Below are 52,114 nucleotides of genomic sequence, written 5' to 3' on the forward strand. Positions count from 1 at the left end.
GTTTTGAGAGTATATTTTAAAAAATAAAAAAAGCCGAACTAAATAAATAGCTCGGCTTTTTCGTATTATAAATCAGTATTATAATTATTATTAATGCATTGCATCAGCAGGATTAATCTTGTTCTTTCCTTTTTTAATTAAAAGGATAATTGGTATACAACATAAAAACATAATTCCCAGATACATAAAAATATCCATGTATGCCATTACGGTACTTTGTTTCATTACTGAAAATTCTAAAGCCTGATATGTTTTTTTAAGGGCGACATCGGCACTATAACCTTTAGACATAAAAGATCTTTGCATTCCGTCAATACGTTGTTGAACATCGTATTTTGCAGGATCTAAATTCGTTAATAAGTTCACTCTGTGTTCCTGACTAAAGCGGGTAATAAAAGTGGTAATAATTGCAATACCAAATGATCCTCCTAATTGACGCATCATTCCGGTAAAAGCAGCTCCTTCACCAATATGTTTACCTTTTAATGTAGAAAGTGAAAGCGTTGTTATAGGTACAAAAAGTAATCCTAAACCAATTCCTCTTAAAATTAATGGCCAATACATGTGTTCTACACCAGTGTCAGGTGTCATGCGCGTTTGCATCATAAAAGTAAAGAAGAAGAAAACTAAAAATCCAACTCCAACCATATAACCTTGCGGAACACCTTTCTGAATCATATTACCAACAAATGGCATCATGATCGCAGTGGTAATCGAACCTGGAATCAATAATAATCCGGCATCAGTTGCTGTCCATCCTAAAATAGATTGCGTGTAAATTGGGATAATTAAAGTTGATCCGTATAAACCGAAACCAAGAATAAAACACATTACAGTTCCAATTCTTAAATTTCCATCTTTTAAAACACTTAAATTTACGATTGGATGTTTGTATGTAAGTTCCCTCCAAATAAACAAAACCAATCCAAGAACAGTAACAACACTTAGAGTTACAATAAGCGAATCATTAAACCAATCATCTTGTTGACCGTGTTCTAATACAAATTGTAAAGAGCCAATAAATGTTGCGAGTAAAATAATTCCCCACCAGTCAACCTGATTTGCTTTTAATTTTTCTCCATATTTCGGACTTCTTACGAAAGTAATAGCCAAAATAGTTGCTATAATTCCTAACGGAATATTAATATAAAATATATAAGGCCATGAATAGTGGTCTACTAAATATCCTCCCAAAGGCGGACCTAAAGTTGGACCAACAATTACACCCATTCCGTAAATAGCCTGCGCCATACCACGTTTTGCAACGGGGTAACTTTCGGTAATAATCGTTTGGGCTGTTACTAATAATGCGCCTCCGCCCATACCTTGAACAAACCTAAAAGCGACTAGTTCCCATATATTACTGGCATTTCCGCATAAAAAAGAACAGACGGTAAATATTATGATAGAAGCCACAAAATAATTACGTCTTCCAAATTGTTGCGAAAGCCAACTCGTCATCGGAATTACAATTACATTCGCAATAGCGTATGCTGTAATTACCCAAGCCACATCAGTCAAAGTAGCACCAAGGCTACCTCTCATGTCTGTTAGTGCAACGTTTACAATAGTGGTATCTACAATTTCCAGCAAGGCACAAAGTACTGCTGTAATCGTAATGATGACACGTCTGTAACCGTATTCTACTAAATCATCCTCTCCTTGTACTGCTGTCATTATTTTATTTTAAATGTACGTCTACGTCAACATTCATTCCTGGTCTAAGCAATTTTACTTTTTCAGGATCGTTTGATTCGTCTAAACTAATTTTTACCGGTAATCTCTGAATTGTTTTTACGAAGTTTCCTGTTGCGTTATCAGGAGGTAATAATGAAAAACGAGATCCTGTAGCTGGAGAAAATGATGTTAAAGTACCTTTGAATTCATAATTTGGATATGCATCAACTTTTAAACTTACTTTTTGTCCCACAACCATTTTGTTTAATTGTGTTTCTTTGAAATTTGCTACAACCCAAGCTTCAGTATTATTAATGATATAAAACAAAGATTGTCCTGGTTGTACCAATTGTCCCGGCTGAATATCAACTTTAGAAACCTGCCCGTCAATAGCTGCAGTAACAACTGTGTAGCTAAGATTTAAGTGAGCAACATCTAACATTGTTTTTGCTTTTTTGATGTTTGCTGAAGCAACTTCTGTTTGTTTATCAGAAACTTTAGATTTCGATTGAATTACCGATTTTTGATAAGAACTTGCTTTTTGTTGTTGTTCTAAAACACGTACTTGATTTTCAGCTTCGTCTTTTGCAGTCTGAGCCTGTTCAAATTGTTGTTTTGTAATAGTATGTGTTTTGTACAAATTATTGTAACGATTGAAATCGTTTGTAACTTGTCTTAATCTGATTTTAGCACTTTCGATAGAACCTGTTGCAGATCTCATTTGAGCATCAGAAACAGAAATACTTGCATTTGCACTTCCAATATCAGCTTTTGCAGCTTCGTATTGACCTTCAGCACCTAATAAAGCAGCATTTGCTTCGTCAATTTTTAATTGGTAATCTCTTTTATCGATAGTAAATAAAGTATCTCCTTTTTTTACAAAATCATTATCCTTTACATAAACCTTACTGATATAACCGGATACTCTAGGAATAATTGGGTTCATTTTTTTCTCAATCTGAGCATCATCCGTTTCTTCGTGAGCTAAAGAGTGCATGTATTTTGTTATTCCGTAAGTTCCGCCCACTAAAACCAAAACGGTTAGTATAATGATGAATTTAGTATTTGTTTTTTTCTTTTCCATGAGAGCTATCGATTATATTTTAGAAAGATTGAATGATTGTGATAATTGTCCTGATACGGATAATAATTCGTAATATTTTTGAATAATTGTTGCTTTAGAAACAGCAGTATTGATTTTGGCGCTTAATTGCTCAACATCGGCTTCAACCAAATCATTGGTATCAGCTAAACCATTGTCGAATTTATCTTTTACAAGTCTGTAATTTTCAGATGCCTGTTGAAGCGCTTCGTCATAAACCACACTTTGGTTAATAGCCAGATCATAATCTTCAATAGATTTTTGAACTTCAACTTTAATACGATCCGTCATTACAGCTTCTGTATTTTTAACTTCCAAAGCTCTGCTTTCAGCTTCTCTTACGTGAGCGCTATTTTTGTAAATTCCAGATAAATCATACGTTAAACCCAATCCAAAGTTCATTGCATATTTTACAGTTATAATATCTTTAAGATCTAAAGCAGTATAACCACCAAGTAATGCTAATGTAGGATAGTAACCTGCTTTTGCAACTTTAATATTTGCCTCAGAAGCTTTTTGTTGAAAACGAATAGCCTCTAAATCTTTTCTGTTTTGCAACGCTAATGCATCTGATGTTGGTGCATTATTGGTTTTTAAACTAAAGAAATCATCTTCATTAACCTGAAGTTTTGTAGTTGGATCAAGTTTTAATAAAGTCGTCAAGTAAAAATTGATGTTATTAAGATTGTTAGTCGCTTCATCAATAGATAATTGTGTTTTTGAAACCAACAATTGTGACTTCAATAAATCATTTCTTGGAATGATTCCGTTTTTCTCTAATTCTGTAAAATCAGTAACACGTTGTTTAGCGCTTTTTTGATTTTCATTTAAAACATCCAGCGTTTTTTGAGCTTTGTATAGAGCTGTATAATACGTAATAACTCTTAAAGCAACATCTTCTTTTGTTTTAGATGCATATGCACTTTCTGCTTCATATAAATTATCAGATGCATCAATGCTATTTTGAATTTTAAATCCGGCAAAAAGAGGTAAACTTAAATTTGCCATTCCAATCATTGCTCTGTCAGGAGATGCTAAAGATGCACTTTCTCCCTGATTTGGCATATCAATCGACGCTTTTGTAAGGCGCTGATATTGACCGGAAATTTTAAGATCCGGATATTGATTGTTTTTAACGGTTGATAATTCGTATTTTTTTGTGTTTACCTTAGTATTGGCAAGCGTAACTTCGTTACTTTTTTCCCAAGCCATTTTTACGGCTTCATCTAAGGTTAAACTTGTTTTTTCTTGTGCTTCTGCTGAAGTTATTCCGATAAAGAAAACTCCAAAGAGCATTAATTGACTAATTTTCATAAACAAGTAGCGCTTTTATAGTTTGTTGAATGTGCTTTGTAAGACTGGTTTTAATGTAATCGTTGTACATTGCTTCTGTTTTTAAATTCAATAATTCTTCGAAGAAAGGTTTATTCATGTGAAAATGAAAAAAGGTCCCTATGATTGTAGGCGTAATAAGCGGAATGATGACATCTTTTCTGAATACTCCTTTTTCCTGACCCTGAGCGATTATACTTTCAACGGATTTTAAGTTTCCTTTTTTTAATTCAGTAAAGGCAATAAAACTTTTTTCTCTCTTTTCTGCATTAATCTCAAAATGTAAAACCCTGAAAATCCCTTTGTTACAGCTGATTCTGTTAATGTAAATTTCGATTAATTTATTGACTTTGTCAATAGGTTCGAGATTTTCCTGTAATAAATTTTCGAGTTTTAATTTTAAATCAGAAGTTTTGTAGATAATTAAAGCCTCTAATAACCTTTCTTTAGAACCAAAATAATACGAAACCATTGCAATATTTATTTTTGCATGTTTTGAGATATCCCGTATCGAGGTGCCTTCAAATCCTTTTTCAGAAAATAGCTTTTCAGCAACTTCAAGGATCTGAATTTTTTTATCGTTTAATTCGATGTGTGACATGGTATTGTTTCTAATTGAGTACAAAATTAAACAAGTGTTTAAATTAAACGCTTGTTTAATTTTTGTTTAACATAATATTAACAGAAAACCATGTAGTTGTTTATAGAAAAATTTAAAACAAATTAGTAGTCATACGTGAGTTCAATTGTGTTATTTGCAGGAATAAAAACTTCATGAATTTCATTTTCTAAAGTAATGCCATTTTTTCTTCTGGAAATTATAATACTATTTTTTTCTCCTTCTGCAGCCATAATAATGGCGGTTTGAGTTTTTACTGAAGCTTGAAATATATCCCCAGATCCATAGGAATAAAAAGATTCTAAAGAATTTAAATTTTCATTTTTGATTCCATGGGAAAAAGAAGTATTAACCTCAAAAAAATCACCTTCTTTTAATGGGATAAAATTATTTAGATGAACTTTAATATTGGTCTTTTTAGCGATATAAAATGATGCATTTATTATAGTATCCCTATTTTTTATTTCATGGATGTCATATCCTAAACCGGCATTGTTTCCTAATCGGAAATACTCATTGGCATCTAAATTTTTATCATCAACAGAAATTATGAAATAACCTGAAGCAGCATTGCCTAATTCACTATCGTTTAGATGGAAATCAACACTATAATCGCCTTTGCTGTTTGTTTTAGTCTTTGCTATTTTTCTGGTATATGAACCTACTTGGCTTCCTATATGATAACTAAATGAAACTTCGATACCAGCTAAAGGCTTATTGTCAACTGTTACAAAATTGCCGGAAAGAGTAGTGCAATTCATAGTGCACGTATCACGTGTATCATCTTCTGTTTTCGAGCAGCTAAAAGTAATAGTTAATAAAAATAGAAGTAATAATTTTTTCATAATCAGTTTTTTATGTTCACCGATTAAAATTAGAAACTTATTTTAATTAACAAGGTCATTTTTTAAAATATATGTAAATTCTTAATATTAGATTTACTTAATTTAAAAACTATAAAAAAAGCTGAAATGATTTCATTTCAGCTTTTATACGATTTTGTCATTCTCAGGAACGAAGAATCGCACTCCTAAAACTACAAAGATTGTCGATTCTCTTTGTGGAATTACTTGTGCGATTCTTCGTTCCTCAGAATGACAAGTTAGAATTTTTATTTATTTAATTATCTAATTTCTCCAACAAATTCTTGAATTTTTCCAGAGCCGCTTTCACTCAAATGTTTAATAAAAGCACTTCCAATAATAGCGCCTTTTGCAAATTTGGTAGCCTGGTTAAAAGTTTCTTTGTTTGAAATTCCGAAACCGATAATTTGTGGATTTTTTAAATTCATGTTTGAAATTCTTTCGAAATAATCTTCCTGAACATTTCCAAAACCAGACTGAGAACCCGTAACACTTGCAGAACTTACCATATAAATAAATCCGTTTGAAACGCTGTCGATAAAACGAATACGTTCGTCTGAAGTTTGTGGCGTAATCAGGAAAACATTTATTAAGCCGTATTTTTCGAAAATAGCTTTGTATTCTTCCGCATAAACGTCAACCGGAAGATCTGGAATGATTAAACCATCGATGCCAATTTCGGCACATTTTTTACAAAAAGCTTCAACACCGTATTGTAACATCGGATTGAAATATCCCATAATAATCAACGGAATTTTTACGCTTTCGCGGATGTTTTTCAGCTGATCAAAAAGAATTTGAGTAGTCATTCCGTTATGAAGCGCCGTTGTAGAACTCGCCTGAATTGTTGGTCCATCAGCCAAAGGATCACTAAAAGGAAGTCCGATTTCGATTAAATCAACACCATTTTTTTCTAAATCCTGAATAATTTGCACCGTATCATTTAAGTTCGGATACCCAGCAGAAAAATAGATAGAAAGTATCTTTTTATCTTCTTGTAATTTTTGAGTTATTCTGTTCATTTTAATATCTTTTATTTCTCCTGCAAGTCCCGAAACTTCGGGGATAAAACCTTGTAGGTATGTTAAGTTTTTCTGCGACAGATTAAAAAAAAATTGCCTAGATTTTTTGTTTCACGCAGATTTAATTAAAATAAATCTGTGCGAATCCGCTTAAATCAATTTAAATCTGCGTGAAATAAATTTGTAGTAATTAAAATCTTTTTAATCTTTTGCATTATTTAATTATTAATAATCTGACTTGTCCAATTATCATTTTGATTCTCCATCAATAATAATCCGGAATCAGAATCGTTCATTTGAGCAATTAATTCGCCTTTATTATTCCAAAAAGCACTTTTTCCGCCCGAAGGATATCCCCAGGATTCTCCGCTGAAATTAGCCATCAAAACATTCATTTTATGTTTTTCAGCGTAGTTTTGTAAATCTCTGTACGCATTCGGAATTCCGTTTGGAGAAAAGAAAATACTTGCAATATAAATATCAGTTTCTCTTTTAGAAGCATTTTCCGGATGCAGCGGATTATCAATATCAGCACAAATAGCAAACGAAATCTTCTGATTTTCAATCGTAATCATCGGATTATAATTGAAAGAAGACTGGAAAAATTCGTCTTCGCCTTCATGTAAAAATTGCTTCGTATAAACTGCAACCGAATTATCCGGAGAAATTACAAATTCGCCAATAAACAATTCCGATTCAATTTGAATTGGCGCGCCCGCAATAATTATAATGTTATTTTCGACCGCTAATTTTTTTAAATAATCCAAACGTGAATCATCTTTTTTGAAAGCTAATTTTTGAGCATGTTCTCTTTCATAACCTGTAATCGATAATTCAGGAAATGCGATTAATTGTGCTCTATTTTGTATAGCCAATTCTATAAGACGATAATGATCTGATAAATTAGCCTCAATATTTCCTCGTGTTGGTTTTGTTTGTGCAGCAGCTAGAATCATTTTCCGGTTTTCTATTTACAATTATTAATTTTCGATATAAACCCACGCTGTTGTTCCTGATTTCAATTTTACCTGAACTCTTCTGTACGAATTAGATTCAAATTGATCTGCTTTAGTTAAATCTGCATTAGAAATAGTAAAAGCAACGCCATGTATAATATCCGAAGCATTTTCGCTTGCAACTACCACAACATAATCTGCCATTCCAAATTCTTCTTCTATTTGCAGGCTTTTTAATTTGTAACCCAGAAGTTGATCCGGAGTTCCGGTTAATAATTTATTAAAAACCCGCATCTGAATTTCTTTCGATCTTAATGTCCCGTAAGAGAATAACTGTTCCATAATTACTATTTCTATTATAGCTTAAAATAATCAATATAATTGTCTAAATCTTTATCACCACGCCCAGAAAGACTGATTACCACAACATCTGTAGGTTTAAATTTCTTCTGATCTAAAACTGCAAAAGCGTGAGCACTTTCGATAGCCGGAATAATTCCTTCTAATTTCGTAAGCTGTAAACCTGCATTCATCGCGTCGTCATCAGTAACAGAAAAAAATTCTCCGCGTCCTGTTTGTGCTAAATGTGCGTGCATTGGACCAACTCCAGGATAATCTAATCCGGCAGAAATAGAATAAGGCTCGGTAATTTGCCCGTCAGGAGTTTGCATTAAAAGTGTTTTACAGCCGTGAATAACGCCCACTTTTCCTAATTTGCTTGTTGCTGCACTATGGCCGCTGTCAACACCTTTTCCGGCAGCTTCAACAGCGATAATTCCAACCTCAGGTTCGTGTAAAAAATGATAATAAGTTCCCGCAGCATTACTTCCGCCACCAATACAGGCAACGACATAATCAGGATTTTCACGTCCTTCTTTTTCTTTTAACTGCCATTTTATTTCTTCTGAAATTACACTTTGAAAACGTGTTACCATATCCGGATAAGGATGTGGTCCAATCGCTGATCCGATAATATAATGTGTGTCAACCGGATTATTAATCCAGTCACGAATTGCTTCGTTTGTAGCATCTTTTAAAGTTCTTGAACCTGAAAGTGCCGGACGAACTTCTGCGCCTAACATTTTCATACGAGCCACGTTTGGAGCCTGGCGTGCAATGTCGATTTCACCCATGTAAACGATGCATTCCATTCCCATTAAGGCACAAACTGTCGCCGTTGCTACACCGTGTTGACCGGCTCCGGTTTCGGCAATGATTCTTGTTTTGCCTAATTTTTTGGCTACTAATATTTGCCCAATTGTGTTGTTAACTTTATGTGCGCCTGTATGATTTAAGTCTTCTCTTTTTAAATAGACTTTAGTATTGTATTTTTCAGATAAACGCTTCGCAAAATAAAGCGGACTTGGGCGTCCAACGTAATCTTTTAGCAATTGATCGAACTCGGCTTTAAAATCTGGTTCGCTTGTTATTTTTAAATAATTCTGGCGTAATTCTTCTACATTTGGATATAACATTTCGGGAATGTAAGCTCCTCCAAATTCTCCGTAATATCCTTTTTCGTTGACGTTAAAATTCATTTTATTCCAATTTTAAAAGTTGGCAACATCAAATTTTCGTTTGAAATTGCTTAATAGATTTTTGTTTTTAAGTCCCGGTTCGATTTCAAATTTACTATTTATATCGACGGCATAAATAGGTAAATTGCTTTTTGAAATCTCTTCTATGGCTTTTAATTCCTGCATTCCGATTCCGCCACTCAAAAAGAATGGTTTGTCAGACTTGTACTTTTTTAATATTTCCCAGTCGAAAGTAGTTCCGTTTCCGCCGGGTAATTTTCCTTTTGTATCAAACATAAAGAAATCGCAGACTGTTTCAAATGGTTTTAAGATTTCAAAATCAAAATCATTTGCAACCGAAAAGACTTTTATAATTTCTATTGAATGATCAATTTTGTTTTTTAATTCCTGACAAAATTCAACAGATTCATTTCCGTGTAATTGTACGGTTTGTAAATCGTGTTTGTTTATTTTTTCAATAATTTTTTCAACCGATTCGTTTACAAAAACACCTACTTTTTTTATCGTTTTTATTAGTTCCGGAATCGTTCCGTTAAAATATCGAGCGGATTTTTCCCAGAAAATAAATCCCATATAATCGGGTAGGAGTTTACCAACTTCGATTATATTATCGGGATATTTCATACCGCATATTTTGAGTTTCATTTTTTTGATGCTTTAAGCAGTAGGCAATAAGCTTTAAGCTCTTTGCTTTGTGCTGATTTTTTTATTCGGTTTTTGCTAAAAGCTTACGGCCTATAGCTTATTGCCTACAGCTGACTAATAAAGTCAACAGCTGCTTGTCCGGCGTTGTCGGTTTTCATGAAGTTTTCACCAATTAAAAATCCGTTATAACCGTAAGGTCTAAGTTCAGAAATGGCTTCGATTGATGAAATACCGCTTTCTGAAACTTTTACAAAATCATTCGGAATTTGCGATGCCAATTGTTTGCTGAAATCTAAACTTACTTCGAATGTTTTTAAGTTTCTGTTATTCACACCAATCATGTCTAAACTTGGCATAATCGATTTTTCAAGTTCTTCCTGATTGTGAACTTCTAAGAGAACTTCTAAGCCAAGTTTTTTCGCAAATTCAGATAATGATTTGATTTCTTCGCGAGTTAAAACCGCAGCAATCAAAAGAATTAAATCAGCTCCAAAAGCTTTGGCTTCTAAAATTTGGTATTCATCAACAATAAATTCTTTTCGCAAAAGCGGAATATTTACGCTTGCTCTTGCTAAAAGTAAATCGTCAAGAGATCCTCCAAAATATTTTCCATCGGTTAAAACCGAAATTCCGCAAGCGCCTGCATTTTCATAACCTTTTACAACTTCTTCAACTGTAAAGTTATGATTGATAACTGATTTTGAAGGCGAACGACGTTTGTGTTCTGCAATAATTCCTGTTGAGCTTGTTCGTAGTTTTTGACTTAAAGAAATCGTTTCTCTTCCAAAAAACACAGAACTTTCCAATTGCGAAACCGGAATTATTGATTTTTTGAGAATGACTTCCCGTTTTTTATCAACTATTATTTTATCTAAAATGTTCATTGTTTTTATAATTTAAAGATTGAAAAATTTAAAGATTGAAAAAAATAAAATCTATAAATTAAACATCTATTTTAGTATTTAAATATTTTATGAAGTTTGATAAGTTTTGCGATATTTCGACACTTAAATCATAGCCTTTTTGAATTTCTACTTGATTGCAAAAGTTAAGTTCTCTGCATAATATCAGCATGCTTCTTACTTCTGCGCAACTTCCTTTGGAAATTTTTAAATATCTAACTAATTGTTTGTTATTATTATATTCTGATCCTTCTGCGATATTATTTGTTATTGAAACAACAGCTCTTTTTATTTGATCTTTAAAACCAAATTCTCTTTCAAAAGTTTTATTATTCATTAAATCAAAAATTAATTTAGCTAATTGAATCCCCTTTTTATATACTTCAAACTCTTCAAAAGATTTTGTCATAATTTTTCAATTTTTAAATCATTAAATCTTTTAATTTATTTAATGCTTTTAATCCTTTTCCAGATAGTAAACTTTCTTTCGCTAATTCAAATCCTTCAAGTGGAGAACATTTTGTAACGGTTGCAATTGCCATTGCAGCATTTGCACAAACAACATTATTTTGCGCTTCATTTCCTTTTCCTGAAAGAATATTGATAAACATATCAGCCGATTCTTCGATTGTTTTTCCTCCTTCAATTTCGCTTTGCGATAAAAGACGAACGCCAAAATCTTCTGGTTTTAGCATTCCTTCCATATGCGATGTTATCGTTTTTGTTGGGCCAGTTAAAGAGATTTCGTCATATCCGTCAAGCGAATGTAAAATCGTGAAATTGATATCGGTATTTTGATATAAATAAGCATACATTCGGGCTAATTCAAGATTAAAAACTCCAACCAATTGATTTTGTGGAAATGACGGATTTACCATTGGTCCCAGCATATTAAAGAAAGTTTTTACAGCCAATTCTTTTCTAATTGGTCCAACATTTTTCATTGCCGGGTGAAATAGGGGAGCGTGTAAAACACAAATTCCGGCTTTATCAATACATTTTTCTAAAAACGAAGAATCATTACTAAATTTAATTCCCATTTTTTCCATTACGTTGCTCGATCCAGAAATAGAAGAAACACCGTAATTTCCGTGTTTGGCAACTTTTATTCCAGCTCCAGCCGATATAAATGACGCTAAAGTAGAGATGTTGAAAGTATCTTTTCCGTCACCACCGGTTCCGCATAAATCGATCGTGTTGTAAGCTGATAAATCAACACGAACACATAATTCTAATAAAGCTTCACGAAAACCCGAAAGCTCATCGATTGTAATGCTTCGCATCATAAATACAGTCAAAAATGCCGAAATCTGACTTGGATTGTATTGACCACTTGAAATGTTAATCAAGACATTTTTTGCTTCTTCTTTAGAAAGCACTTCGTGATTGATTAATTTGTTTAATATAGTTTTCATTTTTTTTAAGATTCTAAGTTGCTAAGGTTCTGAGATGCTAAGTTTTTATTTCAGGTTTCAAGTTTCACGTTCCAACAACTTGAAACGTGAAACGTGAAACAAAAATTAACTCTTTATCCAATTCTCCAAAATCCTTTTCCCGTTTGGAGTTAAAACACTTTCCGGGTGAAACTGAACGCCTCTTACATCAAAAGTTTTGTGTCTTAAAGACATAATTTGTCCGTTTTCATCAATAGAAGTTGCTTCAAGAACTTCAGGTAAATTAGCATCTACAACCCAAGAATGGTAACGTCCAACTTCGAATTCGTTTCCTAAACCTTCAAATAAAATCTCATCAGAAACTACCGTTTTTACGTTTGTTGCAACGCCGTGGTATACTTTGTCAAGGTTAGAAAGCGTTCCGCCAAAAACTTCTCCAATAGCTTGTTGTCCTAAACAAACACCAAGAATACTTTTTGTTGGAGCATATTTCTGAATAACTGCTTTTAGTAATCCTGCTTCATCAGGAATTCCAGGCCCTGGAGAAAGTAATATTTTATCAAAAGTGGCGATTTCATCAATATCAAATTCATCGTTTCTATAAACCGTTACTTCACAGTTTAAATCTTCTAAATAGTGCACTAAATTGTAAGTGAAACTATCGTAATTGTCTATAACTAATATTTTTTTCATTGTGTGTGTGTTTTGTTTCAAGTTTTCTTTGTTTCAAGTTTCAAGTTGTTGGAACGTGAAACTTTAAACTTTAAACCTGAAACTAAATTTTTATTTTTCTCGAACGTATCTTTCAGTAATAATTCGGTTAATTCCTAATTTCTCTACTTTTTCAATTCCTTTTTGAGTCAATGTATCATTTTTGATTTTTACTGTAAACTCAAATTTTCCATTTTCCCATTGACGGTTATTAAAATATTCCAGATTCTCGGTATAAATACTATCTTTCAACGTATATTTTCCGCCTCCGCCAAAAAATACTGCATTTGTTGAATCTTTACCATTATTTAAATCATGATTGAAAAATGCAAAATGAGTATCATTTATAATCTTAATCATTTTTGTTTTTGGATTGAAAGTCGAGAAAGTCGAATCTTTTTCTGTTGTTTCTGCTGATATCAGACGCCAGGTTCCAGTTATCAGAATTCCATTTGCATCTTTCTTAGATTCACATGATACTAAAAGAACGAAAGCAATAAAAAAAGGAATAATGTTTTTCATATTTATTGAAAGATTAAATGATTTAATAATTGAAAGATTTTTGCTGATTTTTAAATCTTTCAATCTTTTAATTTTTAAATTTTTTCCGCCATTTCAAGGGCTGTATTCAACGCTCTTAATTTATTATAAACTTCCTGCATTTCACTTTCTTCGTCTGAACTTGCAACGATTCCGGCACCGGCCTGGCAATGAAGTTGGTGATTTTTGCTCAGGAAAGTTCGAATCATAATCGCATGATTAAAATTTCCATCAAAATCCATAAAACCAATTGCTCCGCCATAAAAATTACGATTTGTTTTTTCGTAATCTTCGATCAATTGCATCGCTCTGTGTTTTGGTGCACCGCTTAAAGTTCCCGCAGGAAAAGTATCGGCAACAACCTGCATCGTTGTTGCTTTTTCGTGTAAATGACCTGTAACTTTAGAAACTAAGTGAATTACGTGCGAGAAAAACTGAACTTCTCTGTATTTTTCTACGTTTACATCGTGACCATTTCGGCTTAAATCATTTCTGGCCAAATCGACAAGCATTACGTGTTCGCTGTTTTCTTTTTTATCTTCTGAAAGTTCTTTGGCTAAAAGCGCATCACGTTCGTCATTTCCCGTTCTTTTAAAAGTTCCTGCGATTGGGTGAATTTCGGCTTTTCTGTTTTTTACGATAATTTGTGCTTCGGGCGAAGACCCAAATATTTTGAAATCTCCATAATCAAAAAAGAATAGGTAAGGAGATGGATTAATACTTCGTAAAGCTCTGTAAACATTAAATTCGTCACCTTTGAAACCTTGTGTGAAACGACGCGATAAAACCAATTGAAAAACGTCTCCGCGGAAACAATGTTTTTTGGCTAAAGCCACATTGTGTTTGAATTCGTCATCGGTTAAGTTAGAAAAACCTTCACCTTCTTTAGTGAATTTATACGAAGCAATATTTCTGGATTGTAATAATTGTTCGATTTCAGAAATGTTGTTTCTTCCGTCAAGACTATGACAGAAAATATATGCTTCGTTTTTAAAGTGATTGATAGCGATTATGTTTTGATAAACCGTATAAAATACATCCGGAATTGAAGTTGCATTGTCTTTTTTGGCAATTGAAACTTTCTCGAAATAACGAACAGCATCGTAAGATATGTATCCGAATAAACCATTATTAATGAATTTGAAATCGTTTTTCTCAGACTTAAACTGACTCGAAAATTCCTGAATTACTTCCGGAATATTGGTTGAAGCATCAATTGAAATTTTTTCTGTTGTTCCGTCAGGGAAAGTCTTAGAAATAGTTTCGTTTTCGATTTTAATCGTCGCAATCGGATTGCAGCAGATGTAGGAGAAACTGTTGTCATTTCCGTGATAATCACTACTTTCAAGTAATAAACTATTTGGAAATTTATCTCTAATTTTAAAATAAATACTTACCGGCGTGATAGTATCTGCCAGAATTTGTTTGTAGTGTGTGTTGAGTATAAAAGGTTTCAAAGTATTCGTTTTTTAGTTTTTAATATATTTTTTGTATTTCAATTTTAGACCAAAAAAAAAGGCTTGTCGTGATGACAAGCCTTTTATATTTATAGTTTTGAAAATACCATAGGAAGCTTAGTTCACGACGTTTGACGTAAATTGTTCCACCACCAAGTATTGTTCATTATTGTTTTCATATCTTATTTTGATGTGACAAAGATATAAATGTAATTTGGATTAGAATACATAATATCTCAAAAAAAATTTTTATAATTTCTGAAATTTGTTAAATTTTAAAAGTTAAAACCTTTTAAAACCTTAATTTCCAATTGCAATCGTATTGTTTAAGTTCGTTCTAAAATCAGGACTCGCTTTGATATTTGGCGATGCAAACAATTCGATATTTTTAATTTTAGTATAACTAATGTCTGATCCCGGTTTATTATAATAGGCTTGAATTGTTGAATCATTGCTTGAAGATTCACTTGTAATTCCACCATTACAATTATTAACGATCAAATTTCTTAAGGTTATTTTAGATAGATTTTCCTGTTCACTTCCTATGTTTTGTTCTAATAACGTAAAAGGAGAAAAACCTGAAATTATACTATTGGTCAGGTTAAAAAAAGTATTTTCTCTAATGTGAACAGCCTCTTTTACAAGACCTTGATTGTTTTCTTCTAAGTTAACCAAAGTAATGTTGTTGGCATTTATTTTGGTCAGCTTTTTAGACATATCAGTATTTTCAATTTTATCATAAGAATCTACCTCGAAACATCTTGAACCTGAAATGTCTGATGAAAAAGGATGACGAATCGCAATACTATTGCTTATATTGATTTGCGCTCCTTGTGTAAAATCGAAATCATCATCTGTAGTTCTGTATGAAATTAAGTTAGTCATATTTAGATCTCCACCATAACATTCGAATGAATCGTCGTTTGAAAAACTTATCTGAATATTATTTAAAACTGTTTTTCTTCCAACACCTGCTAATGAAAGTCCGTTTAATTCTTTTAATGAGCTTAATTTTCTACCGGCATATTCAATTCTCGCATATTTTAAAATACCTGAATTATCTTCGGCGTCCTGACCTCCATAATGATTTAATGCAGCATCTAAATCAAAAGGAAGAGTGTGCACACCTCCAAGATTATTGATAGGAGCTTTTCCCATAATAATTATTCCACCCCAGTCTCCCGGTTTTCTGTCTGCTTTTTCTTTATTTGAAGTAAAAATAATCGGATCAGTTTCTAAACCTTCAGCAATAATTTTTGAACCATTTGTAATAACAAGAGTTCCACAAGTTTTGTCATCACCACGAATTACAGTTCCCGGCTCAATTGAAAGAACAGCATTATTGGTTACATATACCACACCAACTAATTGATAAGTATTACGTTTTAATAATTTAGTGTCTTTATCAATCGTTCCTGCAATTATATTTGAGGCTTCGTTATATTCTGTAGTTGAAGGTTTAAAATTGGTCCAGTTTGCTAACCAGTTCGTGCTGCCAATTATTCCCTTTGGTTGTTGCGCCTGAAGAAGAAAAGTACTTAAAAGGCCTAGAATTGCAATGCTAATTTTTGTTTTCATAACTATGATTTTCATTTCTAGTTTTTGATATTTTTTAATAAGCTCAAAATTAGAAGGCACATGTTAATCAAACCATGATATGATATTACGAAAGTGTTACCTTAAGGTTAATAACATCAAATTTTTGTAAATACTTTAAAAAAGAAACCCCAATAGATAAAACTATTGGGGTTTCTTCAATATAATGAATTAGTAAATGTGAAATATTAGAATTTCAAAGATACAGCTAAATCAAATTCGTCATTGATAGTTTTGTCACCTAAACCTTCAAAGAAATTTCCTGAACCGTATTTAATATCATATTTAGTTCTGTCAACTTTGAAAGCAGTTGTAGCAGTATTTCCAGCTACAGTAATGTCAAAAGTTACTGGTTTAGTAATTCCTTTGATAGTTAAATCAGCAGTTACTGTATAAACATCAGTTGCTTTAGCTCCGATAGTTTTGAAAACTAATTTTGCAGTTGGGAATTTATCAGTTCCAAAGAAATCATCAGCTTTTAAGTGACCATTTAATTTACCTTGGTATTCTCCAGTTAAATCTGTAGAAGTTAATGAAGTCATGTCAACAGTAAAGCTACCACCAACTAATTTTTTTCCTTTGAAAACTACAGCACCTTCTTTAAAGTTTACAGTTCCAGAGTGTTCTCCAGTTACTTTTTTACCTACCCATTTGATAGTAGATGCTTTTGCGTCGATTTTTTTAGTTTGTGCGTTTACTGAAACGCTAGCCACTGCTACGAATAATGCTATTGCAATTGTTTTTAAATTTTTCATGTTGTTTAAATTGATTTTAGATTAATAATAATTATATAGTGATAAATAATTCTTCGTGAGATTTTCTAACTTTTTTATGATGTTGAGATTCATCTTCATCATGTCTGTAACCTACAGCAGCAATTACTGTAGCACTTAGGCCAAGTTTGTCAAAACCTAAGATTTTATTAAATTCTGCCGCATTAAAACCTTCCATTGGAGTAGCATCGATTTTTAATTCAGAAGCAGCAGCCAATAAAGTTCCCAAAGCAATATAAGTTTGTTTTGCAGTCCAGGTATTTTTTGCGTCATCAGATAAGTTTGCAACTGTACCTTTCATCATATCGCTAAATCCAGCCAAAGCATCAGCAGGAACTCCTCTTGTTTCGCTGATATTTTTGATATAATTATCAACAGAATGTGCTCCAAGATTTACATCGTTTGCAAATACGAAAATTTGAGAAGCGTCTGTAAGTTGGGTTTGTCCGTAAGCTGCTGCTTTTAATTGCTCTCTTATTTCCGGATTTTCTACAATAACAACTCTGTATGGTTGTAATCCGTATGAAGAAGCACTTAATCTAACAGCTTCTTTTAATGTATTTAAATCTGCTGAAGAAACTTTTTTTGATGCATCATATTTTTTAGTTGCATATCTCCAGTTTAAATTGTTTAATAATGTACTCATAAATGTTACTTTTATTGGGTTCTGTATTTCTCTAATAATTGATTTAATAATTCTAATTCTTCCTGGCTTATATTCCGTGCAAACACATGTTCATGTTCGTCTACCTTCGGATCTAAATCTTTTAAAACATCCAAACCTTTTTGGGTTATCGCAACTTCAATTTTTCGTCTGTTTCCCGGGCAAACATTTCTTGTAACATAATCTTTCAGTAATAGTTTGTCTACTAATCGGGTTGTGTTGCTTGTTTTAGCCAGCATGCGTTCCTGTATCATACACATATTAGCAGGATTTCCTTTTTGTCCCCTTAATATGCGCAGCACATTATATTGTTCTCCGGATAAATCATACGGTCTTATCAACTCGTTGAAATGATCCTGAATCACATTTTGTGTGTACATGATATTCAGAATAACTTTTTTCGCATTATCCATCTTAACTGTACTTTTTATAACCTCTTCGATTGTCATAGTTGTAAGTGTATAATTTGTATATACAAATGTATAACTTTTGATAGTTGTATATACAAATGTCATGTTAAATTTTTGTTAATACAAATAATGTGAGTTTAACCTGTAAGAAACCTATTTAAAAACGCAAATAAAAGTAGTTTATTTTATAATGTAAAATATTGATAATTTGATATTTAACGATATTTTAAAACGAAAGTTGATTTTATTGAAATTCAGGCAGAAGAAATCCCTTTGATATCTTTTTGAAGTTTAAAATTTCTTTATTTACCCAAGCTTCATTATGCCCAAGCTCCTTTGCAAGTACTCTGGCTACCTTTTCTGAAGATTGAATAGCAGCTCTGGCGTCTAAAAATAACAAACGAACACGTCTTGCTAAAACATCATCTACAGTTCTTGCCATTTCATATCGAATCGCCCAAACCACTTCGGCCATAGTAAACTCGTGATCAGGATGTACTTTTTCTTTTAATTGAGAATCGTTTTGCTGCAATTCGATTATTTTAGGAATATCTACGCCATAGATATACAAATGGTTTTCTCTGTCCAAAGTTGTAGTAGCTTTATTGCCATGAATCGCAAGATTTTCTGTAACAGAAGGTTTTTCAGGTAGTTTTCCTGTGGCAATTGCTTTATCTATAATGTCTTCGGCGATTTTTCTATACGTTGTCCATTTTCCACCTGTAATTGTTATTAAGCCCGTTTCTGAAACAATAATTTTATGACTTCTGGAAACTTCTTTGGTACTTTTTCCTTCTTCTTTTGGCGCTGCTAAAGGACGCAAACCTGCAAAAACAGACAAAACATCAGCTCGGGTTGGTTTTTTTGCTAAAAAATGCTGTGCTGTTTTTAAAACAAATTCAATTTCACTTTCTAAAGCAATAGGTTCTAAACTGTGTTTTTTAATTAAGGTATCAGTTGTACCAACAACAATTCGGTTATGCCAGGGCACAGCAAATAAAACGCGTCCATCGCTTGTTTTTGGAATCATTAAAGCATGTTCACCGGGTAAAAAAGATTTATCAAACACAAGATGAATTCCCTGGCTCGGAACAATATATTTTTTATAAACCTTATCGTTGAGTTTCATTATGGCATTTGTAAAAACTCCAGTCGCATTAATAATCGCAGAACCTTTTAAATCATATTTATTTCCTGTTTCGTGATCTTGTACCTGAACCCCAATAACTTGGTTTTTATCGTCTTTTAATAAATCTATAGCTTTTATATAATTTAAAACGCAAGCACCTTTTTCAACGGCAGTTTGAGCGATATTAATAGCCAGACGAGAATCATCAAATTGTCCATCATGATAAATAACTCCGCTTACCAAACCATTTTCTTCTACATTAGGAAGCATTTCAATTGCCTTTTTCTTAGAAATATATTTTGAACTCCCTAAACTTAAATTGCCGGCCAGTAAATCATAAATTTTTAATCCGATGGTATAAAAAGAACCGCCCCACCAATTGTAATTTGGAATTACAAAGGATTGATTTTTGACTAAATGCCCCGCATTTTTTGCCATAATTCCCCTTTCTTTCAGAGCTTCTCTAACTAAGTGAATATCTCCTTGTTCTAAATAACGTACGCCGCCATGAACCAATTTTGTACTCCTGCTCGAAGTTCCTTTTGCAAAATCAACAGCTTCGACTAAAATTGTTTTGTAGCCTCTACTTGCAGCATCAAGAGCAGTTCCAAGACCGCTTGCTCCGCCACCAATTATAATTACATCCCAGTTTTCAGTATTTTTTAACTTCAATAATTGTTCTGAATGTTTCATATTGTATTGTAGTATTTTCTTTTTGGCGTTTATTATTCTGAAACAAACTTAATGAAATTAGAATGAATTGATAACGAGGTTATATTTAGATTTTAAAAGAAATATAAAATATAGAGTAGTGCGTGCCACCATTTGAGAAAAGGCCTAATAAACTTTGCGTTCATTAGGCCTTTTCTCAAATGCTGTCGGGCTATCCGCACTGCTTCGGCAGTCAGCTTCTATCCCTCACGCGAGCACAAGACGCAAGAAACCCGACAGTCCCGAAGCCTCGGGATAAAAACTGTCGGGTTTGATATCGAATATATAATAAATAAAAACCTTAATGAGGCAATTTATCTTTAATCAAACCATAAAACCAGGTTCCTAAAATTGCACTTAATAAAGTAACCACAATTACAGTAACTCCGGTTCCTATTTGAGCGAAAAGAGGCCCGGGACAAGCTCCGGTTATTGCCCATCCAAAACCAAACATTAATCCACCATAAATTTGCCCTTTGCTGAAAATTTTTGGCTGAATTTCTATTTTTTCACCTTGTATGGTTTTAATGTTGAATCTTTTAATCAATTGAATGGATATTACTCCAACAACAACTGCGCTTCCAATTACACCATACATAAAGAAAGATTGTAACTGAAACATTTCCTGAATACGAAACCAGCTAATAATTTCGGCTTTTACGAATACAATTCCAAAAAAGATTCCAACCAAAAGATATTTTAAATTTGAAAAACCGGAATCTTTCAATTGACTTCCGTTGATTCCTTCTGTATCTGTATTTTTATTTTCTAAATGAGTCATTTTTGAAATTTTAAAGTGAAAGAATAAAAGGCAGAATCAAATTCGCCATAATAAAACCGCCAATCATAAAACAAATTGTAGCGACTAAAGAAGGCCATTGCAAATTTGAAATTCCCATAATGGCATGTCCACTCGTACAACCGCCCGCATATCGCGTTCCGAAACCAACTAAAAATCCTCCAACAACAATCATGATAAAACCACGAAGTGTGAATAAACTTTCCCATGAAAAAAGTTCTTTTGGCAACAAACCAGAATGATCTGTGATTCCGTAAGAAGCCAATTGTTCTGAAAGTTGTGGCGTAATTTCAACCGGATTTGGATTTGCTAAAAAATAAGCAGCAATGATTCCACCAAGGAAAATTCCGAAAACGAAAAATAAATTCCAGCTTTCTTTTTTCCAATCATACTTAAAGAACGAAATATTAGCCGGAATACACATCGCACAAATATGTCGCAATGACGAACTAATTCCAAAAGATTTATTTCCGATAATTAATAAAATTGGAACTGTTAATCCAATCAACGGACCTGCAACATACCAAGGCCAGGGTTCTTTAATAATTTCTAGTAGATTCATTTTTTTTTAGGTTCAAAGGTTCAAAGAAACAGAGGTTCAAAGGCTAAGCTTAAAAAGGAAAAAACTTTGTTCCTTTGAACCTTTGCATCTCTGTACCTTAAATTATTTTAATACTTTGCTTTGACAAACAAAATCTGATTTTGGAATTTCTGTTTTTGCAATTGCTCCAAAACCGCCGTCAATTTCGGTAAAATTTCTAAAACCACGAGCTTGCAAAATAGAAGCCGCGATCATACTACGATATCCACCGGCGCAATGCAAATAAAAATGCTCATTCGGATCTATATCTTTTACCCAGTCATTAATATAAGCTAAAGGTTTACTGTAAGCATCTTCAATATGTTCTGCTTCATATTCAGTTTCTTTACGAATATCGATTACTTTGTCTTCTTCAATTTTGAATTCATTGGCAAATTGTTCAGCAGAAATTCGGTTAACTGTATCAATTTCAAAACCGGCTTTTTCCCAGGCTTCAAAACCACCTTCAAGATGTCCGATAATAGAATCAAAACCTACACGGCTTAAACGTGTTACGGTTTCTTCTTCAAGACCAACTTCTGTAACCAATATAATAGGTTGTTTTACATTCGCAATTAAAGTTCCAACCCACGGTGCAAAATCACCATTAATTCCAATATTAATAGATTGCGGAATAAATCCTTTAGAGAAATCACCATTTTTTCTGGTGTCTAAAATTAAAGCTCCGGTTTCTTCGGCCACAGCCTCAAAATCTTTTACATCAATAGATTTCATTCCGTTATTCAAAACCGATTCAAAGCTTTCATAACCTTTTTTGTTCATGGCAACATTCATGCTGAAATAGGCTGGAGGAGGTAAAAGCCCGTCAGTAACTTCAGTAATAAATTCAGCTTCTGTCATATTTGCACGCAAAGCATAATTTGTAGCTTTTTGATTTCCAATTGTAGAAACCGTTTCTTTGCTCATGTTTTTTCCGCAAGCGCTTCCCGCACCATGCGCTGGATAAACAATGACATCATCAGCCAAAGTCATGATTTTATCTCTTAAAGAATGAAATAAAATCCCGGCTAATTCATCTTGCGTCATTCCGGCTGCTTTTTGAGCCAAATCAGGACGGCCAACATCGCCAATAAATAAAGTATCTCCGGAGAAAATGGCATGATCTTTTCCGCTTTCGTCGATCAATAAATAAGTGGTGCTTTCCATGGTATGACCCGGAGTATGCAACGCTTTTATAGTAATATTTCCAATTTTAAATTCTTGTCCGTCTTTGGCAGAAATACAATCGAATTCGCAAGCTGCATTTGGTCCGTAAACAATTGGTGCCTGAGTTTCTTTACTTAAATCAATATGGCCTGAAACAAAATCAGCATGAAAATGGGTTTCAAAAATGTATTTCAGTTTAACCTGATCGCGTTCTAAACGATCTAAATAAGGTTGAATTTCACGAAGTGGATCAATAATCGCTGCTTCGCCGTTTGAAGTTATATAGTAAGCACCTTGCGCAAGGCATCCGGTGTAAATTTGTTCTATTTTCATGATACGTATTGTAAAAATAAGGGAATACAAAGGTAACCTACTTTTTCTTTAAAATAAGTGACTAATGTTACAGAAATTTGATTTTTGTGTAAAAAAAGATTGTTCTTTATCATATATGTTATATAGGTTAATTTAAAATTTTGCAATTAAACATTAACTTATAATTTTGTAAATGATGAATGTCATTTTAAAATAAAAACCTTAAAGTTATACAAATGAACACAGAAGATTTATTGAATCAAATTGCTTTTATAAAAGAAATTGATAAAGTAAAATATATTCAGCGAAAAACGAAGCTGTTTAATAGTGATCGAAATGAAAACGATGCAGAACACAGTTGGCATTTGGCTTTAATGGCAATTGTTTTGGCCGAACATTCAAATGAGCCAATTGATGTTTTGAAAGTGGTGAAAATGGTTTTGATACATGATATTGTAGAAATCGACGCGGGAGATACCTTTATATATGATACGGTAAAAAATCACGATAATACTGATGAAGAACGATTGGCGGCGAATCGTATTTTTGGTTTGCTTCCACAAAAACAAGCCGATGAACTTATTGCCATCTGGGAAGAGTTTGAAGCTGGTGAAACCAAGGAAGCTAAATTTGCCAGATCAATGGATAGATTAGAACCATTATTGCAAAATACGTCAAATAATGGAGGAACATGGAAAGAGTTTGGAGTAAATTATGACAAGGTTTACGAAAAGAAGAGCGTCATAAAAGAAGGTTCAAAAACAATATGGAATTACGCCGAAGGTTTGATTAATGAAAGCGTAGAAAAAGGAATTCTGAAAAAATAATGAAACATAGCCTGCGGTTTCAACCGCAGGGACTCATGCATAATCCTAATGCGTTTTCCACGGTTGAAACTGCGGGCTATGTTTAAATGTGCATAGCTATGTGTGGAAACTAGTTTCTTTTTTAGTCTTTAATGAAAGAATAGAAAAAAGCCTATGTTTCTATGTGTTTAAAATTTAATTTAAATTGTTGAAAAGTTTAACAAATATGAGCTTATAAACTTTTTTTAAAGGGCATGAATTCGGGTTTTAATGGGTAAATTTGTAGGACTTCATAAATAAAATACCACTATGGAAGAAATGCTTTTTTATGACCGAATGCAATTTGCCTTCACAATTACCTTTCACTATCTTTTTCCGCAACTTACAATGGGTCTTTCGCTCATTATTGTTTACTTCAAATGGAAATACTTAAAAACTAAAGACGAACAATATAATCACGCGACCCATTTCTGGATGAAAATTTTCGCGCTGAATTTTGCGATGGGCGTTGTAACCGGAATCCCGATGGAGTTTCAATTTGGAACCAATTGGGCAAAATTCTCTGAGTTAACCGGAGGAATTATCGGTCAGACTTTAGCAATGGAAGGAATGTTTTCCTTTTTCTTAGAATCTTCTTTTCTTGGAATCTTTTTATTTGGTGAAAAAATACTGGGACATAAATGGCATTTTGTAACTGGATTACTAATTTGCATTGGTTCCTGGGCAAGTGGATATTTAATTATCGCCACACATTCGTGGATGCAAAATCCGGTTGGTTATGAAATCCTTCAAAACGGAAAATTTGTGTTGACGAATTTCAAAGCTTTATTCTTGAATCCTTGGTTGTGGCCATCTTATTTGCACAATCAGGCAGCATCTTTGGTAACAAGTTCATTTGTTGTGGCCGGAATTGGTGCTTTCTATATTTTAAGTCAGAAGAATGTTTCTTTCGGAAGAATGTTTGTAAAAACAGGCGTTATCTTCGGATTGATTTCTTGTGTCATTGTTGCGGTTCCAACGGGAGATTTACTGGCTAAAAATGTCGTAAAATATCAACCGGTAACTTTTGCCGCAATGGAAGGGATTTTTCATACTGAAAAGAAAGGTTCTGAAATTGTTTTAATTGGCCAGCCCGATGTAAAAGATAAAAAACTGGACAATAAAATTGCAGTTCCAAATATTCTGAGTTTCCTGACTTACGGAAATTGGAATCAGGAAATAAAAGGCCTGGATCAGTTTGAAGAAGACTTGCATCCCATAAATATTTCAGGATTATATTATGCTTATCATATTATGGTTGGACTCGGAACTTTATTTATTGGTTTAATGGCTTTTGCGGTTTTACAGCTTTTTAGAAAGAAATTGTACCAAACCAAATGGGTTTTATGGTCGCTAATGTTCATGATGCCGTTTCCATATATTGCAAATACGACAGGTTGGTACACGGCCGAATTAGGAAGACAACCGTGGCTGGTTTATAATTTACTACGAACTGCCGAAGGCGCATCGCCAACAGTTTCATCCGGAAACACTTTATTTACTTTACTGGGTTTTATAGGATTGTATCTTTTACTTGGAATGTTGTTTTTGCTTTTGATTGGAAAAATTATCAATAAAGGACCTCGTCACGTGGATCTTTCAACAGAAAAAATATAAATATGGAATTTTTTTGGTACGTAGTTTTAATGGGAATTCTGGCTGTTTATATTGTATTAGACGGTTATGATTTTGGCGCAGGAATTATTCATTTATTTTTGGCTAAAGAAGAGAAAGATAAAAAAGCAATTACAAGTGCTATTGGTCCGTTTTGGGATGCAAACGAAGTTTGGATAATTGCTGCAGGAGGTGTTTTGTTTTTTGCTTTTCCAACTTTATATGCTTCTTCTTTCAGCGGATTTTATTTGCCTTTAATTATGATTTTATGGCTTTTGATTTTCCGTGCAATAGGTTTAGAAATGCGCGGTCAGGTGCATCATCCAATGTGGGAAACGATTTGGGATAAAGCTTTCGGAATTGCGAGTTTGCTTTTGGCGCTGTTCTTCGGAATTGCTTTGGGAAATATTGTTCGCGGTGTAAATCTGGGAATGGTAACGAACGGTGTTTCGACACAAGAAGCACATTTTTTCTTTTTGCCTTTATGGAATCCAACTTTTAGTCCGCAAGCAAATGAATTGGGAATTATAGATTGGTTTACGCTTTTTCTTGGAATTGTGAGCGTTGTAGCTTTAACGATTCATGGCGCAAATTGGATTATCTTTAAAACTAATTCATCTTTGAATGCAAAACTTAAAAATCTGGTTTTTAAACTCAATATTGCCTTATTGGTTTTGGTTATTATTTCGTTGCAAATTTGGCATTTTATTGAGCCACAGCCGTTTCATAACTTTCTCGAGAACCCGATTCTTTGGTTTTTTCCTTTAATGACTTTTGTTGGAATTTTAGGTTTATTCAAAGTGCGTTCGTACCAAAAAGACGGAATGGGATTTTTGTTTTCGACTTTATTTTTGGTTGGAGGATTTGCTTCAACAGCTGTTTCGATTTTTCCGAATGTTTTGCCGTCGACAAATAAAGTAAATCCGTCGTTAACTATTTATAACACTGCCGCTGGCGAATACGGATTAAACGCCGGAATGAGTTGGTTTTTTATCGCTTTGTTTCTGGTGATTATTTATTTTATTATTCAGTATCGCGTTTTTAGCGGTAAAATGGATGAGGTTGGATATGGGGAACATTAGTTTTATTCGCCACGAATTGCACAAATTTTTACGAAGTTTTTAATATAATGATATTTTCTTTTTAAAATGATGCTTGAATTTTAATTTGCATCCATTTTGAATCAATTGGTTTAATTGTAAGAATTTTAAACATGTATGATAATTTTTATCATTTTCTATAAATAAAAAAGCCCTTCTATTTAGAAGGGCTTATTTATTTGAAAAGCTTCATCAGATTTATATCCTGCTTTTTACAGCTTCATCAGATATTAATCCTGCTTTTAATTTCTTATACAAAGATAATGTACTATTAGTACATTTACATTCTGTGTTTAATACTATTTATTTATTCATCTATAAGAAACAATATAGAAACCTTATACTTGATAATTGTCTACTTCAGTTCTTCTACCACTTACTTTAACTGATAATGTAGAATCTTTTTCATTCATATTAATTGAATATTGTCCTTCAGCTTCTTGAAAACCGTCTTTTCGCATTGCAGTAATTACAGTAGCTTCATATGTCGCAACATCTATAAAGTGATATTCTACAATTAGGTTTAATTGTAACTGATCTTTAAAGGTTTCCATTAATAATACTCTGACTGCTGTACTTTTAAGTGGTGTATAATTAATTACATTTACATTTTTATTTCTTAATGAATAATGTAATAAATGAAGAAAAGAATTTTCAACCAATGGTTCAACGTACTTTGGTTCAATACCCTCTCTAGCTCCATTTTCATCACCTTTTGTTAATCTTTTTACATAATGTCCATCAACGAAATAATCTAAATTTAAATGTACCGTAAAACTCTTTTTGTGTTGTGCATTCATTGATGCTGCACTTACTGTGTATTTGTTAGGATCAATAATTGTTGCTGTTATAGATTTTACTATTCTTTTTCTTTTAGGCTTATCTTCATTCATTCGAATTAATTTAAAGGTGCAATATTAATTAAAATTTATAAATGTAAAATGTATCTTACAAAAAAGGAAGTGTATTTTACTGTACTATTAAATTTTTTAAAGAATTTTAAATATCTTTGAACTATGAGCACAGCAACAAAACCAAAACATATCGGACGAAACATAAGCCGAATCAGAGAGCTTAGAGGAATGAAACAAGAAGCACTTGCACAAGCAATTGGTTCAAACCAACAAGCTATTTCCGGAATTGAAGGAAGTGAAGAAGTTGATACTAAAAAACTTGAACAAATTGCAAAAGCGCTTGGAGTTACAGTAGAAGCTATTGAGAATTTTTCGGAAGAATCTGTTTTTAATTTTTTTAATAATTTTTACGATAATAGTGCTAGTAACGGCCAAGGCTCATTTAACCCAGCTTTTAGTTTCAATCCTTTAGATAAAGTGGTTGAACTTTATGAGCGTTTAATTCAGGCTGAAAAAGAATTAGTTCAGGCTGAAAAAGAAAAAGTACAATATCTGGAAAAGCTTTTGAAAAAATAGAAATATAAAAGACTTAAGTTCAAGCTAGTTTGCGTTAGGGATAGTAGCGGTATCCTTTTTCTTGCTTCTTTAGCAAGGAAAAGATACAAGCGGATAGCCCGGCCGAAGGAAACGCCCAAAATATTGTTTTAATTCTCGCTGCTTATAAAATGAAATACTTAAAAATTATTATATTTTTTTTCTTTTTCGGATGTATCAAAATTTTTGCTTGCGATTGTTATTCTCCAAAGCCAATTTTAGAATTTTATTCTTCAAAATATGTTTTTGAAGGCTTGGTCGTAAACAAAAAATTCACCAAAGATTCGGCAACTTATACAATTAAAGTAAAAGTGCTTAAGAGTTATAAAAGAGGTAGTATTCCGAAAGAATTGTCTTTTACTTTTTATTATAAAAAAGAAAACTCTGTTTGGAGTTCTTGTTATTCGGAAGTCTATAAAAATCAGAAATTGCTTGTTTTTGCTTCTGAATATAAAGGAAATTTAGGTTTTGATACTATGTGCTCCAATTCTCAGGTTATTCGAGAGGACGGCATAAATCCTGTTTTACAAAAAGTGCTTGATCACGGTAATGAATTTAAATTGGAGGATTATATATATGGAAATGAATCTGATGTTAAATATGAATTTAATATTCCGAAGCCAATTACAAATATTGATTCAATTTTTAAATATGAGAAAGCGTGGAAGAGTGATAAATCATTTGGACTTTTTGCGCTATTTATTAATAAAAAAGGAGAGTTGGAGTCTGTTTTTAATTTCTTAGACTGGAACTATTCGTACGGAGAATTTAAATTTGATCCATTTTTTGGTTTATTGAAAGATTTTCATGTAAAAAGTAAAAGGCCTTTAACTGATTTTGAAATACATACTATAGAATTACTAAAAAAAGTGAAAGTTTGGGAACTAAAAAGAAATAATAAATCTCAAATTATTGTTGACTATATGACTTTTATATATGTTGAGTTTGATGAAAAAAAGATGGAATGGTTTTATGAATTACGATGAATTTTGAAAACGAGAATGATTTAACGGATAATACTCAAAACAAGCTTATTCAATTTTTCGTATTGATACCAATTTTTAGAATAAATTTGTAAAACTGCTTACATCTATTCTAAATCGCAACTAAAACCCATGGAAGACCTGACATCATTTATTGAAAACATTAATAAGAAAGTCGTCTTATTACCAGATGAAATGAATGCTTTATTGTCTGAGTTTAAAGTGCGAAAAATAAAGAAAAGACAGTTTATCGTACAACCGGAATTTGTAAATAAACAGAGAACTTATGTACTTGAAGGGGCTTTTCGCGCTTATGTTGTTGATGAAAAAGGAACGGAACATACGATTCAGTTTGCTATTGAAGACTGGTGGATAGCCGATTATAATAGTTATATATTCCAAACTCCGGCGACTATGTTTATCGTAGCATTAGAAGATAGTGTGATACTGCAAATAAACCATGAAGCCGAAGAGAAATTAAAATCTTCTACCCATAATCTTGAAACGTTATTTCGTTTAATGGCCGAAAAATCGGCTGCGTTTTATGCACGACGCATTATTGCAATGCTTACACAAAATGCAGAACAGCGTTATAGTGAGTTTCTTGAAAAGTTTCCAAAAGTGGCGCAACGCTTGCCACAATACGCCCTTGCATCGTATCTTAATATGACTACAGAATTTTTATCGAAAATACGTAATGAAAAAGTGAAGAAGAAAAGTTGAAGTAGTTCAACCTTTTTTCCTAAGATACTTCAACTTTTCAGCCTGACTTAATATCCAACTTTGCTTTATCAATTAATAACATATAATTAATAAAATAAAGATGGAAAATTCAGGAAAATTAAATGGTAAAGTAGCATTAATAACAGGTGCATCAAAAGGTATTGGTGCCGGAATTGCTAAAGCATACGCAAATCAGGGAGCGACTGTGGTTGTTAATTACGCTAGCAGTAAAAATGACGCCGATAAAGTAGTACAGGAAATAACTTCAAATGGTGGAAAAGCAATTGCAATACAAGGTAATGTTGAAAAAGCAACCGATGTAAAACGCATTTTTGAAGAAATCGTAAAGACATTTGGTAAACTAGATATATTGGTAAACAATGCAGGCGTTTACAGCTTTGCGGGTATTGATGATATTACAGAAGAATCATTTCACCACATGTTTAACATTAATATTTTGGGCAGTATACTTACGATTCAGCAAGCCGTGAAATTATTTGGAGATAAAGGCGGCGCTATCATTAATGTGGGTTCAATCGTATCAACGCTTGATATGCCAACCACTTTGGTTTATACTCAAACTAAATATGCTGTTGATGCCATGACACGTATTCTTGCTAAAGAACTTGGTCCGAAGAAAATACGTATCAACTCTATTAATCCTGGACTAATCGAAACTGAAGGTTCTCACAGTTCTGGAGTTATGAATGGAGATGGAGAAAAATGGCACGTTTCAGAAACACCACTTGGCCGAGTAGGAAAACCGGATGATATTGCAAAAGTGGCCGTATTTCTTGCTTCTGAAGATTCTTACTGGATCACTGGCGAAGCTATCGCTGTTTCTGGTGGACAACGTTAATTAAACTTTGGTTCATAAAACAGAACGACTAAATTCAATGACGGGATTATTTCTGTCATTGAATTTTTTTGTTTTTAAACTTTGCCAAAGCTTGATCTGCAATTAAAATATTAAAAAATGATCTGCCAGATCTGCCAGATCTGCCAAATCTGCGAGAAAAAACATTTAAAACAAAACCTCTTTTGTAATAATATAAAATCCCATAACCAAAACAAACCAACCGAAAATAGGTTTTAGTTTTGCGCCATCAATTTTTTTAGAAAGCTGACTTCCAATTATCATTCCGATAAGTGCCATTGCAGAAACACTTAATAAAAAAGGATAGTTTATGGGAGTTCCAATATATAAATCGCCTCCAAAACCTATCGAAGAATTTATGGTGATAATTAATAATGAAGTTCCAACGGCTTGTTTCATTGGCAAATTGGCAAAAAAGAGCAAAGCAGGAATAATTAAAAATCCGCCGCCGGCGCCAAGAAATCCAGTTATGATTCCGACTACGAAACCTATAAAACTTAATTGAAGGTAATTGGTTTCTGCACCTTTTATTTCGGGATTGCTTTTTCGAATCATAGAAATTGCTGCGGTAATCATCAAAACAGAAAAGACAATCATAATCAGAAAATCTTTAGAAACAGAATACGAAGCGATTGAAAATAGGGTAGAAGCAATTTGAGGGAAAATAACTTCGCGGATAATCAAAATAGAAATCACAGAAGGAATCGCAAAATACAATGCCGATTTTAGTTTCAGATTTCCCATTTTATAATGACTGTAACTTCCGGATAAAGCAGTTAATCCAACAATAAATAAAGAATAAGATGTTGCCTGCTCCGGATTTACTTTAAATAAATAGACCAAAATAGGAATGGTCAATATCGAACCGCCTCCGCCAATTAAGCCAAGAGAAATCCCGATAATGATCGAAGCAAAATATCCTATATATTCCATTGCTAGTTTTTTATGCAAAGGTGCTTCGTTAAAAAGAGATTCACAGTAACATTTATCACATAAGTATTATATATTTTTTCCGCCACGAATTCACGAATTATTTCTCTTAAGATTAAAAATAAATTCGTGAATTCGTGGCTATTTTTAAGCTATTTTAATAATTCAATCTGGTTTCGGTTAAGTTTTACCAAACCTCTTTGTTCCATTTTTTTAAGTAATCTCGAAACAACTTCGCGGGAAGTATTTAATTCGGTAGCAATTTCCTGATGTGATAATTTTACTTCCTGACATCCACAGGCATCAGAATGTCTTTTCAGATAAAACTCCAAACGTTCGTCCATCGAACGGAAAGCAATATTATCAACCACTTCAAGAACTTCTTCAAAACGGCTTCGGTACGTTTCGATTACAAATTCGTACCACGATCTGTGTTCCATCATCCATTTATCCATCATTTGCAGTGGAATCATCATAACCGAAACATCTTCGACCACTTTGGCCATAATCTGGCTTTTTTCGCTTTTGGCGGTACAAATCATAGAAATTGCGCAGGCTTGTCCGGGTTGCAAATAATACATTAAAAATTCTCCGCCATCTTCGCCTTCACGATAAATTTTGATTTTTCCTTTCGTAATCAAAACTGTGTTTTTGATGTATTGTCCGGTACGCATTAAAATAGTTCCGGCTTCAAAATGCTGTAGACTTCCATTTTCTTCAATAGTAGAAATAAGCTCGTTGGAGAAATTTGGAAAGATGGTTTTTAATGAATTTTGCATTTATTATATTTTTTTGCCACGAATTACACGAATTTTCACAAATTAGGTTTGCGTTTATTTTTGAATTGATGACGGATGTTTTTTTTTGAAATATTGGATGTTTTTCTATATGTTGGAAATTATTTTTTTGGCGCGAATTTTACAAAATTCTAAAAAATAATTCGTGAAAATTAGTGTAATTCGTGGCGAATACTTTTATCAAAAAGAGATTAAAAATTATAATTTTTTACAAAGATAATAGATTCAACTATCATTAATTATCAGAAAACTATATTTAAGAGTATTTTGCGCAAATGAAAAAATCCTATTTTCTATCGATTTTGCAGACTATATTTTTAAAAATAGTAAGTAAATTTGTAATTCACTGATTATAATAGTTTCTCTAAAACGTTTTCTGAGAATAATAATCGAAATCGTATTTGGTACGTTTTTAATTAATAGAAACGTCGTAATTTTACAAAAAACACATATTATGAATTTATCACAAGAAGATTGGGTTAATCAGCTTGCTGCTGACGAGAATGCAGTTATACTGGACGTAAGAACTGAAGACGAATTTAATGACGGCTATATTGAGAATGCTGTAAACATCGACATCAATAAAGGCCAGGGTTTTATTTATGAAATCGAAGAATTAGACAAAAATAAAAATTATTATGTGTACTGCCGTTCTGGAGCCAGAAGTGCAAAAGCATGCCAGGTTATGAATGAGTTAGGGATTAATAATGCCTATAATTTACTTGGCGGAATCCTGGACTGGGAAGGCGAAACAGTAAATCCATAACACAAAAAAAGAGGCACTAAAAAGCCTCTTTTTTCTTTTGAAATTGCTATTAATAACCAGACTATAAAATTACCAAATTATGAGTTTAATACCCGAAGAATATCAAATTACAAACCTTATAAATCAAGATACTTATCTTGTTAATGGAGAATTGAAAAAATGGACAGGACAAACTACGCCTGTATTTTCGACAATTTCTTCTACAGAAAAATATGCGCCAACCGTACTTGGATCAATTCCGTTTATGGGAGAAAAAGAAGCTGCAGAAGTAGTTGAGGCTGCCAATGGAGCCTACAATAAAGGTCAGGGCTTATGGCCAACCATGAAAGTGGCTGATCGTATTAAATGCATGGAAAATTTCGTTAGACAAATGAAAGAAACCCGCGAAGAAGTGGTGAAACTTTTGATGTGGGAAATTGGAAAAAACCTTGGCGATTCGCAAAAAGAATTTGACAGAACAGTAGAATATATTCAGGATACGATTGACAGTTACAAAGAATTAAATGGTCGTAGCTCACATTTTGAAAAAGTACAAGGTGTAAATGCTATGATTCGCCGTGGACCTCTTGGAGTTGTTTTATGTCTTGGACCTTACAATTATCCATTAAACGAGACTTTTTCATTGTTGATTCCGGCTTTAATTATGGGTAACACGGTTATCTTTAAACCGGCAAAACATGGCGTTTTATGTATTTCACCATTATTGCATGCTTTTAGAAGCAGTTTTCCTAAAGGTGTTATTAACATTGTTTACGGAAGAGGCCGCGAAATTGCATCTCCAATCATGAAATCAGGAAAAATTGATGTTTTGGCATTAATCGGAAACAGTAAATCAGCAATCGCTTTGCAGGATCAACATCCAAATAAAAACAGATTGCGTTTGATTTTAGGATTAGAAGCTAAAAACCCGGCCATTATTTTACCGGATGCTGATTTAGATTTAGCGATTCAGGAATGTATTGCAGGATCTTTATCTTTTAACGGACAACGTTGTACGGCTTTAAAAATATTATACGTGCACGAATCTATTGCAGAAGAATTTAACCGACGTTTCTCTGAAAAAGTAGATGGATTATTGTTTGGAAATCCTTGGGAAAAAGGAGTTTCATTAACACCGCTTCCTGAAACAGATAAACCAAAATATATTCAGGGTTTAATTGACGATGCCACTAGCAAAGGAGCAAAAATCCTGAACGAAAAAGGAGGAAAACATACCGATAATTATATATTCCCAGCCGTTTTATTTCCTGTAAATAAACAAATGAGAGTGTATCATGAAGAACAATTTGGACCAGTAGTGCCTATTATTTCTTTTAAACATATTGATGAACCTCTTGATGATATGGCCGAATCTAATTACGGACAACAAGTAAGTCTGTTCGGAAAAGATATTAAAACTCTGGCACCGCTTATCGATTCTTTGGTAAACTTAGTTTGCAGAGTAAACCTGAATAGTTCTTGCCAAAGAGGTCCGGACGCTTTCCCGTTTACAGGTCGTAAAGATTCTGCAGTAGGAACCTTAAGTATTCCTGATGCATTGCGTTCATTCTCGATTCGTACGTTCGTAGCTTCAAAAGATATTGCTTACAATAATGAGATATTGCAGGAATTGCTAAACAGCAAAGAATCGAACTTCATTAATACCGATTATATTTTGTAAATATCAGTTATATATTAATTACAGAAACCGTCTTTTTCTTTTTAGAATCAGGCGGTTTTTCTTTTTTAAAGCTTAAAATAATATTTCATAGAGAACTGTAACATTCAATTAAAAAATTACACTAATATTATAATCAATTTTAATTACCAAAAAACCTGAACCACTTATGGAAAAATTTATACTAATCGTATTTTTATTTCTGGCGCAAAATAATTTTGCCCAAGAGCTTTATATGCCCAGAAATATTAAAGATGCCTACGCAAAAGGAACTCGTTCTGCTGATGGAAAACCAGGCAAAAATTACTGGCAAAATCACGGAAAATATGATATTGCATTAACGGTAAACGCAGGTACAAAAGTAGTTAGCGGAACCGAAACTATCGTTTATGAAAATAATAGTAACGATACTCTTAGAAATCTTAAAATTAGATTTGTTAATAATCTGCATAAACCTTCTTCTCCAAGAAGCGGAACTGTAAGTGACGATTTCCTGAGCGACGGACTTACGATTACTTCTCTAAAAGTAGCCGGTGAAATCTATAAAGAAGATGCGAGAAAATGGGGAACAGTAGGAAGTGTAAAATTGAATAAAGTGATTTTGCCACATTCTAAAACCACAATAGATATCGACTGGAACTATCCTTTATCTAAAGAAAGCGGAAGAGAAGGTCAAATTGATGAAAGTACTTTTTTCGTAGCATATAGTTATCCAAGGGTTTCTGTTTTTGATGATTACAATAAATGGGATATACTTTCTCATACAGATCGTCAGGAGTTTTATAACGATTTTAATGATTATACCTATTCTGTAAAAGCGCCTAAAAATTACGTGGTTTACGCAACCGGAGATTTATTAAATCCGGATGAGGTTTTACAACCTGAATTTGCAGCCCGTTTGAAAAAATCATATACAACAGATGAAATTTTGCACATTGCAAATGAACAGGAAATGAAAAGCGGTGTTGTAACCAAACAAAACGACTGGAATATCTGGAAATTTGAAGCCAAGAATATCTCTGATGTTTGTTTTGGATTAAGCGACCATTATTTATGGGATGCGAGTAGCGTTATGGTAGACAAAAAAACAAACCGTCGTGCAAGCGTTCAGGCGGCGTATGATGCAAAAGGAACTGATTTTGTAAATTCTATCAAAAACAATCGATATGCTTTAGATTGGTTTTCGAACAATTGGCCGGGAGTTCCGTACCCATTTTCTAAAATGACCGCTTTTCAGGGATTTGCAGATATGGAATATCCTATGATGTGTAATGATTCGCAAGTTGGAGATCCTGTTTTTGCGCAATTGGTTCAGGATCATGAAGTAGCACATACTTATTTTCCTTTTTATATGGGAATCAACGAAACGCGTTATGCTTTTATGGATGAAGGCTGGGCAACTACGTTTGAATATTTAATTGGAATTGCAGAACACGGTAAAGAAGCTGCAGACAAATTTTATAAAGAATTTAGAGTAGCAAATTATATTAATGATGCTTCGACTGAAGAAGATCAGCCTATTATTTCTATGTCTACACAAGTTTCAGGCCCGGGTTATGGAAACAATTCTTATGGAAAAGCTTCACTTTCTTATATTGCTTTAAAAGATATGCTTGGCGATGAGTTATTCAAAAAATCACTTCATGCTTATATGGATACGTGGAATGGAAAACATCCAATTCCGTGGGATTATTTTAATTCATTTAATACAAGTTCAGGAAAAAACCTGAATTGGTTTTTCAACAACTGGTTTTTTACCAATAACTACATTGATCTTTCAGTTAAAAATGTGGCAAAAAATACTGTTTCTGTAGAAAACGTGGGAGGTTTTGCAATTCCGTTTGATGTAAATGTTGTTTATGCTGATGGTTCAAAAGAAACCTTGCATCAAACTCCTGCAATTTGGCAATCGAATCAAAAATTAGCTGCCATTGCTTTAAACAGTAAAAAACAAATTAAACAAATCACTGTTGATGGTGGTATTTTTATGGATTTTACGCCGGCAAATAATATCTGGACAGCAAAATAAATAATAACAGAATTGTTCTAAAAATCATCTTCTTCAAATATTGAGGAAGATGATTTTTTTATTTCAACTTAATGTATTTATAATCAATGAGTTAATGGCTTTTGTTTTTTTAGATTTTAGATTAATTAAATAATTACGGGAAACCGTAAGAAATTATTTAATTAATCTAGTTATGTTTGCAATCAATTTAAAATCCCCAATTTAAATGAAAACTTACCTTAACCTAGTTCTTTTATTGCTATCAATTAATATTATAGCTCAAGATGACGCAAAAGCTAAATTTCAAAAAAATAAATACGAAATGGCTGTGTCCTACTACAAAAAAGCAGATTTTAAAAATGCACTCGATTTATATTCTGTCGCATCCAAAATCAGACCTGAAAATGATTTAGGGAAAGAATCTATTAAAAAAGTAGATACCTTAAAAACCATTTTAAGAAAAGATATTATCGATAAAGCTTTGGGAATATGGAAACTAAAAGGCGATAAACCTGTTTGGTCTGTAAACTCAGAAAATGATTCTAAAAATGCATTAGTTCTGGAATTTATTGAAATAAACAACACTCAGATTTTATTTTATGAACAGGATAAAAAGACTTTAGTTAAGAAGCTTTTAAAAACAGAGAATCTTGTGTTTTACAATAAAGACGAATCAGATTCTTTATTCTCAGCCATTATTTTATCTGACGGAACGATATGGAATTGCACATTAGATGAAAACTCAGAAGTTTTGCATGTTATTAATATTGCAAAACAAACCGAAAAAGGTGTTGAAAAAGTAGAAACCAATAACCTGGAGCGATTTTATACCAAAGGATAAAAGAATTACATAAGCTAAATTTCGATTTACTTTTTGTATTATATTTACTACTCTGAAACACCAAAATTTAATCAGTTAGAAATATGATACATAATAATTTACAGACTATTTTCAGAAAGAGAATAGTCTTTTTTTGTTTTTTGATGGTATTGGTAAATATAGGATTTGCTCAAAAGAAAATTGAAATAGGAACTATTGATAGTATCTCTTCGAAAATTTTAAATGAACAAAGAAAAATTTGGGTACATCTTCCCGGAAGCGCTCAACAGAAAGGTTTTTCTAAAGAAAAATATCCAGTTGTTTACGTTTTAGATGGTGATGCTCATTTTAGTTCAGTTGTGGGAATGATCGAAGAATTAAGCGAAGTAAATGGCAATACACTTTGCCCGGAAATGATTGTAGTGGGTATTCTTAATACAAATCGAAATCGTGATCTTACCCCAACACATTCAGATATTGATCTACCTTTTGTAAATAAAAACAGTAGTGAACAATCCGGAGGCGGGGAAAAATTTACCGAGTTTCTTGAAAAAGAATTAATTCCATACATCGATTCAAAATATCCGGCGGCACCTTACAGAACTTTGGTAGGTCATTCCTTAGGAGGATTAACGGTTATAAATATATTGACCAATCATACCAATGTTTTTAATTCTTATGTAGCTATTGATCCAAGTATGTGGTGGAATCATGAAAAATTTTTAAAAGAAACAACTCAAAAGTTGGCTAATAAAAATCTCGCCAATGTATCCTTATTTATGGGAATTGCAAATACCATGGATGATGATATGGATATTGTAAAAGTTAGAAAAGATACTACCAAATTTACAAGACATATTAGATCAATTTTAGATTTGAATGATTTTTTAAGCCAGAATAAAAAGAGCAATTTGCGCTATCAGCACCAATATTATAAAAATGATAGTCATGGGTCGGTTCCTTTGATTGCAACTTATGATGCGTTGCGATTTATATTTGATTTTAATGAATTAAAACTTTCCATCGCTGATCGCGTAAATTTTAATAAAGCAGTTTTCACCAAAATAGAAAAACATTATGAAAATATTTCAAACCATTTTGGTTATAAAGTAAGCGTGCCTGAACGTGTTGTAAACGTTTATGGTTATCAGGCACTTTCAAAAAAAGACAATGATTTTGCAGGTTATTTATTTAAATTAAATGTTACGAATTTTCCCGAAAGTCCAAATACGTATGATTCACTGGGAGATTTTTATGAAGCAAATGGAGATAAAAAAAATGCCATTGCTAATTATAAAAAAGTACTCACATTAGATAAAGATTTCCCTGAAACTAAAGAGAAACTAGAAAAACTTTCAAAATAATAATGCATTATGTCGGGAGAAAAGGATTTACAAATATTACTTAAAAGCATGAAACCTGAACATAATGCAGGTGATTATGTTTTTTGTAAAACAGAAAACTCAGAACAAATAAATCTGAATGATATTGAAATGTTCTTTAAAGAAAAAGAGGCCATTACATTAATTCTCAAAAAAGAAACGGCTGATCAATTAAAATTAGATTATGCTGTTGTAATGTCCTGGATAACGCTTTCTGTACATTCGTCATTAGAAGCAGTTGGTTTAACAGCCGCTTTTTCAAAAGCACTTTCAGAAAATGAAATTAGCTGCAATGTTGTTGCGGCCTATTATCACGATCATATTTTTGTAAATAAAAATGATGTAGAAAAAGCAATGAAAATTTTAAACTCATTTTCAAACTGAGTTTGATGATAAATTCAATTAAAAAGGGGAATCTAAATTTAGATTCCCGTTTTTGGTTTTATGATAAAATAATTACAAATACTTTAAATTTGAAGAAAATAATTTTACAATGAAAATTGCAGCAATTCAGCCATCAGAAACCTGGCAAATAAGACATGAAGTAATGTGGCCGGATCAGCCTTTTGGATTTGTTCAATTGGCCGAAGATGATTTGGGATTGCATTTTGGTGTTTTTATAGACGAAAAATTGGTTTCAATAGTTTCCTGTTTTATTACAGATAAAGAATTACAGTTTCGAAAATTAGCTACTTTAGAAAAGTTTCAGGGTCAGGGAATTGCATCAAAATTATTAGAATATGTTTTTGATCTGGCAAAAGAAAAAGGACTGAAAAAAATTTGGTGCAACGCAAGAACGAACAAAAAGCTCTTTTATGAGAAATTCGGAATGCATGATACTAATAAAACTTTCACAAAAGCAGGACAGGAATTTACTATAATGGAAATTTCGCTATAGAAAAATAATAAAAATTGCGAAATAAATTATAGAGTATCAAATATTTACGATTATCTTTTTTTGAGTTGCCTTGTTTTAGAGATTGTTTATCAATGTTGCTTTAATGTTAATTTGAAATATTGCTTTCCTATAAAATAGAGGGTTTTATTACGAAATTATGAGCAAAAAAAAAAGAAAACGTTTTCGTGTATTAGAACTTGTTAAGACTTTCTTATTTTATTTTTTTTATTCCAATCTTTTACTACTTTCGCACTCAAATGAGAAAGTTAATAGTATTTTTAACATTTATGAATTTCCTTCTGTTAGGCGGAGGGCAATATCTTAATGCTGAAACGCACCTAAATTCTCATCACCTTCTTGAAAAAAGACACCGAGTAAAATTTACCAATAACGAACAAGGCAGTTCAATCATCGAAGATGCCGATTTAGATTTGGATGAAGAATATCTTGGTAGTGATAAAGATGGACTTTCTGCTAAGTTTCTTGCAACAAACTATAGCTTATTAAATGATTTTTATTTGACAATCTCACGTCAAAACGTTGCAAACTCATATAGTCTTTTTGAAATTTTGGGCCCATCATGCGGTCAGTCAAATCCTATTTATATTACTCAGAGAGTTTTAAGAATTTGATTTATACTTATACATCGGTTACCAAAAGCGTGATCATGCATAACTATGAATTGTATTTTTAAGATATTTCTTCATTTTTAATTTTCACGTTTTATTCTGGCGACTGATGATTCTTTACATCTAAAGGAATTTTCATATTCCTAATTCAATCGCTTAATTTCCATTTTTATACCATGAAAAGAATAGTCGTGTTAACAGGCTTATTTGCCTTGTTGTGCCTTACCAGTTGTACATCAAAAAAAGAAGAAAAAGAAGAAGAAGAAAAATTTACAGTGACCAATCCTGTAAAAATTGATACTTCGTTTACAAAAGAGTATGTTTCTCAGATAAAATCTGTTAGAAATATCGAACTCCGTGCCCAGGAAAAAGGGTTTTTACAAAACATTTATGTTGATGAAGGTCAGTTTGTAAAAGCTGGTCAGGTTTTGTTCAGAATTATGCCAAAACTTTATGAAGCAGAATTACTTAAAGCTCAGGCTGAAGAAAAATCTGCAGAAATAGAATTGCAAAATGCTAAAACTTTAGCAGATAAAAATATCGTTTCTAAAAACGAGCAAGCAGTTGCCCAGTCAAAATTACAAGCAGCAAGAGCTGAAGTAGCGTTGGCAAAAATTCACTTAGGATTTACCGAAATCAGAGCTCCGTTTGATGGAACAATTGACCGTATTCCATTAAAATTAGGAAGTCTTATCGACGAAGGAGAATTACTAACAAGCCTTTCAGATAACAGTCAAATGTTCGCTTATTTCAACGTTTCAGAGCCAGAATATCTTCAATATGAAAATGATGTAAAAGATCGTGCTCAGACTAAAGTGAATTTGCTTTTGGCAAATGGCGAAGTTTTTAAATACCAAGGAAACGTAGAAGTTATCGAAAGTGAATTTAACAACGAAACAGGAAATATTGCTTTTAGAGCAAGATTCCCTAACTCAGGTAAATTACTTAGAAATGGTGAAACAGGAAAAGTTCAAATGCTTGTTCCGTTGAAAAATGCTATTGTGATTCCACAAAAAGCGACTTACGAAATTCAGGACAAAAAATATGTTTTTGTTGTAGATAAAAACAATAAAGTAAGTTCAAGAGAAATCACAATTACAGGTGAAATTCCAGATTTGTATGTTGTAAGCAGCGGACTTACTGAAAATGATAAAATCTTACTTGAAGGAGTTCAGAAAGTAAAAGAGAATGACAAAATTAAATTTGAATACCAATCTCCTCAAACGGTAATTACTCATTTACGCGTAAAAGCAGAATAGGTTTAATTGGTTTTAATCATTAAAAAAATATACAAATGTTTAATAAATTTATACAAAGACCAGTACTGTCGATAGTAATATCGCTGGTAATTGTCTTTTTAGGGGTGTTATCGGTAATGAATTTGCCTATTACACAATTCCCTTCTATTTCTCCTCCAATGGTAAACGTTACGGCAGATTACCCTGGATCGAATGGAGAATTGATGATCAAATCAGTTGTTATTCCTTTAGAAAGAGCTCTAAATGGAGTTCCCGGAATGAAATACATGACTTCTGATGCGGGAAATGATGGTGAAGCAAGTATTCAGGTTGTATTTAACTTAGGTACAGATCCTAATCAGGCTGCAATTAACGTTCAAAACCGTGTAGCTTCGGTTACGAATAAATTACCTCCATTGGTAGTTCGTGAAGGAGTTAAGATTACACGTGAAGTTCCGAGTATGTTGATGTATGTGAATCTTTATAGTACGGATAAAAATACCGACATGAAGTTCTTATACAACTATGCCGATATCAACGTACTTTCAGAATTAAAAAGGGTAAATGGTGTTGGTTCCGGAGATATCTTAGGAACACGTGAATATGCGATGCGTATCTGGTTAAAACCTGATCGTATGTTGGCTTATAAAATTTCTGCCGATGAGGTAATGGAAGCATTATCAAGTCAGAGTTTAGAAGCTTCTCCAGGTAAAACCGGAGAAAGTTCTGGTAAGCGTTCTCAGGCATTTGAATATGTATTGAAATATTCAGGACGTTTTACAACTAAAGAACAATATGAGAATATCGTAGTAAAATCAAACAGTAACGGAGAACTTTTACGTTTGAAAGATATTGCCAAAGTTGAATTTGGTAGCTCGATGTATGATATCTATTCGAACTTAAATGGAAGACCATCTGCAGCGATCGTATTAAAACAATCTTTTGGAAGTAATGCGAATCAGGTTATTGAAGATGTAAAAGCAAAACTGGAAAAAATTAAAGGAAAATTCCCAAAAGGAATGAATTACGAAATATCTTATGACGTATCTAAATTCTTAGATGCCTCTATCGAGAAAGTAATTCACACCTTGATCGAAGCCTTTATTTTGGTTGGTTTAGTAGTTTTCCTTTTCTTAGGAGACTGGCGTTCTACGGTTATTCCGGCAATTGCAGTACCGGTTTCGTTGGTTGGAACTTTTGTGTTCATGCAATTTTTCGATATTTCATTGAACTTAATTACATTATTTGCTTTGGTTTTGGCAATTGGGGTCGTCGTCGATGATGCGATTGTAGTTATTGAAGCCGTTCACGCCAAAATGGAAGAAGAACATCTTTCGCCATTTAAAGCGACTAAAAAAGCGATGCACGAAATTGCAGGAGCTATTATTGCGATTACATTCCTGATGGCTGCGGTATTTATTCCGGTTGCCTTTATGTCTGGCCCGGTTGGAGTTTTCTACCGACAATTCTCGATCACGATGGCAACAGCGATTATCCTTTCAGGTATTGTGGCTTTGACTTTAACACCGGCACTTTGTGCGATGATGTTAAAAAACAATCACGGTACGCCTAAAAAGAGAACGCCTGTAAACATATTTATAGACGGATTTAATAACAAGTTTAACCTTGCACAAGGAAAATACCAAAATGTATTAGGTAAAATTGTAAACAGAAGATCAGTTACTATTATCGCACTTCTTGGATTTTGTGCCGGAACATGGTTAATCAGTAGCACAGTTCCTTCAGGATTTATCCCGAATGAGGATCAGGGAATGTTTTATGCGATTATTCAAACACCTCCGGGTTCATCATTAGAAAGAACAAATAATATTGCAGAGAAATTGCAAAAAATAGCCGAAGGTGTTGAAGGAGTAAAATCAGTTTCTTCATTGGCAGGTTATGAGATTTTGACTGAAGGTACAGGATCGAATGCAGGTACTTGTTTGATCAACTTAGAAGACTGGAACGATCGTAAACAATCTGTACAGGAAATTATGACAGAACTGGAAGAGAAATCGAAAGATATTCCAGGTGCTAATATCGAATTTTTCCAACCACCGGCAGTTCCAGGATATGGAGCAGCAGGAGGATTTGAGCTTCGTTTGTTAGATAAAACAGGATCTAGTGATTTCAAAAAATTAGAAGCTGTTAATAAAGATTTTGTTGAAGAATTGAACAAACGTCCGGAATTAGCCAACGTATTTAGTTTCTTTAGTGCAAGTTTCCCTCAATATATGATGAAGGTAGACAATGATTTGGCACAACAAAAAGGAGTTTCTATTGAAAACGCGATGAACAGTTTATCAACGCTTGTGGGTAGTAACTACGAAATCAGTTTCATTAAATACGGAATCAACTATAAAGTAATCGTTCAGGCTTCGCCGGAATATCGTGCACAACCGGATGATATCTTAAAGCTTTATGTGAAAAATGATCGTGATGAAATGGTTCCTTATTCTGCTTTTATGAAATTAGAAAAAGTATACGGTCTTTCAGAAATTACGAGACATAATATGTATACTTCGACTGAAATTAGTGGTGGAGCTGCTCCGGGATATAGTTCTGGTACAGCGATTAAAGTAATTCAGGAAGTTGCAGCTAAAAAATTACCTAGAGGATATGATATTGACTGGGCGGGTATTTCTGCCGATGAGGTTGCACAAGGTAATCAGGCAATTTGGGTGTTCCTTATTTGTTTAGGATTCGTTTATCTGGTATTAGCGGCACAATACGAAAGTTTTATTTTGCCATTATCAGTGATTCTTTCTTTACCTGCAGGTATTTTTGGAGCTTTCCTTTTATTAAAAGTAGCAGGTTTAGAAAACAACATTTATGCTCAGGTTGCGATGGTAATGCTTATTGGTTTATTGGGTAAAAATGCCGTGTTAATTGTAGAGTTTGCGATTCAAAGGCACGCTGCAGGAAGAACAGTTCTTGAAGCAGCAATGGAAGGTGCGAAAGCAAGGTTCCGTCCGATCCTGATGACATCATTTGCTTTTATCGCCGGATTATTGCCACTTGCTTTTGCTACAGGACCTGGTAAAATTGGTAACAGAACAATTGGTACTGCTGCTGCGGGAGGTATGCTTATAGGAACTATTTGTGGGGTATTTGTAATTCCTGGATTGTATTACATTTTTGGAAGAATTGCTGAGAAACACAAACTAGTTAAACATGAAGAAGAGAATCCATTAACAGAAGAAATTGACAACAATCATGTATAAATTTAAACCATATCAATATAGTGTTGCTGTGGGACTTTGCCTTGCTGTTGCAAGTTGCAAAGCTCCACAGGCGACCACAGAAACGCCAAGTAAACCGGTTCCTGATGCTTTTTATGTAAATAATGTAAGCAAGGATACGACTAACATGGCAAAGATTCCGTATCATGATTTCTTTAAAGATCAAAATCTGGTTAATTTGATTGATTTAGCACTGAAAAACAATCAGGAGTTATTGATCACTTTACAGGAAATTGAAATTGCGAAGAATGATGTTCGTGTAAGAAAAGGTCTTTTATTGCCAACTGCAGGAATTAGAGCAGGAGCAGGAGTAGAGAAGGTCGGTAGATATACAAGCCAGGGTGCGGGTGATGCTTCGACAGAAATTATGCCTGGAAAAGAAACACCGGATCCGCTTGGTGATTTTGCTATTGCAGCTTATGCAAACTGGGAAGTGGATATCTGGAAAAAATTGCGCAATTCTAAAAAAGCAGCATTAACCAGATATTTAGCTACTGTTGAAGGTAAAAATTTTGTAGTGACAAGTTTAGTAGCTGAAATTGCGAATTCTTACTATGAATTATTGGCTTTAGACAGTCAGTTAGAAATTGTAAAACAAAATATCGAATTACAATCGAACGCTTTAGAAATTGTAAAAGTTCAGAAACAAGCTGCGAGAGCAACAGAATTGGCTGTTCAGAAATTTCAGGCTGAAGTTTTAACTTCAAAAAGTTTAGAGTTTGATATTCGTCAGCAAATAAAAGAAGCAGAAAACAAGATTAACTTTTTGGTAGGTCAATATCCACAGGAAATAAAAAGAGACAGAAGCAACTTTTTAACTTTGTTGCCATCAACAGTTAGTTCAGGAATTCCGTCTCAATTATTAGCAAATCGTCCAGACGTTAAACAAGCAGAGTTAGAATTAACGGCTGCAAAACTAGACGTAAAAGTAGCTCGCGCAGAATTTTATCCGTCATTGGATATTTCGGCTGCGATAGGCTTTAATGCTTTTAATCCATCGTATTTGTTTACACTTCCGGAATCGCTTATATATTCGTTAGCTGGAGATGTTGTTGCGCCTTTAATTAACAGAAATGCAATTAAAGCGGAGTTTAGCAGTGCAAATGCAAGACAACTTCAAGCGTTATATAATTATGACAAAACGATTTTGAATGCTTATATAGAAGTGTCTAATCAACTTTCTAAAATTGATAATTTAGGAAAGAGTTACGATTTAAAATCGCAACAAGTAGACGCTTTAAACACATCTATTGATGTTTCTAATGATTTGTTTAAATCAGCAAGAGTTGATTATTTCGAAGTGTTAATGACACAAAGAGATGCATTAGAAGCTAAATTAGAATTAATTGATACTAAAAAAGACCAATTGAATGCTGCAGTCAATGTTTACAAAGGCTTAGGCGGCGGTTGGAAATAAAATTGTGCTTGTTAATTTGTAGAAAAAAGCCTTTCGAGAGTTATATCTTGAAAGGCTTTTTATATTTTATGATCGATTTACCTCTGTTGGTTTAATTCCGAATTGCTTTTTAAATGAAACTGAAAAGTGTGACAAACTTTCAAATCCTAAATCAATATAAATTTCGGATGGTTTCTTCTTTTTTTCATTCATCAAAAAGTAAGCTTCTTCCAGACGTCTTTGCACCAGCCAACGGCTAGGAGTTTTGTTAAAAATGGCTGCGAAATCACGCTTAAAAGCAGATACGCTTCTGCCTGTTAAAAAAGCAAAACGCTCTACACTTACATTAAAACGAAAGTTACGATTCATAAAAGCTTCAAGATTGAGACGTCCGGGTTTTTCGAAATCAAATAATAAACCTGAAAGTTCAGGTTGGTGTTTCAGTAATATTAGTAACAGCTCTTCATATTTTAAATCTTCAAAAGTATCATCCAATTGCATCACACCTTTATGGTAAGGCTCTAATGATTGAATGAATTTTTCAATCATTTTTGTTTTCGAAATTTTTATGCAAGGTTCTTCGCCTTTAAAATCAATTGTTTTTATTTGATATTTTTTTTGAAAATTCACCAGAAAAGGCTCATCAAAACAAAATATAATAGGATCAAAATTTTCTTTGCTTTCCAGTAATTTATATTTTAATAGATAATTTTTACGGGCAATACCGCAATCTCCGGTTTTAAATATATAGTTTTTATGAGTGTCAAAAAAACAGATGGCACCATTTGCAATATAGACAAATACATTGTCAGGGATAAATTGTTCTTTTAGGATATTTGTTTGCTTATCGTCTGCTATGGTTTTCATTCTGCTAAATATTTAATTCAAACGGTTTCACTTTTAAACGGATGTTCCAGATAAATCATTATCAAAGGCAGTATTAAAAATGGAATTTCTATTAATGCAAATTTAAGATTTCCTGCTTTTATTGCTAAAGCCATCATCAATACAATTTGTATCGCTCGTATTGCATTTCCTAAAAAGAAAGTTTTTGGGAATAAAATTAATATAGCTGCACCAATAGACCAAACGCCAATGAATATACGTGTTGTATTTGTAATACCTAGTTGAGACATCATTTGTAAATAAGTTTCTGTAGGTTTGCTAAAAACACGGCTTCCGTGGCTTATGCCTATGTATACAGAAATCAGGATTAATATACCGCTTATAATTTTCATCTTAAATATTTTTGTTAATTAAGTTGTATTTTATCATACTGTCTACTGCTGACAGAATAGTAGTTTCTTGTGTTGCAATAGGTTTCCAGCTCAGAATATTTTTCGCTTTAGTATTGCTAATATTTCGGTTCATATTTAGAAATACTATGCCTTCTTTTGCCTGTACATTAAATATAGCTCCTATTTTGATGATCCAGTTAGGAAGTATTTTAGAGGAAACTTTTTCTGCGATATTTGGTCTTTTATTTTTTAAAAGAATTGCAATTTCAGGTAAAGAAATTTGCCCGTCTGCAGATGCGATGAAACGTTGTCCGTTAGCTTCAGGTGTAATCATAGCACGGATATGTAAATCGGCTACATCTCTTACATCTACAATATTCAATGGAATATTTGGAACTGCTTTCATTTTTCCGTTTAACAAATTTTCAAGCAACATAAAACTACCCGTAATATGTTCATTCAATGAAGGTCCCATAATAGCGACTGCGTTTATTGTTGTAAATTCTAAATTGGTTTTGCTGTTTTTAATATAATCCCATGCTGCTTTTTCTGCCAGTGTTTTTGATTTTTCATATACAGACAGCCCTTTCATATTTGGATTAGTCCAGTCACTTTCTGTGGTTTGGCGGGTTTTGTCAGTCTGTGAGAATCCTACAGCACCAAAGTTAGAAGTCATTACAACTCTTTTTACACCTTCCTGATTGGCAAATTTTAAAACGCGCAAAATGCCTTCTACTGCCGGACGAATGGCTTGGCTTTCGCTTTTTGGTTTTTCGAAAAAAACTGGCGAAGCAACGCTTAATACATATTTGCACCCTTTTAATGCTGCTTCCCAATTATGGTCTTCCGTAAGTTCTGTGACCACAAATGAAAGATTGTCCAGATTAGTAACATCATTCGCTTTCAACACTGCAATTATTTTGTCTTTATTTTTCAGGTTGCGTACTGTGGTTCTTACCTGAAACCCTTTCTGTAAAAGTTGCATGATAATCTGCATAGCAACAAATCCGGTTCCGCCAGTTACCAAAACGATATCTTTATTTTCCATTTTATAAAAATTTATACTGCAAAGTTGGCGATAAAAGAGTAAATAAACTTTATTGAAAAGTCCAAATTCACTTTACTGAAAAGTTCATATAATATTGATTTTTATCGAGAAATTGGTTTTTGTGGACATTTATATATAATTAAAATTTTATATATCCAGTCAAAAACAGCATTATAAAAAAAACCTTCAAAATCAATTGACTTTGAAGGTTTTTAGTTTTGAAAAAATCTAAAGTTGTTACGATTCTTTCTCATTATCAATTTCGGCTTCTTCAGACTTCGAAACATAATTTAATTCTTCTTTATTTTTTTCATTAATTTTTATACATTTTTACGACCGTTTTTTCCAAAGGAATTTCTTCTCCTTCGCACTTTACGGTAAAAGTTGTTGTTTTATACATAAAAGCAGGTCTAACTTCTATTTCGATATCCTTATCAGGATGATTTTTTTTCATTTTTTTAAAGGCTGCTACAATTTCTTCTTCATCAAATTTTGCTTCGCTATTGTAAATCTTAAAATAAAAAGAAGCATTCAACGGCAATGCTAAATGATTGAATGATTTTTTATTTATTACTTCTTGATAAATATTGTCTTCCTCGCCATTTATATATCCAACATAATAATGATTAAGTTTATCTTCTTTGTAAAAACTCATAGTAAAACGCCAATTGTATTTTTCTCGATAGGTATCCCAAATTCCATAAGGAATACCAGCCTTAGCAATCTTTTCTTGCAAATATTTTGGAACTAAACCTTTGTAAAATTTGTCATAAAAAGTTTCTAAATCTTTAAAGGCTCCTGGAACGGGAACAAATGAATTTACATCAACAAAAGTTTCTTTCGCTTGATAACGTGCAATCTCTCTACGATGTACATCACCTGTTAAAAAAAGAACTACAATACCACCAGGCGCAACAGCTACAGTAATATGTTTGTAGGTCTCATGTATAAGTTTTTCTTTTGCGTGGTTCCAGTTATAAAAGCCTTCTCGAAATAATTCTAGCATTTTATTTTGCGTAGTTTCGTCTATTGTAGCTTCAATATTCCAGAATTTTTTTTCGGCATAACTTACCCAAGTAAGCGAAAGTATGGATGGTATAATGTTACCTCCGGCTCCTATATCAGTGCCGTCGTATGACCAACCATCATCTTCGATACCTGAATTATGTAAGGCTGTTATAAATTTGTCTTGTGTAGCAAGGTATCCTTTATGTATTTCAATAGGGTAATCCTCGACAGACGTTACTGTGGCAGACCAGACAAAATCAGTTTTATTACTCATCTCTTTTTCTTTGTTACAGGAAATAAAAAAGAGAAAACTACAAATAGTTATTTTAAAATATTTTATCATTATGCCTTGTTCTTCCACATTCTAACTACTACTTTTTTTAATGGAATTTCTTCTCCCTCACATTTTACGGTAAACTCTACAGTTTTATACATAAAAGCTACTCTTGCTTCAATTTCTATAGTTGCATCAGGATGGTTTTTGCTTATTTTTTTAAAAGCATTCAAGATTTCTTCACCATCAAATTCAGCCTCTGCATTATATAAACTAAACCAAAATCGACAATAAGAAGGAAGGGCCTTACTTTGATATAAGCTTAAATCTTCTACTTTTATTATTTCTTTTTCTCCGTTTACATATTCTGATTCCCTATCTAAACTTTCTTTATCTGTTTTGTAAAAATGTAAATTAAAACGGTACTTGTATTTCGTTCTGTAATTCTTCCATAAGTTAACTGGAACGCCATTTTTTTTGATATATTCTTGAGTTTCTTTAGGGACTTCACTGTCATAAAAGAAATTATAAAACTCTTGTTGGGTGCGTTCATGAGGATTTCTATAAAATTCATTAGCACTTACAAAAGTCTCGACAGCTTGATAGTGGGTTATTTCTGTTTTTTTATTTAACCCGGACAACCATAAAACAACTATGCCACCTGGTGCCAATCCTACGGTGATTTTTTTATAGGTAATATGAGACCATATCCCATTTAGGTCTTTATTCATATATCCTTCTTTAAACAATTGTTGTATTTTATCCTGAGTGACTTTATTTATTGAAGTTTCAATTTTCCAAAACTTTTTTTCAGCATAACTTATCCATGTTAAAGATAATTGTGTTGGTATTTCATTACCACCAGAAAGTGCATCTCCATCATAATTCCAGCCATCTTCAATAGTACCTGTACTTATAAATGCTGACATCATTTTTTTATCATTCCCTAAATATCCTCGATGTATCTCTATCGGATACATTCTTGGTGCCGTTACAGCAACCCCCCAATTGAAATTTTCTTTGTTATTTGATTTTTTACTTTTCTCACAAGAAATAAAAAAGAGAAAAAAACAGAAACATACAATGCTATACTTTTGCATTAATTTTTATACATTTTTACGACCGTTTTTTCCAAAGGAATTTCCTCTCCTTCGCACTTCACAGTAAAAGTTGTGCTTTTATACATAAAAGCAGGTCTAACTTCTATTTCAATAGTTGCATCAGGATGATTTTTTTTCAATTTTTTAAAGGCTGCCACAATTTCTTCTTCATCAAATTTTGCTTCGCCATTGTATATTTTATAATAGAATCTAACATTAAGAGGAAGTGCTAAATGATTAATGTTTTTTTTAGCTAATTCATTTTCATTCATATAATTTGCTTCTCCATTAATATAACTAACATACAAATCTGTGAGAGTATCTTCTTTATAAAAAAAAGTTTGAAAACGCCAATTGTATTTTTCTCGATAAATATCCCAAATGCCATAAGGAATACCAGATTTAGCAATTTTTTCCTGAAGGTATTTAGGAACTGATTTCTTATACCACCAATCATAAAATTCTTGTTGATTATCGCCATCTGGGTTGTCATAAAAAGCATTAACATCAACAAAAGTTTCTTTGGCTTGGTAGCGGGCTACCTCCTTACGATGTGCTGTACCCGTTATAAAAATTACAACAACACCTCCTGGTGCAACGGCAATTGTAATATGATTATAAGTACTGTGTTTGGGAGCCTTTTTGACATTATCCCAATTATAGAATCCTTCTCGAAATAAAGCTAATATTTTGTTTTGAGTAGTTTGATCTATTGTGGTTTCAATATTCCAGAATTTTTTTTCGGCATAACTTACCCAAGTAAGCGAAAGCATCGTAGGTATTATATTACCTCCAGCGCTTATATCAGTGCCATCATATCCCCATCCTTCATCTTCTATTCCTGAATTATGAATAGCTGTTATAAATTTGTCTTGTGTGGCAATATAGCCTTTGTGTATTTCTATTGGATAATCTTCAACAGACGTTACTGTAGCTGACCATGTAAAATCATTTTTATTACTCATATCTTTTTTTTATTACAGGAAATAAAAAAAAGAAAACTACAAATAGTTATATTAAAATATTTTATCATTATACCTTATTCTTCCACATTCTAACTACGACTTTTTTTAATGGAATTTCTTCTCCCTCACATTTTACGGTAAAATCTACTGTTTTATACATAAAAGCTACTCTTGCTTCAATTTCTATAGTTGCATCAGGATGGTTTTTGCTTATTTTTTTAAAAGCATT

General features: G+C 32.9%; 51 protein-coding genes. 18 read left to right on the forward strand and 33 right to left on the reverse strand.

Going from position 1 to position 52,114, the window contains the following annotated elements:
* Positions 1-90: 90 nt before the first annotated feature.
* From GKZ86_RS18560 to GKZ86_RS18675, 24 genes are all read right to left on the reverse strand, one after another.
* Positions 91-1,677, reverse strand: coding sequence for an MDR family MFS transporter (locus GKZ86_RS18560; RefSeq protein ID WP_154784546.1), 1,587 nt, complete (start codon positions 1,675-1,677; stop codon positions 91-93).
* Between the two features lie 4 nt (positions 1,678-1,681).
* The gene (locus GKZ86_RS18565) at positions 1,682-2,761 is read right to left on the reverse strand and encodes an HlyD family secretion protein (protein WP_154784547.1); all 1,080 of its coding nucleotides are present in this window, start codon (positions 2,759-2,761) and stop codon (positions 1,682-1,684) included.
* Positions 2,762-2,773: 12 nt separating this feature from the next.
* A complete protein-coding gene (locus tag GKZ86_RS18570; protein WP_154784548.1) occupies positions 2,774-4,093 on the reverse strand; it encodes a TolC family protein in 1,320 nt (439 codons plus the stop codon).
* Complete coding sequence (locus GKZ86_RS18575) at positions 4,083-4,712, reverse strand: TetR/AcrR family transcriptional regulator (protein ID WP_154784549.1); 630 nt, start codon at positions 4,710-4,712, stop codon at positions 4,083-4,085. Before GKZ86_RS18575 ends, GKZ86_RS18570 begins: the two co-directional genes overlap by 11 nt.
* Positions 4,713-4,834: 122 nt before the next feature.
* Positions 4,835-5,575, reverse strand: a complete 741-nt coding sequence (locus GKZ86_RS18580) for a hypothetical protein (RefSeq protein ID WP_154784550.1) — start codon at positions 5,573-5,575, stop codon at positions 4,835-4,837.
* Positions 5,576-5,853: 278 nt separating this feature from the next.
* A complete protein-coding gene (gene trpA, locus GKZ86_RS18585; protein ID WP_154784551.1) occupies positions 5,854-6,615 on the reverse strand; it encodes a tryptophan synthase subunit alpha in 762 nt (253 codons plus the stop codon).
* Positions 6,616-6,833: 218 nt separating this feature from the next.
* On the reverse strand, positions 6,834-7,571 hold the full coding sequence (locus GKZ86_RS18590) for a carbon-nitrogen hydrolase family protein (RefSeq protein ID WP_154784552.1): 738 nt from the start codon (positions 7,569-7,571) through the stop codon (positions 6,834-6,836).
* Between the two features lie 24 nt (positions 7,572-7,595).
* Positions 7,596-7,913, reverse strand: a complete 318-nt coding sequence (locus GKZ86_RS18595; protein WP_154784553.1) for a gamma-glutamylcyclotransferase family protein — start codon at positions 7,911-7,913, stop codon at positions 7,596-7,598.
* 14 nt (positions 7,914-7,927) lie between these two features.
* Positions 7,928-9,109 carry a tryptophan synthase subunit beta gene (gene trpB / locus GKZ86_RS18600; protein ID WP_154784554.1) on the reverse strand — a complete coding sequence of 394 codons (1,182 nt, stop codon included), beginning with the start codon at positions 9,107-9,109 and terminating at the stop codon, positions 7,928-7,930.
* A gap of 12 nt (positions 9,110-9,121) precedes the next feature.
* Positions 9,122-9,754 (reverse strand): phosphoribosylanthranilate isomerase, encoded by a 633-nt coding sequence (locus GKZ86_RS18605; protein ID WP_154784555.1) that lies wholly within the window; start codon positions 9,752-9,754, stop codon positions 9,122-9,124.
* Between the two features lie 104 nt (positions 9,755-9,858).
* The gene (trpC, locus tag GKZ86_RS18610; protein WP_154784556.1) at positions 9,859-10,638 is read right to left on the reverse strand and encodes an indole-3-glycerol phosphate synthase TrpC; all 780 of its coding nucleotides are present in this window, start codon (positions 10,636-10,638) and stop codon (positions 9,859-9,861) included.
* Between the two features lie 58 nt (positions 10,639-10,696).
* On the reverse strand, positions 10,697-11,065 hold the full coding sequence (locus GKZ86_RS18615; protein ID WP_154784557.1) for a four helix bundle protein: 369 nt from the start codon (positions 11,063-11,065) through the stop codon (positions 10,697-10,699).
* Between the two features lie 13 nt (positions 11,066-11,078).
* Positions 11,079-12,071 (reverse strand): anthranilate phosphoribosyltransferase, encoded by a 993-nt coding sequence (gene trpD, locus GKZ86_RS18620; RefSeq protein WP_154784558.1) that lies wholly within the window; start codon positions 12,069-12,071, stop codon positions 11,079-11,081.
* A gap of 105 nt (positions 12,072-12,176) precedes the next feature.
* Positions 12,177-12,743 carry an aminodeoxychorismate/anthranilate synthase component II gene (locus tag GKZ86_RS18625; RefSeq protein ID WP_154784559.1) on the reverse strand — a complete coding sequence of 189 codons (567 nt, stop codon included), beginning with the start codon at positions 12,741-12,743 and terminating at the stop codon, positions 12,177-12,179.
* Between the two features lie 90 nt (positions 12,744-12,833).
* Entirely contained in the window at positions 12,834-13,283 is a 450-nt protein-coding gene (locus GKZ86_RS18630) for a hypothetical protein (RefSeq protein ID WP_154784560.1), read from the reverse strand.
* A 74-nt stretch (positions 13,284-13,357) separates the two neighbouring features.
* On the reverse strand, positions 13,358-14,758 hold the full coding sequence (locus GKZ86_RS18635) for an anthranilate synthase component I family protein (protein WP_154784561.1): 1,401 nt from the start codon (positions 14,756-14,758) through the stop codon (positions 13,358-13,360).
* A 300-nt stretch (positions 14,759-15,058) separates the two neighbouring features.
* A complete protein-coding gene (locus GKZ86_RS18640; RefSeq protein ID WP_154784562.1) occupies positions 15,059-16,336 on the reverse strand; it encodes a hypothetical protein in 1,278 nt (425 codons plus the stop codon).
* 206 nt (positions 16,337-16,542) lie between these two features.
* Positions 16,543-17,109: a YceI family protein gene (locus GKZ86_RS18645; RefSeq protein WP_154784563.1), complete on the reverse strand. Its 567-nt coding sequence runs from the start codon at positions 17,107-17,109 to the stop codon at positions 16,543-16,545.
* A gap of 31 nt (positions 17,110-17,140) precedes the next feature.
* Entirely contained in the window at positions 17,141-17,773 is a 633-nt protein-coding gene (locus tag GKZ86_RS18650; protein ID WP_154784564.1) for an NAD(P)H-dependent oxidoreductase, read from the reverse strand.
* 11 nt (positions 17,774-17,784) lie between these two features.
* Entirely contained in the window at positions 17,785-18,240 is a 456-nt protein-coding gene (locus GKZ86_RS18655; protein ID WP_154784603.1) for a MarR family winged helix-turn-helix transcriptional regulator, read from the reverse strand.
* Positions 18,241-18,445: 205 nt separating this feature from the next.
* Positions 18,446-20,023, reverse strand: coding sequence for a glycerol-3-phosphate dehydrogenase/oxidase (locus GKZ86_RS18660; protein WP_154784565.1), 1,578 nt, complete (start codon positions 20,021-20,023; stop codon positions 18,446-18,448).
* A gap of 319 nt (positions 20,024-20,342) precedes the next feature.
* Positions 20,343-20,822, reverse strand: a complete 480-nt coding sequence (locus GKZ86_RS18665) for a DUF6691 family protein (protein WP_154784566.1) — start codon at positions 20,820-20,822, stop codon at positions 20,343-20,345.
* 10 nt (positions 20,823-20,832) lie between these two features.
* Entirely contained in the window at positions 20,833-21,402 is a 570-nt protein-coding gene (locus tag GKZ86_RS18670; protein WP_154784567.1) for a YeeE/YedE family protein, read from the reverse strand.
* Between the two features lie 102 nt (positions 21,403-21,504).
* Complete coding sequence (locus GKZ86_RS18675) at positions 21,505-22,920, reverse strand: rhodanese-like domain-containing protein (protein WP_154784568.1); 1,416 nt, start codon at positions 22,918-22,920, stop codon at positions 21,505-21,507.
* A gap of 215 nt (positions 22,921-23,135) precedes the next feature.
* On the opposite strand from GKZ86_RS18675, the gene GKZ86_RS18680 reads away from it, so the two are divergent.
* The 3 genes from GKZ86_RS18680 (at position 23,136) to cydB (ending at position 26,440) form a co-directional block, all read left to right on the forward strand.
* Entirely contained in the window at positions 23,136-23,726 is a 591-nt protein-coding gene (locus tag GKZ86_RS18680) for an HD family hydrolase (RefSeq protein WP_154784569.1), read from the forward strand.
* Between the two features lie 288 nt (positions 23,727-24,014).
* A complete protein-coding gene (locus GKZ86_RS18685) occupies positions 24,015-25,361 on the forward strand; it encodes a cytochrome ubiquinol oxidase subunit I (RefSeq protein ID WP_154784570.1) in 1,347 nt (448 codons plus the stop codon).
* A gap of 2 nt (positions 25,362-25,363) precedes the next feature.
* A complete protein-coding gene (cydB, locus tag GKZ86_RS18690) occupies positions 25,364-26,440 on the forward strand; it encodes a cytochrome d ubiquinol oxidase subunit II (RefSeq protein WP_154784571.1) in 1,077 nt (358 codons plus the stop codon).
* A gap of 356 nt (positions 26,441-26,796) precedes the next feature.
* Here the strand turns inward: cydB and GKZ86_RS18695 are convergent, their stop codons facing one another.
* Positions 26,797-27,351, reverse strand: a complete 555-nt coding sequence (locus GKZ86_RS18695; RefSeq protein ID WP_154784572.1) for a hypothetical protein — start codon at positions 27,349-27,351, stop codon at positions 26,797-26,799.
* A 123-nt stretch (positions 27,352-27,474) separates the two neighbouring features.
* Between GKZ86_RS18695 and GKZ86_RS18700 the strand changes: the two genes are divergently transcribed.
* The 4 genes from GKZ86_RS18700 to GKZ86_RS18715 all read left to right on the forward strand — a co-directional run bounded on the left by GKZ86_RS18700 (position 27,475) and on the right by GKZ86_RS18715 (position 30,471).
* Entirely contained in the window at positions 27,475-27,888 is a 414-nt protein-coding gene (locus tag GKZ86_RS18700) for a helix-turn-helix domain-containing protein (protein ID WP_154784573.1), read from the forward strand.
* A gap of 149 nt (positions 27,889-28,037) precedes the next feature.
* Positions 28,038-28,892 (forward strand): hypothetical protein, encoded by an 855-nt coding sequence (locus GKZ86_RS18705; protein ID WP_154784574.1) that lies wholly within the window; start codon positions 28,038-28,040, stop codon positions 28,890-28,892.
* 129 nt (positions 28,893-29,021) lie between these two features.
* Complete coding sequence (locus GKZ86_RS18710) at positions 29,022-29,612, forward strand: Crp/Fnr family transcriptional regulator (protein ID WP_154784575.1); 591 nt, start codon at positions 29,022-29,024, stop codon at positions 29,610-29,612.
* A 100-nt stretch (positions 29,613-29,712) separates the two neighbouring features.
* Positions 29,713-30,471 (forward strand): glucose 1-dehydrogenase, encoded by a 759-nt coding sequence (locus GKZ86_RS18715; RefSeq protein ID WP_154784576.1) that lies wholly within the window; start codon positions 29,713-29,715, stop codon positions 30,469-30,471.
* Between the two features lie 165 nt (positions 30,472-30,636).
* On the opposite strand, the gene GKZ86_RS18720 is transcribed toward GKZ86_RS18715, so the two are convergent.
* Positions 30,637-31,422: a sulfite exporter TauE/SafE family protein gene (locus GKZ86_RS18720; protein ID WP_154784577.1), complete on the reverse strand. Its 786-nt coding sequence runs from the start codon at positions 31,420-31,422 to the stop codon at positions 30,637-30,639.
* Positions 31,423-31,571: 149 nt separating this feature from the next.
* A complete protein-coding gene (locus GKZ86_RS18725) occupies positions 31,572-32,198 on the reverse strand; it encodes a Crp/Fnr family transcriptional regulator (RefSeq protein WP_154784578.1) in 627 nt (208 codons plus the stop codon).
* Between the two features lie 472 nt (positions 32,199-32,670).
* On the opposite strand from GKZ86_RS18725, the gene GKZ86_RS18730 reads away from it, so the two are divergent.
* The 11 genes from GKZ86_RS18730 to GKZ86_RS18780 all read left to right on the forward strand — a co-directional run bounded on the left by GKZ86_RS18730 (position 32,671) and on the right by GKZ86_RS18780 (position 46,273).
* Complete coding sequence (locus tag GKZ86_RS18730; RefSeq protein WP_140505265.1) at positions 32,671-32,982, forward strand: rhodanese-like domain-containing protein; 312 nt, start codon at positions 32,671-32,673, stop codon at positions 32,980-32,982.
* Positions 32,983-33,061: 79 nt separating this feature from the next.
* On the forward strand, positions 33,062-34,642 hold the full coding sequence (locus GKZ86_RS18735; RefSeq protein WP_154784579.1) for an NADP-dependent glyceraldehyde-3-phosphate dehydrogenase: 1,581 nt from the start codon (positions 33,062-33,064) through the stop codon (positions 34,640-34,642).
* A gap of 166 nt (positions 34,643-34,808) precedes the next feature.
* Complete coding sequence (locus GKZ86_RS18740; protein ID WP_154784580.1) at positions 34,809-36,668, forward strand: M1 family metallopeptidase; 1,860 nt, start codon at positions 34,809-34,811, stop codon at positions 36,666-36,668.
* 205 nt (positions 36,669-36,873) lie between these two features.
* The gene (locus GKZ86_RS18745) at positions 36,874-37,488 is read left to right on the forward strand and encodes a hypothetical protein (RefSeq protein WP_154784581.1); all 615 of its coding nucleotides are present in this window, start codon (positions 36,874-36,876) and stop codon (positions 37,486-37,488) included.
* Positions 37,489-37,571: 83 nt separating this feature from the next.
* Positions 37,572-38,831, forward strand: a complete 1,260-nt coding sequence (locus GKZ86_RS18750; protein ID WP_154784582.1) for an alpha/beta hydrolase-fold protein — start codon at positions 37,572-37,574, stop codon at positions 38,829-38,831.
* A gap of 9 nt (positions 38,832-38,840) precedes the next feature.
* A complete protein-coding gene (locus tag GKZ86_RS18755; RefSeq protein ID WP_154784583.1) occupies positions 38,841-39,233 on the forward strand; it encodes an ACT domain-containing protein in 393 nt (130 codons plus the stop codon).
* 109 nt (positions 39,234-39,342) lie between these two features.
* The gene (locus GKZ86_RS18760; protein ID WP_154784584.1) at positions 39,343-39,747 is read left to right on the forward strand and encodes a GNAT family N-acetyltransferase; all 405 of its coding nucleotides are present in this window, start codon (positions 39,343-39,345) and stop codon (positions 39,745-39,747) included.
* 287 nt (positions 39,748-40,034) lie between these two features.
* Complete coding sequence (locus tag GKZ86_RS18765) at positions 40,035-40,379, forward strand: hypothetical protein (protein WP_228526599.1); 345 nt, start codon at positions 40,035-40,037, stop codon at positions 40,377-40,379.
* 173 nt (positions 40,380-40,552) lie between these two features.
* Positions 40,553-41,635 (forward strand): efflux RND transporter periplasmic adaptor subunit, encoded by a 1,083-nt coding sequence (locus GKZ86_RS18770; RefSeq protein ID WP_154784586.1) that lies wholly within the window; start codon positions 40,553-40,555, stop codon positions 41,633-41,635.
* Positions 41,636-41,670: 35 nt separating this feature from the next.
* Complete coding sequence (locus GKZ86_RS18775; protein ID WP_154784587.1) at positions 41,671-44,838, forward strand: efflux RND transporter permease subunit; 3,168 nt, start codon at positions 41,671-41,673, stop codon at positions 44,836-44,838.
* Positions 44,831-46,273 (forward strand): TolC family protein, encoded by a 1,443-nt coding sequence (locus GKZ86_RS18780; protein ID WP_154784588.1) that lies wholly within the window; start codon positions 44,831-44,833, stop codon positions 46,271-46,273. The genes GKZ86_RS18775 and GKZ86_RS18780 overlap by 8 nt, the downstream gene beginning before the upstream one ends.
* A 66-nt stretch (positions 46,274-46,339) precedes the next feature.
* Here the strand turns inward: GKZ86_RS18780 and GKZ86_RS18785 are convergent, their stop codons facing one another.
* The 6 genes from GKZ86_RS18785 to GKZ86_RS18810 all read right to left on the reverse strand — a co-directional run bounded on the left by GKZ86_RS18785 (position 46,340) and on the right by GKZ86_RS18810 (position 51,885).
* The gene (locus tag GKZ86_RS18785; protein WP_154784589.1) at positions 46,340-47,119 is read right to left on the reverse strand and encodes an AraC family transcriptional regulator; all 780 of its coding nucleotides are present in this window, start codon (positions 47,117-47,119) and stop codon (positions 46,340-46,342) included.
* A 17-nt stretch (positions 47,120-47,136) separates the two neighbouring features.
* A complete protein-coding gene (locus GKZ86_RS18790; RefSeq protein ID WP_154784590.1) occupies positions 47,137-47,490 on the reverse strand; it encodes a hypothetical protein in 354 nt (117 codons plus the stop codon).
* Between the two features lies 1 nt (position 47,491).
* Positions 47,492-48,538 (reverse strand): aldehyde reductase, encoded by a 1,047-nt coding sequence (locus GKZ86_RS18795; protein WP_154784591.1) that lies wholly within the window; start codon positions 48,536-48,538, stop codon positions 47,492-47,494.
* A 313-nt stretch (positions 48,539-48,851) separates the two neighbouring features.
* A complete protein-coding gene (locus GKZ86_RS18800; protein ID WP_228526598.1) occupies positions 48,852-49,820 on the reverse strand; it encodes a DUF2931 family protein in 969 nt (322 codons plus the stop codon).
* A 68-nt stretch (positions 49,821-49,888) separates the two neighbouring features.
* A complete protein-coding gene (locus GKZ86_RS18805) occupies positions 49,889-50,920 on the reverse strand; it encodes a DUF2931 family protein (protein WP_154784593.1) in 1,032 nt (343 codons plus the stop codon).
* Positions 50,920-51,885, reverse strand: coding sequence for a DUF2931 family protein (locus tag GKZ86_RS18810; RefSeq protein WP_154784594.1), 966 nt, complete (start codon positions 51,883-51,885; stop codon positions 50,920-50,922). Before GKZ86_RS18810 ends, GKZ86_RS18805 begins: the two co-directional genes overlap by 1 nt.
* Between the last annotated feature and the right edge of the window lie 229 nt (positions 51,886-52,114).

The organism is Flavobacterium sp. LC2016-13, from assembly GCF_009707955.1.
Classification (GTDB): Bacteria; Bacteroidota; Bacteroidia; order Flavobacteriales; family Flavobacteriaceae; genus Flavobacterium.

Bases quoted from the DNA above. Each gene is read 5' to 3' on its own strand.
- GKZ86_RS18560 (WP_154784546.1), bottom strand. From the start codon at position 1,677: ATGACAGCAGTACAAGGAGAGGATGATTTAGTAGAATACGGTTACAGA.
- GKZ86_RS18565 (WP_154784547.1), bottom strand. From the start codon at position 2,761: ATGGAAAAGAAAAAAACAAATACTAAATTCATCATTATACTAACCGTT.
- GKZ86_RS18570 (WP_154784548.1), bottom strand. From the start codon at position 4,093: ATGAAAATTAGTCAATTAATGCTCTTTGGAGTTTTCTTTATCGGAATA.
- GKZ86_RS18575 (WP_154784549.1), bottom strand. From the start codon at position 4,712: ATGTCACACATCGAATTAAACGATAAAAAAATTCAGATCCTTGAAGTT.
- GKZ86_RS18580 (WP_154784550.1), bottom strand. From the start codon at position 5,575: ATGAAAAAATTATTACTTCTATTTTTATTAACTATTACTTTTAGCTGC.
- trpA (WP_154784551.1), bottom strand. From the start codon at position 6,615: ATGAACAGAATAACTCAAAAATTACAAGAAGATAAAAAGATACTTTCT.
- GKZ86_RS18590 (WP_154784552.1), bottom strand. From the start codon at position 7,571: ATGATTCTAGCTGCTGCACAAACAAAACCAACACGAGGAAATATTGAG.
- GKZ86_RS18595 (WP_154784553.1), bottom strand. From the start codon at position 7,913: ATGGAACAGTTATTCTCTTACGGGACATTAAGATCGAAAGAAATTCAG.
- trpB (WP_154784554.1), bottom strand. From the start codon at position 9,109: ATGAATTTTAACGTCAACGAAAAAGGATATTACGGAGAATTTGGAGGA.
- GKZ86_RS18605 (WP_154784555.1), bottom strand. From the start codon at position 9,754: ATGAAACTCAAAATATGCGGTATGAAATATCCCGATAATATAATCGAA.
- trpC (WP_154784556.1), bottom strand. From the start codon at position 10,638: ATGAACATTTTAGATAAAATAATAGTTGATAAAAAACGGGAAGTCATT.
- GKZ86_RS18615 (WP_154784557.1), bottom strand. From the start codon at position 11,065: ATGACAAAATCTTTTGAAGAGTTTGAAGTATATAAAAAGGGGATTCAA.
- trpD (WP_154784558.1), bottom strand. From the start codon at position 12,071: ATGAAAACTATATTAAACAAATTAATCAATCACGAAGTGCTTTCTAAA.
- GKZ86_RS18625 (WP_154784559.1), bottom strand. From the start codon at position 12,743: ATGAAAAAAATATTAGTTATAGACAATTACGATAGTTTCACTTACAAT.
- GKZ86_RS18630 (WP_154784560.1), bottom strand. From the start codon at position 13,283: ATGAAAAACATTATTCCTTTTTTTATTGCTTTCGTTCTTTTAGTATCA.
- GKZ86_RS18640 (WP_154784562.1), bottom strand. From the start codon at position 16,336: ATGAAAACAAAAATTAGCATTGCAATTCTAGGCCTTTTAAGTACTTTT.
- GKZ86_RS18645 (WP_154784563.1), bottom strand. From the start codon at position 17,109: ATGAAAAATTTAAAAACAATTGCAATAGCATTATTCGTAGCAGTGGCT.
- GKZ86_RS18650 (WP_154784564.1), bottom strand. From the start codon at position 17,773: ATGAGTACATTATTAAACAATTTAAACTGGAGATATGCAACTAAAAAA.
- GKZ86_RS18655 (WP_154784603.1), bottom strand. From the start codon at position 18,240: ATGACAATCGAAGAGGTTATAAAAAGTACAGTTAAGATGGATAATGCG.
- GKZ86_RS18660 (WP_154784565.1), bottom strand. From the start codon at position 20,023: ATGAAACATTCAGAACAATTATTGAAGTTAAAAAATACTGAAAACTGG.
- GKZ86_RS18665 (WP_154784566.1), bottom strand. From the start codon at position 20,822: ATGACTCATTTAGAAAATAAAAATACAGATACAGAAGGAATCAACGGA.
- GKZ86_RS18670 (WP_154784567.1), bottom strand. From the start codon at position 21,402: ATGAATCTACTAGAAATTATTAAAGAACCCTGGCCTTGGTATGTTGCA.
- GKZ86_RS18675 (WP_154784568.1), bottom strand. From the start codon at position 22,920: ATGAAAATAGAACAAATTTACACCGGATGCCTTGCGCAAGGTGCTTAC.
- GKZ86_RS18680 (WP_154784569.1), top strand. From the start codon at position 23,136: ATGAACACAGAAGATTTATTGAATCAAATTGCTTTTATAAAAGAAATT.
- GKZ86_RS18685 (WP_154784570.1), top strand. From the start codon at position 24,015: ATGGAAGAAATGCTTTTTTATGACCGAATGCAATTTGCCTTCACAATT.
- cydB (WP_154784571.1), top strand. From the start codon at position 25,364: ATGGAATTTTTTTGGTACGTAGTTTTAATGGGAATTCTGGCTGTTTAT.
- GKZ86_RS18695 (WP_154784572.1), bottom strand. From the start codon at position 27,351: ATGAATGAAGATAAGCCTAAAAGAAAAAGAATAGTAAAATCTATAACA.
- GKZ86_RS18700 (WP_154784573.1), top strand. From the start codon at position 27,475: ATGAGCACAGCAACAAAACCAAAACATATCGGACGAAACATAAGCCGA.
- GKZ86_RS18705 (WP_154784574.1), top strand. From the start codon at position 28,038: ATGAAATACTTAAAAATTATTATATTTTTTTTCTTTTTCGGATGTATC.
- GKZ86_RS18710 (WP_154784575.1), top strand. From the start codon at position 29,022: ATGGAAGACCTGACATCATTTATTGAAAACATTAATAAGAAAGTCGTC.
- GKZ86_RS18715 (WP_154784576.1), top strand. From the start codon at position 29,713: ATGGAAAATTCAGGAAAATTAAATGGTAAAGTAGCATTAATAACAGGT.
- GKZ86_RS18720 (WP_154784577.1), bottom strand. From the start codon at position 31,422: ATGGAATATATAGGATATTTTGCTTCGATCATTATCGGGATTTCTCTT.
- GKZ86_RS18725 (WP_154784578.1), bottom strand. From the start codon at position 32,198: ATGCAAAATTCATTAAAAACCATCTTTCCAAATTTCTCCAACGAGCTT.
- GKZ86_RS18730 (WP_140505265.1), top strand. From the start codon at position 32,671: ATGAATTTATCACAAGAAGATTGGGTTAATCAGCTTGCTGCTGACGAG.
- GKZ86_RS18735 (WP_154784579.1), top strand. From the start codon at position 33,062: ATGAGTTTAATACCCGAAGAATATCAAATTACAAACCTTATAAATCAA.
- GKZ86_RS18740 (WP_154784580.1), top strand. From the start codon at position 34,809: ATGGAAAAATTTATACTAATCGTATTTTTATTTCTGGCGCAAAATAAT.
- GKZ86_RS18745 (WP_154784581.1), top strand. From the start codon at position 36,874: ATGAAAACTTACCTTAACCTAGTTCTTTTATTGCTATCAATTAATATT.
- GKZ86_RS18750 (WP_154784582.1), top strand. From the start codon at position 37,572: ATGATACATAATAATTTACAGACTATTTTCAGAAAGAGAATAGTCTTT.
- GKZ86_RS18755 (WP_154784583.1), top strand. From the start codon at position 38,841: ATGTCGGGAGAAAAGGATTTACAAATATTACTTAAAAGCATGAAACCT.
- GKZ86_RS18760 (WP_154784584.1), top strand. From the start codon at position 39,343: ATGAAAATTGCAGCAATTCAGCCATCAGAAACCTGGCAAATAAGACAT.
- GKZ86_RS18765 (WP_228526599.1), top strand. From the start codon at position 40,035: ATGAATTTCCTTCTGTTAGGCGGAGGGCAATATCTTAATGCTGAAACG.
- GKZ86_RS18770 (WP_154784586.1), top strand. From the start codon at position 40,553: ATGAAAAGAATAGTCGTGTTAACAGGCTTATTTGCCTTGTTGTGCCTT.
- GKZ86_RS18775 (WP_154784587.1), top strand. From the start codon at position 41,671: ATGTTTAATAAATTTATACAAAGACCAGTACTGTCGATAGTAATATCG.
- GKZ86_RS18780 (WP_154784588.1), top strand. From the start codon at position 44,831: ATGTATAAATTTAAACCATATCAATATAGTGTTGCTGTGGGACTTTGC.
- GKZ86_RS18785 (WP_154784589.1), bottom strand. From the start codon at position 47,119: ATGAAAACCATAGCAGACGATAAGCAAACAAATATCCTAAAAGAACAA.
- GKZ86_RS18790 (WP_154784590.1), bottom strand. From the start codon at position 47,490: ATGAAAATTATAAGCGGTATATTAATCCTGATTTCTGTATACATAGGC.
- GKZ86_RS18795 (WP_154784591.1), bottom strand. From the start codon at position 48,538: ATGGAAAATAAAGATATCGTTTTGGTAACTGGCGGAACCGGATTTGTT.
- GKZ86_RS18800 (WP_228526598.1), bottom strand. From the start codon at position 49,820: ATGAGTAATAAAACTGATTTTGTCTGGTCTGCCACAGTAACGTCTGTC.
- GKZ86_RS18805 (WP_154784593.1), bottom strand. From the start codon at position 50,920: ATGCAAAAGTATAGCATTGTATGTTTCTGTTTTTTTCTCTTTTTTATT.
- GKZ86_RS18810 (WP_154784594.1), bottom strand. From the start codon at position 51,885: ATGAGTAATAAAAATGATTTTACATGGTCAGCTACAGTAACGTCTGTT.